Below are 57,671 nucleotides of genomic sequence, written 5' to 3'. Positions count from 1 at the left end.
ATGAAGACAGGAGACAAACTTCAACTGAATGTAACAGAAACAACAACACCAGTAGAAAGTGAATACACAGAAATTTCATTGCCATTCGCTGCAGACTTTGGTGGACCTACTGTAACGGCAATCAAAGATATGGCAATCACAGAAACAGACTTGTCGTTTGATGGTGACGGTGTGCAAGACATAGCAGAGTTGACATTCACATTGACAGGCCCAGTTACAACAAACTATATCGAGGTTTGGGACATCATGGACCCTGAAGGTGGAGAATACGGGGATGGCTACATCGGATATTTACATGCAGGGACTTCACTAGGAGCAGGGTCTTGGAGGCTACCAGTTGATGGTGAGTACCAACCTTGGAGCGGAGCGCCGGCAACAACGATTCCAGATGGTTTATATACGATTGACTTCACTGGTTTGGCTACTACAGGTGTCATAGGTGACTATGTGGGACCAATTATCGTGAAAACTACTGACCCTGAAATTACTGGATCAGTAGCTGAAGGAACAGTAACAGGTCAAGTAACAGACAAATATATCGATTATAATGAAGAATTATATTTATATGGTTTAGAGTACGATCTGAATGAAAAATTAAATGCTTCGTATGTTGCTACAGTAGCTGGTGAAGAAACAGCAGCAGTTGACTTTAATCTGAATCAAGATGGAAGCTTCTCATTCCCAGTGACAGCTGAAACAGAATCAGTAAAAGTAATTATTGAAGATGCAGCTGGTAACAAAGGGGAGCAAGTTATTGAAGGTTTTGCCCTACAAACTGAACCAGCAAAAACAGAAGAACCAGTAGCACCTGAAGAAGGAACAACACCAGAAGAACCAACAGCTCCTGAAGAAGGAACAACACCAGAAGAGCCAGTAGCTCCTGAAGAACCAACAACGCCAGAAGAACCTGTAGTACCTGAAGATCCAGCAGAACCGGTGCTTAATTCGGCTAAAACTGTAAGTATTGCTTCTTTTGAGTCAAAAGAACTTTCTAAACTAACACTTGTATCACCATATGAAAATTCAGCACCAGCTATCGAGCCAGTTCCGTATAATAACAACATTACAGACGGTCCGCCAAGCTACGGTACATTCGAGTCAGACACAGTTAAGGATGTAACAAAAGAAGCTACGTATACAGTAGCGGATCCAAAAGTGGTTACTGTAACAGAAGGTTTAGTTACTGCTAAAGCAGCAGGTCAAACAACTATTACTGTAAAATATGGTGACAATGAAAAAACTGTAAACGTTACAGTTACAAATCCACCAACAAACCCAGGAAATCCTGGAGGTGGAGATGGTGGTGGAGGCTCTGGCCCATCTAACCCAGGCACATCGAATCCAAGTCCAACTAAACCAGATCCAGTAAAACCTACACCACCAGTGACACCAACGCCAGCACCAATTATATTTACAGACGTACCTGCTAAACATTGGGCAGCAGATTATATCCAAAAAGCTGCACAATTTGGCTATATGAAAGGATACCCAGATGGCTCATTCAGACCAGAGCAATCTCTAACACGTGCTCAAGCGGCTTCATTAATCGTTCGTGCATTAAAATTAGAAACACAAGAAGTAGCACCGTTTGAAGATATCACTAATTATGCAGCTGAAACAAAATCAGAAATTGCTGCAGGCTATAAATACGGCATTATCAAAGGAGATAATGGTAAATTTAAGCCTTCTGAAAAAGTAACGCGTGCACAGCTTGCATTAATGATTGAACGCGCATATGCATTCAAAACAGGCAAAAAGTACACGGCTACTAAAATAGCACCATTCTCAGATATCGCTGCCTATGACGAAGAAACGATCAATGCAATCTCTATGCTATATGAGCTACAAGTAGTAGATGGATCTGACGGTAAATTTAACCCATCAAATCCAACAACTCGTGCTCAAGCTGCAAAAATCTTCACAAACTTTATGGGTGGCTTAAAATAATGAACTAAAAAACTCTCCTTCTGTCCGATTGGACGGGAGGAGAGTTAAACTTTTAATAATAAAAATGGAATAAATTCCCGTTCCGCAAGTAAACACCACCAAACCGCAAGTACCAACCCATGGAGAGCAAGTATCCAACAAGCGAGCGCAAATAACGGCCAAATTGCTAATTATATCGAAATCCTTTTTCCCAGATCATTAAAAATGGTTTAAATTCCCATACCGCAAGTAAATCCCTATCGAGCGCAAGTAACCCAAGAAGAACCGCAAGTAAACACCGCCAAACCGCAAGTACAAGCCCATCGAGAGCAAGTATCCAACAACCGAGAGCAAGTACCGGTCTAATTGCTAATTATATCGAAATCCTTTTTCCCAGATCTTTAAAAATGGAATAAATTCCCGTTCCGCAAGTAAATCCCCCTCGAGCGCAAGTAACCCAAGTAGAACCGCAAGTAAACACCACCAAACCGCAAATACAACCACATCGAGAGCAAGTATCCAACAATCGAGAGCAAGTTACCGGTCAAATTGCTAATTATATCGAAATCCTTTTCCCTAGATCTTTAAAAATGCAATAAATTCCCGTTCCGCAAGTAAATCCCTATCGAGCGCAAGTAACCCAAGTAGAACCGCAAGTAAACACCGCCAAACCGCAAGTACCGTCCCATGGAGAGCAAGTACCGGTTAAATTGCTAATTACAAAATGTAATAAATTCTCGTTCCGCAAGTAAATCCCCCTCGAGCGCAAGTAACCCAAGTAGAACCGCAAGTAAACACCATCAAACCGCAAGTACCAACCCATGGAGAGCAAGTATCCAACAAGCGAGAGCAAGTACCGGTCAAACTGCAAATTATATCGAAATCCTTTTCCCTAGATCTTTAACAATGGAATAAATTCCCGTTCCGCAAGTAAATCCCTATGAGCGCAAGTAACCCAAGTAGAACCACAAGTAAACCCGACCAAACCGCAAGTACCGTCCCATCGAGAGCAAGTATCCAACAAGCGAGAGCAAGTACCGGTCAAATTGCTAATTACATAGAAATCCTATTCCCTAGATCTTTAAAAATGGAATAAATCCCCGTTTCGCAAGTAAATCCCCCTCGAGCGCAAGTAACCCAAGTAGAACCGCAAGTAAACACCATCAAACCCCAAGTACCGTCCCCCATGGAGAGCAAGTATCCAACAAGCGAGAGCAAGTACCGGTCAAACCGGAACTCAAATTAAATAATAATACTAAACGACAGCTTTACGATACATAGAATGGATTTTCAAACATATAATGTGAAGTGGTAAACAGGATGAGACACGACATATTGTTATTAGACAAAAATAGAACCTTCATAACCGCATGAAATGACGTATTTTTTTGATGAAACTTGGTTATAATGGCATAAGAAATAGCATATTTTAACAAGGATACTGTGAAATACTTCTTGTATTTGGGCACCTAAGAAGTATGGAGTAATTGGTGCAACCGACCTGATTAAACTTGAGCGTGAGCTCGATTTAATTGGGTCTTTATTATGAGATGGAGGTGACAGGTTGAAAAAAAGATTTATCATCAAAACGCTAGTTGCTGTGTCAGGCTCATCCTCAACTGTCCAACTAGAAAGGGATACAGCGTTAAGGCAATAACAGAAGAGAAAGATGCAGTAATCCGAATAAGTATAATGAAGAAAAAATATCATAATCACCAAAAAAACGAGAAATAATATCGTAATAGATAGAGTGGAACTATCAACAAAACGACTTCATTAGTAGAGGTACTTCCCACTACACTGCACTATAAACAATAGAGTAAAACCATTTAAATCGGAGGTGGACACTATCAATAAAAAATATGGAAAACGAATTATTACAGTGACGCAGGACATCAAAGGTGCACCGAGAGCGGTTATTAGGTTGAATTCGTTTAGATCGATTCTTCAATTGGCTGATGATAAGGAGCTTCCGATATTTTTAAACAAGAATCGTGAAGAGGGACGTCCGGTATTTTTTATAGTAGATGGCGATTGTATATATAATTATGAGACTGCGAGTAGAGAGCTAGTACGGAATACTACAATTGAACCAGCCAATAGTAGTGCATATGCGAATAGCTAATCTGGTTTATACATTTTTAAAAAAGAATCCATCGAGTAATTTGAACTTATTATTACTTTACCGCTATATTTCCCTAATATTGACTTCGTTTTTCTATTTAGTTGGACATCAGCCTTCGCTTGTTTTTAAAGCCGGTGTTGTTGCGGCATTAGGCGTAGCTGCATGGATTTTAACAGATTTACAGCGGCGATATTTGGAGCATACGAATATAGTGAAAATGATTGTTTTAATAGAGACGCTTGGTGTGACATTGCTGCTCATCCCAACTGGTGGCATTTCAAGCCCATTTATCTGGTATGCATTGAATCCCGTTCTTGTAGCTGCTATCCTTTTAACCCCTAGATTTAGTTGGATGACATTAACGTTTTATCTTGCGACTGCTACATTTATCGCTAATCGGAATGATAGCATAATCGTCGTTTTAGAAGACCAATCCTATTTTTATCTCGTTTGTATATTGATCACATTACTTGCTAGTTTATTTTCGGGACTAACGAAGGAACTACTTCAAGTAAATGGGAAACTAGCGAATACGAATGAAAAATACCAGGAGACATTAGAGCATATCATGTCCCTTTACCATATGTTAGAAAATTTTTCGTCCCATAAAAGTCCAAAAAAGCTAACAGACGCCATGACGATGACATTGATGAAATGCTTGCAAAAGCATACCGCCTTCTTTTGGATAACGGATCATGCCTTTCAAAAAAGCTATATATCAAATGAAACAACCAATAGAAATCTAGAAATGGATTTAACAAAAGATTGGGATCATCTACGAAAACAAAAGGATGCTTTTACCCATACGTACCATAACGAACAGTATTGGATGAAGGTTATTAGGACAACCAAATATATAGGAGTAATAGGTGTAAAAGTTACTTCTAATACAGAAATACAAAACACATTCTTACTCCACCGCACATTCGAATTTCTCGTGGAGCTTAGTGAAATGATGCTAGAGAGAATTCATATGGATCATATGATGGATCAGCTGACGATTAGCGAAGAGCAGAACCGAATTGCCAATGAAATGCATGATAGCGTATCACAGCGATTATTTGGAATTGTCTATTCATTGCATAGTTTACGAGTTAAGAGTCGGAATATTACAACTAACGAATTAGAGCAGGAATTTGAATTTTTGTCACAGACAGCTAATACGACGATGAAAGAGCTGCGAGCCTCTATTTATCGATTAAGTACAGTAAAAAAAGGAGAGGAACCATTTCTTGTCCTTATCGAAAATTATTTGGTGGAATACGCAAAGTTAAATGACATACGCATTGCTTACGATATTACAGGCAATGAATCATCTATTTCAGCAAATACAAAGAATGGGCTATATCGAATCATTTGTGAAGCATGTGGAAATGCGGTTCGACACGGTAGGTGTACACTTATCGAAGTAACGCTAGCTTTGGAGGAAGAGAGAACCTACCTAGTCATTAAGGATAATGGAATAGGTATTCAGACGAAGACTAGGTCTATGAAAGAACAAGGAATTGGATTATCTAATATGCAAAATATTGTACATTCCTTAGGTGGTACATTTGAAATAGGGACACCTTATAAAATGGGAACTACCATACAGATTGATATTCCACATATAAAATCACACAAAAAACAAGAGGTGTTTGGATAATGACAGTTGTTATAATTGACGATCATCCATTAATTCGGAGAGGGTTGAATTCACTATTTTCCTTAAGCGGATCTTTGAAAGTACTTGGAGAAGCTACTAATAGGAGAGAAGCTATCGAACTATTAAATGCAGTAAAACCAGATATAGCAATAGTAGATCTTCGTCTAGGAGAGGAATCAGGGATCGAACTAATAACAGAAGCAATTCGCTTAGGTATTAAGAGCAAATTTGTCATACTTACATCCTCCACCAACGAGGAAGACTTTAAAAAAGCAAAAGAAATAGGAGTTGCTGGTTATTTGCTGAAGGAAGCACTGCCAGAAGAACTCATGCATGCACTGCAAATGATTAGGAAAGGTCGTAAATACTACGATCCAACCGTTTTAGATTTAATGATGAAAGAGAAAAACCAGTTAGATGAGAGTGGTCATTTTGAACAGCTCACACCAAAGGAAAGGGAAATCCTTGTTGAGCTCGGCAAAGGACATTCCAACAAGGAAATTTCTAAAACCCTCTATATAACCGAATTCACGGTGAAAAAGCACGTCAGTCAAGTATTTGCCAAGCTAGGACTTGCAGATAGAACCCAAGCGGCTTTATACGCTAACGCAAAAGGTCTCGTCAAATACGTTATAAACTCTTAACAGAGTCATCTGGTTAGTTACAGATGGCTCTTTCTTTTTGTTTAATAACATCTAAGTAACTAAAAAATCGTTTTTACAGATCACACAGGAGCGATCTGTAAAATAGGATTGTAAATATTATTGCTTTCAGTGTACATTAAAAAGAGGATTATTTTGGTAAAGGAGGTGTTCCGCGTTGAAAAGAAAAATCTTTATACTGCTATCTATAAGTATTTTTCTCTTAACAATAGCAAGTATAGTTAAGTCATTCTATTTGCTAGATTCTAATTCTAGCCCTATGCAAAATGGGATTCTATCTTTACAAGATTGGGATGAAGAAGAAAATCCTGTGATTGAGCTTAATGGGAAGTGGGAAATTTATCCGGATGAATTAATCGTTCCAAATCCTGATTATGATGTATTTACTATGTATCATGAAATACGAGAGCAAATAACAGTACCGGGAGAGTGGGATGGTCGTTTAGAAGATGGAGGTCCACATGGAATAGGTACATATCGCCTGATTATAGATGTGCCAGAGGAAGGAACCTATGGGTTAAAAGTAAATTCTATTCGTAATTCCAGCAAAATTTATATAAATGGTAAAGCAGTAGGAGGAGCGGGAAATCCCACAGATAGTATAGAAGATTTTAAATATGATAATAGAAAATATACTGTTTATGGGGAAAGTGAAAATAGACAGCTAGAGATTGTTGTGCAAGTCGCTAATTTAACCTATTATACCGGTGGAATTGTTCATCCACTGAAGTTTGGTACAGCTGAGAATATAATGGCCAAACATGAATTGGATAGGCTTATTGAAATGATGATCATTTCTGGATATATACTGATGGGAATAATATACTTTTTCACCTTTATACAAAGGAAAAAATATATATACGAATTATTCTTTGCGTTATTTTGTATTGCACTTGGTTTATATACTTCCATGCTAAATGAATATTTATTTTTTCTCATTTTCCCTGGCTTTGATGCAAAAGAACAGACTAAATTACAGTTGTTAATCATCCATTTAGTTGTTTTGTTTTTCTTGTTGTTTGTATACTATCTGTTTAGGCAGTATGCAAAGAAAAAAATAGTGATTGTTTTAAGCGGCTTGCTCTGCATACAAATATTTATTTACAGTACTAACAATCCAGTTCTACTGTTAGTTAGATACTTTTCTTTAACCACACGACAAATATTAATTGTTTCCCTTTTAGCCGCAAGCTTTGCTTATATTTTTATCGTTCTTATGAAAGCTTTTATAAAAAAGAAAGAGGATACAGAGTATTTATTGTTAACCGTGACTACCTTTATGTGTTATGGATTGTTACTAGGGTTGGAATTCCTTTTTGAAATAGAAGTTAAAAGTATGTTATCTATTTTGTGTTTACTCATGATTTTTAGTTTGTCCTTACTAATGGGTCATCGTTATCAAGCTGCTTTTAATAGAGTGGAAGGACTCTCAGAAGAGCTTCTTTTATACGATCGACTAAAAGATGAGTTTTTAGTCAAGACCTCGCACGAACTAAGCACGCCATTGCATGGGATTATAAATCTTTCGAAGTCTTTAATGGAAGGAATCGAGGGACCCTTAAAACGTCAGCAGCAAGAAAATGTTATTTTAATACACAATGTAGGAAAACGATTAGCAAGCTTAGTAGAAGATCTATTATTTGTATCTAATATTAAAAAAGGTGAAGTTCGTATAGCTGCACGTCCGGTGAATATTAATATAGTAGAAGAAGTACTTGCAGAGATGAATTACTTAATCTCGCCAGTGCAGCAGTTGACGCTTATCAATAACGTGGCAAGGGACCTCCCCCTCATCTTTATAGATGAACAAAAGCTCAAGCAGGTATTTTTTAATCTGATATATAATGCCATAAAATACACAAGGCAAGGAAGCATAACCATTGATGCAGAAGTAAAAGAAGAAGGGCTGCACGTCTCTATAACAGATACAGGAAGAGGGATAGAGAAAGAGCATATGGAGTTGATCTTCTCCTCTTTTTATCAAATTGAAAGTAGCAGATTGGGAGATTCAACAGGACTCGGATTGGGATTAAGTATCACGAAAAATATTATAGAAAGCTTTGGGGGACATATTTGGGTTAACTCTCAAATCGGGAAGGGTTCTCGTTTCACTTTCACAGTCCCGCTTGCAACTACGCAACAAATTGGGGAAGTAATAGAACGGCAAAGCGAGAAGCTATTAAATAGAGCATCTTTCACAGGAAGAAAAGGGGAGGAACAGCTTCAGGTAGCAGCGACCATTGTATCCACAAAAAGTACAGGTACAAAATCTTATACGATTCTAGTTGTAGATGATGAACCTACAAATTTAAAAGTACTTATCCATATGATTCAATCCTTGCAATATAATGTTATTGCTGCAAGCAGCGGTGAGGAAGCGATTGCTATTCTAAAAACAGAAACAATCGATCTGGTTATCATGGATTTAATAATGCCAAATATGTCAGGATACGATTTATGCCAAGAGATACGGAAAGATTATGGTCTTGTTGAGTTGCCAGTTATTATATTAACAGCTGCTGGACAATTATCCGATTTAGTTGTTTCACTTCAGATGGGAGCAAATGACTTTTTACAAAAACCTGTAAATTTAGATGAGTTAAAAGCCCGTGTGGAATCACTGCTACTGATGAAAAAGTCTGCCCAGGATGCCTTAAATCACGAGTTAAGTTTCTATTATGCACAAATAGCGCCGCATTTTTTATATAATACTCTAAACACGATTATTGGTTTAACCTACGACGATGAAGAAAAAACACGCGAAGCCCTACAGCATTTAGCCATCTATTTCAGAGCGAAATTAGATTTCAAGGGACATCATTCACTCGTAACGTTAGAAGATGAGATAGAACTAGTTCAATCATATTTAGCAATTGAAAAAATGCGCTTTGGAGACAGACTAACGATAGAATACGATATCGATGAAACAATCGAAGCGTATATTCCATCAATGACGATACAACCGCTAGTGGAAAATGCCGTACAGCATGGTATTTCCAAACAAAAGCTTGGAGGCACTTTACGGTTGGCAATTGATCGAGAGCGGTCTCACATTAAAATAACGATTGAGGATAACGGTGTTGGCATTCCAACTGAAAAACAACAAGAACTACTAGAAGGTAAAAATAATAGAATTGGATTTACTAACCCATTGAAAAAACTAACCCTTATAAAGGGAGCAACTTTCCAACTAGATAGTTTAGAAGGTAAGGGAACAAAAATAATAATACGATTGCCTGAGGTAAAAAAATGAGAGTATTAATAATTGATGACGAAGAAATAGCTTTAGACGTCAATGAAATTATGCTTCAAGAGTTGGGCGGCGTCGAAGTGGTGGGCAAATTTACAAACCCATCTATAGCTTTAGAACAAATAGAAGTAATGGATGCTGAAGTTATCTTTTTAGATATGGAAATGGGCGAAATACATGGACTTGAACTGGCAGAAGTGATTATGAGTAAGTATAGTCATGTAGAAATTTTGTTTGTAACTGCCCACCCCCAGTATGCATTAGAAGCTTTCGAAGTGAATGCAATCGATTATTTATTGAAACCTTTAAATAAGAATCGTCTAAAAAAAGCGATAGAGAAAACACAAAACAAGTTAGATTTATATAGGGAAAGTAAAAAACGAGTAGCCCATAAAAAAATCTCTTTCTACGCAAAAACCTTAGGAAGCTTCTACCTATTAGACAATCAGCAAAATATAGTCAAATGGCGTACGAAGAAAGTAAAAGAGCTTCTTCTGTTTCTTTTGCAGCATAAAGGGGTCCCTGTCCATAAAGCGATAGTAATGGAACAGCTCTGGCCAGAAATACATGTAGATAAAGCTGTAACCCACCTACATACAACGGTGTACCAGCTTAGGAAAACATTTAAAGAGAATGGGATGGAAAATGCCATACAGTTCATAAACGATCACTATGCATTAGGTGTATCTATTGACAGTGACTATATAGTATTAGAAGGTTTATTAAACGCAAAGAAACGTGAAACTTCTGAGGTAGAACAAATACTTGAATTATACGAAGCGGATTATTTAGAAGAGGAGGATCTTAGTTGGGCTATTCCGACTCAACTGCGTTTAAGGCAATCTGTACTGCAGTATTTAGAACAGATAATTACAAAAGATGATATAAGCACTCCTTTGCTAGAGAAATGTTTGTTAAAAATGCTGGAGATCGATTGTTATAATGAAACCTATATGTACAAACTTTTGACTTTGTACGACCAGTTGAAAAATACTCATCAGTTGGATAAAATTTATAAAAACATTGGAGCAACCTTAAGAGATGACTTAGGCATTGAAATTCCATCTCATATGAAAAAACTATATGAGCAACATATGCTCGAAAAATAAACAGACACTTATTTCCCATGCCAAGGGAGATAGGTGTTTTATTATTGTTCAGAATTTGTTCAGTACTAAAAAGTTATTGTGAAATGGGTATTTCTGAGAAAACAATTCAAACACCTTAAGATAGACTGCTCACAGTAGCATTGAATACTTAGCAATACCTAGGTATATATTTGAACGTATTAATTTGGAAAGGAGATGTAATTTTGCGGAGAATCATCAGTTTTTGCTTAATACTTTTAGGTTTCTGCCTACTATTTTATCCACAGATTGAGAAGAAGTTTTTTGATACTAAGCAAGAGCAGCTTTTGGAGGCTTTTGAAAATCTGGGGGATACAAGTTCATATGGAGAAACAGTTTCACCAACAGAAGTTCAAGCAAGTTCAGATGAACAGGAGCTAAGCTTATTAGATGGAGCAAGAGGAATTATTCGAATTCCAACAATAGATTTAGAAATGGTGATCTTTGACGGGGCAACCCCAAACTCTTTAACAAAAGGAATTGGCATGATAGAGCCTTACAAAAAAATTGGCATTCATAATATTGGGCTTGCAGGACATCGATCAACAACGAGTGGAAAACAATTCAATCGATTAGATGAGCTCACACTTCATGACAATGTGGACATACAAACTGAGTCAGGCAACTACGAATTTGAAATTGTCCGAACCTTTGTTGTAGATCAATCAGAAATAGAAGTTCTAAAAGATGGGGATGAACCCCTCTTGACATTAGTAACTTGCACCCCCCTCGGCAAAAAAAATCCAACGGACAGATTAATCGTTCAAGCAAAGTTGAAAAACAATTGATAACAGGGGGAAGCTATGAAGAAGATAAGTTTTATAGCGCTAATATGTCTATTAGTCTTGCAAAGTTTTATAGGACCGATAGCGGCAAGCGCTGATGGGTTTGCTAGTGAAGAGCCAATAACTGAAGAAGCAAACGAAATTGAAGAAGGTGCAGAGACACCACCTCCAGCAGTTGAAAATGGAGAATCTGTAATACTAGATCCTGGAGAAGAAGAAACGGATCCAGTGGAAGGTGAAGAACCTGAAGTAATAGATGAGGAAAAAGAGACTGGAAATGAAACAGTCACAGAACCTGTAGAAGAAAAAACAGAAGGAGCTTGCGAAGAGCAATCTACAGAGGAAAAACAGACTGAATGTGTAACGCAACTCGATGAAGTAAAAATCCAGCTGTCCCCGTCCGTTATTTCTGAAAATATATTGACGAGTGCAACCTTGATCTATGCGGATAGCGATGGAAATGTAGTAGAAAACCCAAGTTTAGATTCTATTATTTCCGTAAAATATACGTGGGCTTTACAAAATAATCATGGCTACAAAGCTGGTTCAACATTTACATTTAACCTTCCGGAGGAACTAGTAGTATATAGTGAAGCAGATAATTTACCTATGGAAGATGGCAATGGGAATATTATAGGAAACTTTTCTTTCACAAAAGCTGGTCAAGGTACTGTAACGTTTACGGAGTATATTGAGGAACACTCTAATATTAGTGGTAATCTTGAAGTTATAACGGAACTAAATAAAGAAATCATTATAACAGAGGAAAAAACAATCATAATTACACCAATTACCGGTGGAGCTTCTATAACTGTTCAAATTAATTTTACTCCTAGTGGTCCAGCTGTAGGTAAAAAAGGTGTTCCGAACAGAGCTTATAATGCCGAAACGATCGAATGGACGGTGGATTTCAATAAGAAGCTAGAATCGATTCAAAATGCAATACTTAGTGATCCAGTTCAAGATGGGCAAGCATTAGTAGAAGGTTCTATTAAGCTCTATCATTTGAATACGCATTTAAATGGAAATGTATCTCTAGGATCGGAAGTAACGTCTGGATTTACTATCGGGAAAACAGCAGGTGAAAAAGATTTCACCGTCAACTTTGTGGGAGACATTAAGTCAGCTTACCGACTAGTCTATACAACAAATATCACAAATGAAGATCAAACTGTATTTAATAATACAGCTACTTTACTATCAAATAACAAAACTATAGGCGAGGCAACCGCTTCGGTCGCTGTCAAACGGGGAATTCCACTAGCGAAAGAAGCACTCGAGTATGATAAAGATAGTCAAACAGTTACATGGGAGATTAAATACAATTACAACGAAAAAAGTATTGCAAAACCAGAAGCATTGCTAAAAGACTTTTTCAATGATTCCCAGGAACTATTGATAAATTCTTTTACAGTTCAAAAAGTAACAATAGATCAAAATGGAGAAGAAATTGCAACGGACGATATCCCAACAACGGACTACACAGTAACACCAACATCTGCGGAGGGTAAAAACGGGTTCGAGCTCCAATTTGAAAAGGACATCAATTCCGCTTATAAAATAGTGTACAAAACAAAAGCAACTAACCGAGTATATGATAAGGAAACAATAGTGAATGAAGTAACAACGGGTGGTAAAACAATAACAGGAACGGAAGACATCGATCAACGTATACTGTTCAAATCCAATCAAAATGCAAATTACAAAGACAAAACGGTAGATTGGACTATTACATTTAACCATGACCGCAAAGAAATGAAAAAAGTCATATTAACAGATGTATTTACTAATGGAGGACTTACTCTAAAACCGAATACGATTAAGATTAATACTGGCAATACAACTTTAGAATTAGATGTTGATTATAAGTTAACGAAAAATGAAAAAGATGAGTTTGTCATCGAGTTTCAAAATACGATAAATACACTGCATACCATCACTTACACAACTATATTCGAGTATGAAATGCGCGATGTCAAAGAAAACAAATTCTTGCAAAACAAAGCAACACTAACTTGGATAGACGAAAATGATAAAGAAAAATCAAAGGATGCAATATTTAACTTCACTCCAGATAATTACACACAATCCAACGGTTTTAAAAACGGTTCCTATAATGCTGTCACACAAGAAATCACTTGGAATGTGGGAGTAAACTACAATCTAAAAACTCTTTCGAAAGCCACTGTAAAAGATTTCATTATAGGAAATCAAAAACTATTAAAAGAATCATTAGTAGTTAATAAAATGAGCCTTACTGGAGGAGCGAATGGTACCAAAGTAGAGGAATTAAATGAAGGAATAGATTATTCCACTAGTTGGATTAAAGATAACAATAATAATCCGGGATTCCTAGTCGAATTCAAAAAAGAAATTAATTCACCGTATATGATTACGTATAAAACTAGCTTGGAGGATTTAAGCTTTGTCGAAAAAGAATATAAAAATACCGCAACCCTATATGATGGAGACAAAAAAGAAACAGATTTAGGTGCATCTGTATCTATTCCAAATGGTGGGGATTATACGACAAAGACAGGTGCTCAGAATGGTAAAATTATTGATTGGTCAGTCGATATCAATTTTGCACAAGCAAAAGTCACAAATGCAACCGTGACAGATATACCAAGTGCTGATCAAGCCATTTTAGAAGATTCTATTAAATTGTACGCTACAACTATTGAAGCAAATGGAAGTGTTAAAAAAGCAGGGAAACTTGTAAAAGGTGAAGACTATGAGCTTGATTTCCAAGAAAGTCAAACTCCTTATGGATTCAAACTTTCATTTAAAAAGGAAGAAATCCATAAGCCGTATATTTTGGAGTATCAATCCTTCATTCTAAAGGCTCCAGCTAAGATTACAAATGAAGTTCTATTCAATGGTACTGATGTGCAAGAAATTACAGATAAAAAACCTACAGAAGTAGCTGTAAGGAGAACTACGGGAATGGGTGACGGCACGGGAGAATTAGGCGGCCTACTCATTACGAAAACGGATGCAGCTACATCGGAGTTACTTTCAGGTGCCAAATTCGAATTAATAGATAAAGATTCAGGAGCTATTATAAAAACAGGGACAACAGAAGAAGGAATTATCCAGTTTGATAAATTGCTATTTGGTGACTATCTTTTAGTAGAAACAGAAGCACCGGAAGGATATCTAAAAAATACTGAGGAAACTCCGATTAAAATTGACAAGGCATATACAAAAGATACGGTTCAGACCGGAAATGAAATAACTGTTACAAATAATAAACTTATCCACGATGTGCAATTAGAAAAAGTAGATAGCGAAAATGCTTCTAAGAAATTACAGGGAGCAAACTTCATAATAGAGAAAAAAGAAGGGGATACGTATAAAGCCATTGGATATTATGTTACGAATGAAGAAGGAATTATTTATTTAAAGAATCTTTTACCTGGGGAGTACCGATTCTTTGAAAATATTGCTCCAGAAGGATACGTTAAAGATGATACACCGATTCCTTTTACGATTAAAGAAAACCAATTGGAAGTTATTAAACTAGGCCCGATAACAAATGAAATAATTAAAGGGGCCGTTGAACTTAAGAAAGTTGATAAAGACAACCAGAAAAAGACATTGCCAGGTGCAATCTTTGAATTACAAGATGCAAATGGAAGGACAATTCAAGAAGGATTAATAACAGATGAAAATGGAAAATTCATCGTAAATAATTTAAATCCGGGGAAGTATCAGTTAGTTGAAACGAAAGCACCTTTTGGATATAAATTAGAATCAACGCCAATCTCATTTACTATTGTGGCATCGCAAAATACGATTCTTGAATTGACGGCAACAAATGAAATGATTTTAGGCTCCGTCGTACTATCAAAAGTAGATGAAGATGACTCAGAAATTAAGTTAAAAGGTGCGATTTTTAAATTACAAGATGAGACAGGGAAAACGCTCCAAGCAGGACTTTCTACTAGTGAAGAAGGTACAATCACTGTTACTAACTTAAAACCAGGAAAGTATCAGTTTGTTGAAACAGAAGCACCTGCCTATTATCAACTAAACAACGAACCTATCGAATTTAGTATTCAGATGGGAGAGACTTCGCAAACAACTTTAATCGAAGCTCCAAACAAATTGATAACTGGTACAGTTGAATTGACGAAATTTGATAAAGATAACGTTAATTTAGCATTAGTAGGAGCAATATTTGAATTGCAAGATGTAAATGGGAATACGCTTCAGTCAAATTTAAAAACCGAGGAAGATGGTAAACTAATTGTTGATAATCTAAAACCTGGTAGCTATCAATTGGTAGAAACGGAAGCCCCATTCGGTTACGATTTAGATCAAACACCGATCACATTTACAATCGAAAGAAGCGAAACAAAAGCAGATGTAAAAGTAGTTAAAGTCACAGCGGAAAATGAATTGACGACTGGATCAGTGGAACTAACGAAGGTAGATAATGAAGATCCAACAATCACCTTGGATGGTGCGGTATTTGAATTGCAGGACGCAAAAGGTGAAATGATTAAAAAAGATTTGAAAACAGATGAAGTTGGTAAAATAGTTGTTTCAGATTTAAAACCTGGTAACTATCAATTCGTTGAAACGAAAGCACCATTTGGATATGATCTTGATGAGACGCCGGTTACTTTTACGATTGATAAAGGTCAGTCTGGAATGCTGAAGATTTCAACTAATAATAGCCTGACACTTGGTTCCGTGGAGCTTCTAAAAGTAGACAGCGAAAACAATAAAGTAACATTAGCAGGAGCGCAGTTTAAACTTTTAGATGAAAAAGGCAATACAGTTAAAGAAAATCTCATAACAGATGAAGAAGGCAAATTAGTTGTAGATGACTTGAAGCCTGGTAACTATCAATTCGTAGAAACGGAAGCCCCATTCGGGTACGAACTAAACGAAACAGCCATCGACTTCACTATTAACAAAGGTCAAACAGAAGCGCGTGTTCTAGAATTTCCTAATACAATCATAAAAGGCTCTGTCGAATTGACGAAACGCGACAAAGACAATAGCAATGCTGTTTTAGCAAATGTAGAGTTTGCATTGCAAGATGAAAATGGAAACATGCTTCAAGAACTTTTAGTAACAGATAATGATGGCAAAATCCTTGTAGAAAATTTAAAACCTGGCAACTATCAATTTGTAGAAACGAAAGCGCCATTTGGATATAAACTAGATTCAACGCCATTGAAGTTTACTATAGTTCTCGGACCAACTTCCGTTAAAACAGTAGAAGCTTTCAATGAATTATCAACTGGCTCTGTCGAACTTACAAAACTAGCAAAGCATAACGGTAATCTAAACCTTGCAGGAGCAATCTTTAAACTTGAAGATGCAGCAGGAAACATATTGCAAGAAGGTTTAACGACAAATAACACAGGTAAAATTGTAGTAAGTAATTTAAAACCAGGTAATTATTACTTCGTCGAAACAAAAGCACCAACAAACTATATACTAGATCCAACTGCAGTTCCTTTTGAAATCATAAAAGGCCAAACAGTTCCGGTCCAAGTTATTAAAATAAATAGATATAACCCATATGTACCGCCGACCGATCCTGGTACACCGGGAGAGCCAAACATTCCGGGTAACCCAGGCACACCAGGGACACCAGGGACACCAGGCACACCAGGAACACCGGGAACACCAGGCACACCAGGCACACCGGGAACACCGGGAACACCGGGAACACCGGGAACACCGGGCAACCCAGGGACACCAGGGACACCAGGCACACCGGGAACACCAGGAACACCAGGAACACCAGGTATACCAGAAACTCCAGGCAATTCAGGAAATCCAAGTAACCCAGGAGATCCAAATAATACTGGTAACCCAGTTGTTCCAGGGCAACCTAGCTTACCCGAGAAAGACAAAAATCCAAATGATTCAATTACTTTAATTGAAACCAATGAAGGAAATTATCTTCCACAAACAGGTGAAGCCTACCCAATAGGTACATTATTTGCGGGTATTGCATCGATCCTAGTTGGACTGTGGATAGCATTTAATAGAAGAAAAACATTCCAAGCATAATAATAAAGAGAGCTTTTAGTAGTTTATGACAAACACTAATAGCTCTCTTTTTTTATTTAGGTATAACTGTTTACTAGTCGAAATTAAAATAGGTCTTTTTACTATTAATTAATTAACTTGAAATATAATCTTAGAACTAATAGTGGATGATAGTTATAGTAGTATTTATTATAATTAGCTTAAAACTGGAGGGGTTAAGATGAACCAGATATTTAAGTTAATTATTGCCATCGTATTGATATTAACTATTTCTCCAATGTATACTTTTGCAGCAACTCCCTCTCCCAAGACTGTTATAAAGTCCGAGGAACAAAAAACCTATGACAATATCATAAAAAGCTTGCAAAACGTTGAATCTAGTACAACATTTAATTCTAATAAAATTAGTTATAAAGAGATTGGAAATCTGGTGAACAAGGCAGTAGCAAATAATCCTTCTATTTCTTACTACAATGGGTTAACTGCATTTTCAAATGGAAATATAAACTTTAAATATAAAGGTGATCGACAATCTATTTTAGAGAAAAACAAGAAGGTAAACGCAGAAGTAAATAAAATAATTAAGGAAAAGATAAAAAAAGATATGAGTGACCTTGAAAAAGTAAAGGCCATTCATGATCATCTCGTATTATCGGTTGCATACGACTATGATAACTTTCTAATAAATAATGTTTCTCATGATTCCTTTGAAGCTTATGGTGCACTAATTAATAAGGTTGCTGTTTGTGACGGTTATACAAAGTCAATGGCATTGTTACTTAACAAGGTTGGTGTACAAACTATACAAGTTACTGGGAGTGGAAATGGCGGAAACCATTCTTGGAATATGGTGAAAATAGATGGTCAATATTATCATGTGGACACTACATGGGATGATCCAATCCCAAACAAGCCTGAAAGTGTTCATTATAATTACTTTTTAAAAAATAATAAACAACTAAAAGTAAATCATCAATGGAACGAAACTGCATATCCAATAGCTACTAGTTCTAAATACCAGTACTTTCATAATATGAATGCAATGGTGGAAAAAGATGGACAATATTATTATGCCGATTCCAAAGACAATCTATTATATAAAATGGATAAAAAAACGTTAAAGAAAACAAAAGTTCTTGCAGACAGAGCGCCATACTTTACTATTCAAGGACAATGGCTATACTATAGCAACTACTCTAACGGTGGCTATTTATATAAAGTAAAACTAGATGGAAAAGGAAAAATGCAAATCAATTCCAGCCAATCAGAAGTAAGGTTCATCAAAGATAATATTCTCTATTATCAAGATATTAAATCGAAAAAGAATCTTAAATTAGTATTATAGATAATCCCCGTGCTCACTACACTTGCAAAATTAGTTATCAGCAGTACGTTGTAAAAATATTTCAATAGCAAAAAACAATCAAAGTATAAGAGGCTGGGACAGAACCCCAAAACAGCATTTTTCTCTGTGAGAAAAATGCTGTTTTTTTGCTGTGCACAAAATTGACTTCCATTCCAGGGACGCTTTCCACGGGCGTGGGCTGAGCCTGTAGTCTCAGGCGTCACGCTATTCCCGTAGGAGTCGCCCCTCCATTTCAATCAATTCTATTAAATATCCATTATTTAGTAAAGGTTCTCCTTATCCAATAAGATTTCTACTTCTGTCCCAGCCAAAATTTTTGTTTTAAAAGGGGAGCTAACTATAACTCACTTTCTATCATAAAATGAAAAAAGTATTAAATAGATTGTCATAAAAAGTAGAATAATTATCTATTCTAAAAACGAGTAATTATTGTATATTACGGGTAATAGTAACCATTTTAATAGTAAAATTAATATGTTAAAAATACTACAAATTGTGCCACAATATGACAGAGATTAACGTGAATGGAAATTTTTTTGGAATATTTTGTTTTAGAAATATCTTTTAATATGGTATAGTTGTCCCTATAGGACATTATTATTATAGTTTTAACAAACAAGGAGGAAATTGGATGAAGAATAACAAAAAAGCATACCAAAAATTATTTAAAGCAGCATTAGCAACATCAGTAGCAGCAGGAGCAGTGGTAACTGTAGCTCCATTTAATACAGAGGCTGCAGGTTTCTCAGATTTAAATTCTACGCATGTACATTATAGCTCAGTAATAGATTTAACTGATAGAGGTGTCCTAAAAGGTTTTAAAGACGGTACATTTAAACCGGAAGCTTCGGTTACTCGTGGACAAGCTGCGAAAATTATTGCATTAACATTAGACTTAGATACGAAAAATGTTGTAAATCCAAATTTCAAAGATATTAAAACAGACAATGAATACTATGGCCCAATTGCTGCACTTGTAGCTAAAGGTATTGTAACTGGTAAAGAAGATGGTACATACGCACCGGGCGAAAAACTAACACGTAGCCAAATGGCAAAAATTATCACATTAGCATTTGGATTTGAAGAAGGAAAGTTAACAGATACAAAGTTTAAAGATGTAAAAGCAACTGATTGGTACAATGGATACCTTCAAACGCTATTAGACAATGAAATTACAACTGGAACAACTGCCACTACTTTTTCTCCATATGCAAACGTGAAACGTGGTCAAATGGCATCGTTCGTAGTGCGTGCTGAAGCAGCTGCAAAACCAGTAACAGTTATTAGTGTGTCAGATAACTCAGTAGAAACTTCAACTGGTACTTACACAATTGCAGAAGATTTGAAAAAAGTTTTTAATGCAACAAATGCAGCAGCGCTAAAAAACGCAAACATTAAGTTCACTGAAAAAGACGGTCAAATCGTTGCAGTGAAATCTCTTGAGATTACTGCTGATGGAACCGCGTCAGCTAATATCGTACTAGACGGAGCAAGTTCTTCTGTTGCAGGTAATGTAAAAGTAAACGGGGACTACGTAACAGTTAAAAACCTTACGATCAATGGCGACTTAGCAATTGGTAAAGGTGTAGAAACTAGCTTTCTAGCAGAAAAAATTGTAGTTAAAGGGAACACAGAACTTTCCAATAAAACTACAGGTGTATCTGCAGCAGCATTACCAGTGGCTGCAAAAATTAGTTTCGCCAATTCAACACTGTCTACAGTTGTTTTAAACAAACTAAATGCATCACTAAACTTAACAGGTACTAGTTCCGTAACTTCTATTAATGTAGATTCAAACGCTACAGTAACAGCGGACAAAAATATCACTATTCCACGTGTAACTGCTGGAACTGGTGCAAGTGAAGTAACACTAAATGCAGCAACTAAAGATTTCTTAGTAAATTCATTAAACTTTGCATTAAATGGTACTGCTAAAATCGAGTCAATCACACTAGTAAAGGCAGATTTAAAATTATCACTAGGCACTAGCTTGGCTATCGAGAATCTAGTATTACCAGTAGGAAAAACTGCTTCTGATGTAATTAGTAACTTTAATGCAATAAAAGGTCAAATTGAAAAAATTGGTGGAGTAGCAAACCCTGACGCAGCACCAGTAACACCTCCAGCAGCAGGCGGCGGTGGTTCCGGTGGCGGAAACAGCGGCGGTGGAAATGGTGATGGCGGAAATGTTTTAACTCCTACTGACATATTGAATAATAAAATTCAAGATCAATTAACAGCATCTTCTGATGACAAAATAAGTGCTTCACTTAACAAATCTAGTGGGGTAATTAGTGTAAATATTATAGATCGAACTGCAACGCTTGATACTTTCTATTCTTCTTCTTTATCAACAATTTATAATACTTTTAAATCAGATGCACTAATTACAAATGTTTCTGTCAATTTCAATGGGAAAGAGCTGTTGTCAGAACCAATTGACAGTAATAACTATGATTTTGATACTGCATATACTAAAACTCTAGCTAAACTTAATGCTGCATTAGTTGAAAAAGCTGATGAATTAGGTATAACTGGTATGAACTTCACTGTAGATGGAACTTCAAAATTATCGACACTTTCAACCTTTAATATCTCTTTCGTAATCACTGGGACATTAAAAGATGGTGGTGCATCAAAACAATATTCATTTACATTTAATTAATAGACTTGATCGATTATACAGAACAACCATTCCTATAAAGGATGGTTGTTCTTTTTGCGTTCTAAAATATATATTATTCTTGCTCAAGCGCTAGTATTTTTCTATATCCGCCAAATTCCCACAATTTTCTATACGAACTACCTAATCTCATGCTAAACTATAGATAATATACTATTTTCAACAAAAGGAGAATTCCATGAAGAAAAAGAGAAAAAAACTGAAAATCTTCCTATTGGTATCTTTAGTTATTATCCTAGGAGCTGTAGGTTACTTACTATATGAATTCAAATTTAAAACATACGATGTAGCAGACGATGAGGTTTCGGAGATTGTGGAAGATCCATATGTTTTGGAATTACCAGATGGTAGCAAGATCACTATGGACAAAGATGGAAATGTGGTAGAGGACTATTCTTCAACGCAAACTGCTTCCAATGAGAGCACTTCAACTACTGACGGTGGATCATCTGAACAAATAGCAACTTCAGGCCAAGGAAGCTCTACAGATTCCAATGATACTTCAACTACTGAAGGATCAGCTGGTTCGACAACTCCACCAGTTTCATCCGGCAGTTCTCAAACAGAGCCAACGGTTGGATCTATAAAAGAAAAGTATATTCCTGCTTTTACCGCACTTGAAGGTCAAGCAGATGCAAAAATAAACGCATTAATTGGTCGGGCCAAAACAGAGTACACAAATAAAAAAGCAAATGGTGAAGGAATCGATTTCGGTTACTTTTATAACAAATACATGGCAGCAGCAGAAGGCTTAGAAGCAAATACGGATACCATTTTTAATGGAGTTCTCGCAGCAGTGGAAAAAGACTTAGAGGCAAATGGCTTTGACAAGTCCTATGCAAAAAGCTTCAAAGATGAATACGAAGCTACCAAAAAAGCAAGAAGAGATAGTATTCTTAGTAAAGCACTTGGAAGATAAGAAAAGCGCAAGTTCTTATACTTTGGAAGTCAGTCTAAGTTCGCAACATCCTGTCTTAAAGATTAAGTGAATCATTCCAAATATTTATCACTTCGTTAATTGTAGCGGCAGGCGGCGACTTCAGTGGGATGAGGGAGGCAGATAAGACATCACAAACGACGCGATAGCGACGGTGATGGCTTATCGCTCCCCCCACGGAAAGCGTCCGCCTAGAGCGAAAATCAATCAAAAAATCCGATAGGACCCATTTGGGGCCTATCGGATTTTTTGTCTCATTCCTTTTATACATATGTAAACACTTAAAAACGTTAAAGCACCACACATATCTAGAAATATATCCTGCCAAGAGGGAGTTCGACCTCCTGTCAGCTGTTGGTGGTATTCATCGGCAATCGCCAATACAAGTGTGGACAGCATTGCTAACAAAAAACGATATCTGATCTTAGGCAAGATAGCGTAAAAGCCTAATGCTGCTAAACCAAATAAAAAGAAATGGGCGCTTTTTCGAATAATGAACTCGACAAAATGATAATAGCCTCGTTCCTCCACGGAGATTGTACGACCCCAATAAGGTATTTCCAATTTTTTTAGCTGAGCTTCTAAAGGTTTCGCAGCTAGAAAGTCCTCAAATAAAGGTATTAGAGACTGTTGCTCGTATGTTTGACTAGAAGAGAAAAACAAAATAGTCATGAGTAAAAGTAAAAAAATTAGTTTTTTCATACTAAAATAGTACCACATATTGAGTAGAATATCATTTTCATAAAATAGTCGAAAATATATATATTCCCTCGAAAATTGTGAGAATTTGTAATGTAATAGGTAGTATTTATGCTATAATGGAAACAATTAGTATACAAACCAATTGGTAAGTGAAGGGGAAACAAGTAAATATGGAAGAAACTATTAGTTTACAAGATTTATTTAAAACGATAAAGAAAAGAATTTCTTTAATTATCGGGTTAACTCTACTAGCAGTAATTATTGCAGGAGTTATAAGTTATTTCTTTATCACACCAATCTATCAATCTTCAACACAAATTCTTGTCAATCAACAAAAAGTCGAACAGCAACAACAATATAATTCCCAAGACATACAAACGAATCTTCAATTGATCAATACATATAACGTGATTATTAAAAGTCCAGCAATTCTATCCAAAGTAATTCAAAACTTAGATTTGGATACAACCCCAGCTTTACTTACAAACAAAATCACCGTTACGAGTGAACAAAATTCACAAGTAGTAACAATCAGCGTACAGGATCCCGAATCTTTTAAAGCAGTAGATATTGCAAATACGACTGCAGAAGTTTTTCAACAAGAGATTAAAACCCTAATGAATGTCGACAATGTGAATATTTTATCTCCAGCAATTCAACCGGAAAAGCCATCACCAGTGAAGCCAAACAAAATGCTTAATATGGCAATTGCCGGAGTGATTGGGTTAATGCTTGGAGTAGGAATTGCCTTTTTACTAGAATACCTAGATACGACTATTAGGAAGGAACAAGATGTAGAAGAACTCCTCCAGTTACCGATACTAGGCTTGATAAGTCCATTCCCAGATAACAATGACGTGGATCTTATGACGAATGTAAAATCGCGACGAAAGAAGGTGTAAACATGGCTAAAAAGAAAAAAACAAATAGTTTAAAAGATGTAGCACGTAAACTAGTAGTAATAACAAATCCGAAATCTGTTGTATCGGAGCAATTTCGTACAGCACGTACAAATATAAATTTCTCAAAGCCTGATGGAGAGTTATCAACACTTTTAATAACGTCTTCTTTACAGGCAGAGGGGAAGTCTACAGTATCCGCAAATTTAGCCTGTTTATTTGCGCAGGAAGGCAAAAAGGTAGTTCTGATTGACGCAGATATGCGTAAGCCGACTGTGCATTATACGTTTCATCTAACCAATACGATAGGATTATCTAATCTCTTAACGAAAAAAACAGATGTGATGGAAGCTGTTAAGGAGACAGATATAGAAAACCTGAAAATCATTACAAGTGGGCCAATTCCTCCCAATCCCGCTGACTTGCTTAGTGCAAAGTCAATGGATGAACTGATTGAACAACTAAAAACAGAATTTGACCTTATATTATTTGATGCACCTCCTGTATTATCGGTGACGGATGCACAAATTTTGGCTAACAAAAGTGAGGGGACTATCTTGGTCATCAGTGCGGGATCAACCGATAAGGATAGTGCATTAAAAGCGAAAGAGTTGTTATTAGCGTCGAAAGCGAAAATCATCGGGACTGTTATGAACAACTTCAAGCTTGAAAAAGATCATTACTACTACCAGTACTATGGTACTAACGAGTAAAAGCACTTAGGTGACTTTTACTCTTTTTTTATACCTTAAAATAGAAGTTATAGGAGAATTTAAAAATGATAGATATTCATAGCCATATTTTATATGGAGTTGATGATGGTCCAGCTCAATTAGAAGAGACAATAGAAATGTTTGAGCAAGCGCTAAAAGAGGGAATAACAGAAATAATATCCACCTCACATGCGTTCCATCCACAATTCAATGCAAGTGCTACTATAGTGACAGAACAGATAAAATTATTACAACAAACAATAGAAGAAAGACAGCTGCCTTTAAAATTGCATAGAGGACATGAAGTGCGGTTAAAAGACAATTTAGTTGAACTACTTCAGGAACAGAAGATTCATACACTTGCTGGCTCCAAATATTTGCTACTAGAGCTACCATCTAGCGGTATACCAAAATATACAGTAGATATTATCCACCAGTTATTATCGGAGGATATATTACCTATCATAGCGCATCCAGAAAGAAACAAAGCAATAGCGGATAACCCGTCACGACTGGCAAAACTCATTAATCACGGAGCTGTAGCGCAAATAACGGCTGGGAGCTTGGCAGGTCATTTTGGACGAGGGATTCAGAAGTTATCATTAGAGCTAGTAGATGCAAACTTAGTACATACGTATGGATCAGACGTACATAATTTGAAAAAAAGACCCTTTAAATTTGATGCCGGGTTAAGATATTTAGAAAAGCATAAGAGACTAGATGCAGTCGACATTTTTCTTGAAAATAATGCAAGAATCATAGAGAATAACGAAATAATTATTTTAGAGCCAGAAGAACTAGTTAAACATAAATGGTGGAATATTTTTGCGTGAGTAAAAAGAATTTAATAAGTATATGACGAAAAACGAAGAAATAATTCGAAGATCTATTATATAATACTCCTTTCTAAAAAGGAGGTATATAACTATAGTCCCTGCTTTATGTGTGATATGGGTAAAAAGGAAATATATTCTCCCATTAAATTTCCAAAGTGATATAATTACTTGTAGCCAATTTTGGAAGATTATGTTGAAATGGAGTGTTTAAATGTCCTTACAGAAAAGAATGTCATTACTAATAGTTGTCGATTCTGCTATTGTATTATTTTCCATATATATAGGATACTTTGTACTCTATCCGATTAATAATCTTTTTAGCAATACATTCCTTTTAGCAAGCTCTCTTGCAATTTTCCTAGCACATCATGGATTCGCTATGTACTACGGACTTTATCGAAAAGTGTGGGAATACGCGTCTATTCGGGAGCTAGTATCTATTTATAAAGCAGTCACGTTGTCGATTTTAACGGTTGCATTAGTGCAATATTTAGTTAGAGGTGATGTGTTAGTACGTGCATTATCTATTACATGGATGCTGCATATCTTACTAATTGGAGGATCTAGGCTTTCGTGGAGAATATTCCGGGATACTTACATATCAGGAGAAAAGTCGGCGGAGGAACGCAAAAGAACATTAATCATCGGAGCGGGCTCGGCTGGTACGATGATTGCACGCCAGCTACTAAAAAATACAGATTCACCATTAAAGCCAATTGCTTTCTTGGATGACGATGCTGCAAAAAAAGGCTTAGAAATCTTTAATATACGCGTACTTGGTGGAACAGATATTATCGCTGAAGCGGTATTAGACTTAGATATTGAACATATTATTATAGCCATTCCATCGATGGATAGATCGACTGGTGCCATTCTTATGCAGCGATGCTTAGATACGGGTATCCGTACACAAACAATGCCACTTATCGAGGATTTACTGACAGGTAAGGTTTCTGTCAATGAAATAAGAGATGTGAAAATTGAAGATTTACTAGGTCGTGACGAAGTAGAACTAGATTTAAATGCGATATCTTCTAAACTAACCGGTAAAAAGATTTTAGTAACCGGAGCGGGCGGCTCTATTGGTTCAGAAATCTGTCGACAGGTGATAAGATTCAATCCAAAAGAAATCATCCTACTCGGTCACGGAGAAAATTCTATCTATACTATAGACATGGAATTACGTAATAAGGTTTCACCTAACACGAAAATAATTCCGCTTATTGCAGACGTACAAGATCGTAATCGAATCTTTGACATCATATCTGAGTATAAACCGGATGTAATTTATCACGCTGCAGCCCATAAACATGTACCCCTGATGGAGTACAATCCGATGGAAGCTGTAAAAAATAATATATTTGGAACAAAGAACGTTGCGGAAGCAGCCGATATATTTGGAGTTGGTCATTTTGTCATGATTTCCACAGATAAGGCGGTTAATCCCCCTAATGTAATGGGTGCGACTAAACGCTTTGCTGAAATGATAGTTCAGAATCTTGCAAAAGAAAGCGTCACGAAATTCGCAGCTGTACGTTTTGGAAATGTTCTCGGTTCAAGAGGCAGTGTCGTGCCTCTATTTAAAAAGCAAATAGCAGCAGGTGGACCAGTCACTGTGACAGACCCAGAAATGACCCGTTACTTCATGACGATTCCAGAAGCATCTAGACTGGTTATTCAAGCAGGAACACTTGCAAGTGGTGGAGAAATTTTTGTTCTAGACATGGGCGAGCCAGTGAAAATTGTTGACTTAGCAAAGAATCTTATTAAACTATCAGGCTATAGCGAAAATGATATAAGTATTAACTACGCAGGGATCCGACCTGGGGAAAAGCTATTTGAAGAATTATTAGATGAAAATGAAATTCAAAGCAAATACGTATTTCCGAAGATTCATATCGGAAAGGCAACTCCAATCAGTGCGATGGAATTAGAGTATGTTTTAGAAAAACTACCGGAAATTTCTATTGATGAGATGAAACAATTACTAATTGGACTTGCCAATCGAAAGAACGTGAAATCATTGGTAGCGGCGACTTATGCGGATGAGGTTAAGTAGTACTGAATGAGGAGTGTATAGGATGCAAAAGGTAAGAAAAGCCATTATACCAGCTGCAGGACTAGGAACCCGCTTCCTCCCTGCAACAAAAGCAATGCCGAAAGAGATGCTGCCAATTGTCGACAATGGAATACCGGGCATTCTGTGAAAAAACTAAACAACCAAATCTTAAAGATAGCGAGAGGGATAATAAATGAATTTTGCAATCGTAGGGTGTGGATTTATAGCTAAGAAACATGCTCAAGCAATAAAAAATATAGAAAATGCTAGTTTAGTAGCTGTATGTGATAGAGTACCAGATTTGATGAAACCCTATGTAGAAGAGCACGGAGCAACTCCATATATGGATATTGAAGAAATGTTAAAAGATGAAACAATCGATATAGTAAACATTTGTACACCAAGTGGAACTCATGCTGTACTTGCAGAGTTAATCGCAAAACTTGGGAAACATGTAATAATAGAAAAACCTATAGCGATGACAATTGAAGAAACAAATAGAATTATACAAGCTACAGAACAAAATAATATGAAACTTGCCGTTGTGCATCCAAACCGTTTTCGACCAGTTGTTATGAAGTTAAAAGAAATATTGAATAAAAATTTATTAGGAAAAATTAGTCATGCGCTTTGTATTGTAAACTGGAATCGTGATCAAGCATATTATGACCAGGCACCATGGAGAGGAACAAAAGAGCATGATGGCGGGGTGCTTATGAATCAAGCAATTCATAATTTAGATTTACTATTATGGTTCATGGGAAATCCAGTAGAAGTGTTTAGCATGGAAGCAACGCGTCTTAGGAATATCGAAGCTGAAGATGTGTCGGTGGGTTTAATACAATTTGAATCAGGTGCTCTAGCAACTGTACAAGCTTCCACTACGGTATATCCAAAAAATTTTGAAGAGTCAATTACAATTTTCGGAGAAAAAGGTACAGTGAAAATAGGAGGAGCAAATGCGCTTTATTTCGAACATATTAATATAGAAGGAACTCATGAAAATACGATAGAAAAATGGATTAATGAAGTAAAAGAAGATCCTTGGGGAACACCCGGTCACGAAGAAATTATTAAAGATATGATTCAAGCAATTGAGGAAGACCGCAAACCATCGGTGACTGGGGAAGATGGGAAGAGAGCATTAGAACTAGTGTTGTCTTTTTACGATTCTGCAAAAACTAATCAATTAGTGAGCCTAATTTAAAGGAGCATACAATAATGGTAAAATTACAAGCAAACAATATTGCGGAGGAACTAATTAAAAAATTAGAAGCCAAAACCGCTACAATAGGTGTCGTGGGACTTGGATATGTTGGACTTCCACTTGCAGTTGAAAAAGCTAAAGCAGGATTTAATGTTATTGGTTTTGACGTGCAAGAAGAAAAAGTGAAAAAAGTTAACGATGGTGAAAATTATATTGGCGATGTTCTTCCTAGTGATCTTACTACACTTGTATGGGATGGAAAACTAAAAGCTACATCAGATTATTCTTTTATCAAAGACGTAGATGCTTTAGCAATTTGTGTTCCAACCCCATTAGACATTTATAAACAGCCTAACATGGAATATGTAAAAAGTTCTGCTGAAGCCATCGCCAAAAACATAACAGTTGGAACATTAGTAGTTCTTGAAAGTACAACTTATCCAGGTACAACAGAAGAATTAATCAAGCCCATTTTGGAAAAACAAGGACTAGTTGTCGGTAAGGATATATTTTTGGCTTACTCGCCGGAACGCGTCGATCCGGGTAATAAAAACTTCAATACAAAAAACACACCAAAAGTAGTTGGCGGAATTACACCTGAATGTACAAAAGTTGCAGCTACAATGTATCGCTCTGTATTAGAAGGTGATGTCCATGAAGTTTCAAGTCCTGCAGTTGCAGAAATGGAAAAACTATTAGAAAACACATTCCGTAATATTAATATAGCTCTTGCAAATGAAATGGCGATTCTCTGTAATAAGATGGGAATTGACGTTTGGGAAGTAATTGATGCTGCTGCAACAAAACCATATGGCTTTATGCCTTTTTATCCGGGTCCAGGTCTTGGTGGGCATTGTATTCCTATTGATCCGTGGTATTTGACATGGAAAGCAAGAGAGTATAATTATCATACGAAATTGATTGAGACTGCTGGAGAGATTAATGATAGTATGCCTGATTTCGTGGTACAACGCTGTTCTGAAATTTTAAATGATCAAGCGAAAGCATTAAGAGGCTCTAAGATTCTAGTACTTGGTGTTGCTTACAAAAAAGATATTGATGATTATCGGGAGTCACCGGTGTTGCCGATATTGGAACGCTTGACGAAATCAGGAGCGGAATGGGAAGCTGTGGATCTACATGTGCCTACGTTTAAGTTGAATGGGGAAATGGTTAACACTGTTGAATTGTCGGACGAGAAGCTGATGGATGCGGATCTTGTAGTGATTGCTACTAATCATAGTGGGTTTGATTATGAGGGTATATCCAAATTTAGTAGGTTAATTTTAGATACTAGGAATACTGGTATCTTAAATGGAGAATCGAATACTTATAAAAAGATTTAAGTATAGGAGAATAATATGTTTTTTATTAATTGTATGTTGATATTTTCTATAACAACTCTTTTATTATTTCGTAAAAAAATTTTAACTGCTTTCGGTTTGTTTTATATTGGAACTATAATATTTTTATTAATTGGTTGGTTGTCTGCGTATTTTTTAGCTGAGGAAATGTATATTTTAAATGGAAATACAGAACCTTTAATAAACATAGTGCCTAGTATAATTACATTTATTATTATAGTCAATTTATTTTGGTTTTTCCCTCATTTTAGTAGTGGTAATCAAATGAAAAACAAACAAATAAATACAGATGTTTTTATAAACAAAAATATCAACTTTATAGTATATTCAACATTTATTTTAACGGTTTTCTTTCTTGCTATTATAAATATTAGTGATGCACCTTTATTTAATATTGGAAAGTATACTGTTACAGAAATGTCCTATTATAGAAATGAGATTTTCGCGACTGGACTGATCAGTAAATTAAATGTATTTAGGTATATAGTTTTATATTTATTAATACCTTTATGTTTTTTTATCAGGGCTGTTGGTCTGAAGAGAATAATAATTGTTGATATTGTATTTATAATATTTTCGGCTTTAAGTTTGTCGAAGACTGCGATTATATTGATAATTGTGTTTTACTTTTCGGGGAAGTACTTAAAGAATAGAAAACTAATAGATGTATTACTAGCAATTTTATCAATAGTATTTGCTTTTTATTTTATTGTTTATTTTACATATTACGTAGATCTGCAAAGGTCATTTGGAGATGTCTTCAAAGTTTTATATATAAGATTAATTGCCACTCCTATTGCACTGTCGGGGTTATATTCAACATTTTTTGAATTTCATCAAGGCTTTAGAAGCAGTGTTTATTATACATATCTATTTGGAGGGGAATTTGTAAGGATAGCGGTTATTGCAATGCAAAATATTTCTCCAACAAGTGGAGGAAATGCACCAACCGGATTAATTGGTATGGCCTTTCCAAACATCCCTAAGTCCTATCATTGGTTTTATTATTTATGTGTGATAAGTTATATTTATTTGTTTAGTAATCTGATTGGATTGATTAAAAACTATACAATAAAACATGTATTTGTATTTTTTTTAGGAATTCTTTCATGGTTTTTCTTCCTAACGGATCCGTTAGTGGCACTAAATAGCTATGGTATATTATATATTAGTGGAGTAGTAATAATTATTTTATTATTACAGAATAAACAATTTTTTAAATTGAGGTGATTTAATTGGAAATGGATGATGTTATTCAGGAATTAGAGCAAAATATTAAAACTTCAAGGCAATGGTTAGATCCCTATGATGCAGAGAAAATAAAAAATAGATATTTAAGAGGTTCGGCAAAAAGAATAGCATTATTTCAACCAAATATTTTTTATAAATTTAATATCTTCGAAAAGAATGTATGGGACGAGAACTATATTATGTTAGGTCAGGCCGCATTAAATTTCGATAGGAAAGATTTAGTAATAACTTGTTTGGAAAAACTGGACATTCCAACTAAAGAATATTGGGGATTACCAATAGATTGGCATTCAGGAAAATATATTTTCCATAAAGGCATGCTAATGTCAACGACCACTTCGGAATGCATCTTATTTTTATGTGAGGTTTATAATACTTATCCAGACTTAATTGAAAAAAAATATTTAATGAAATTAGCAAAAAAAATATTAATATCTCTAAATAAAAATATAATCAATAGTGGAGATGAATATTTATATAGCTATACACCTATTGATAAATATCAAGTTTTTAATTCCAACTTATTAGTTGCCGCTGCTATAGGAGTAATTGGGAAAATCGTAGAAGACTGCAACTTAATAGACGAAGCAAAGAGAATTTATACTACTTGTGAAAAGTATTTACCTAAAGAAGGATATATTCCTTATTCAATATTCGGTTCCGAAAAAACTGCAGATGCATATCATCAATTATTTTCAATGAGGGCAGTATATTCTTTAAAAGAATACAATTTAGTTAACACGGTCCTACTAGAAAGAATCGAAAGTTACTTTTTTGAAAAGTTCTATTTAAACGGAAATGTAGTATTGAGGCCAGAAAGTAATACTTTGGATTTACAACCTTTTTCTGAAGCATTGAGATATTTCGGTATAAGTAAAAATCTGATGAAATTCAAAGAATTATATGAATCGAGATTTAGTTTAATGAAAAAAGATCGTTATATTCAAAGAGTATGGAGATATAATTCAAAAATAAAAATTAAATCAAATGTTTGTCACTCCAGACAGGGGTATTTAAGGCTTCTTCTAGCTTTAAGTTATAAAGCGAGACTATGAATTATAAATTACTATTAAGAGACGCAAGTTTAACCCTATTTACACAAATAATAACAGCCGTGAGTGGTGTACTAGTTATGTTTATTATTTCGAGAAAATTTGGTTTAGAGTCTTACGGGGAATTTTATTTAGTTAAAAGGGTATCCGATGTTTTATGGCTGTTCTTTCTTTTGGGTATGACGGTTAGTATTCCGAGAAACAAAGCATTTATTGATAAAACAAGAAGCAAGGGTTCAGCAGAATTTTCATTCTTAGTATTTCCCATAATTTCTACGTTTCTTTACATACTATTTTCGAATGAATTATTAGCTTTATTTCTAAAAGATTTAAAAAACGAATTAGATTTAATAGTTTCTTTATTAATTATTGGAATGGTATTTTATTCAACAGTTGTAAGTTATCTGAGAGCCATTGCGAAGTTCATAATATTAAACATTAATACTTTCATAAACTTTTCAATCATTCCCCTTATTCCTTTACTGTATGCAAATAATATTATATCTTATCTTAAAATATATTCATTGGTCCTACTGATTTTCAATGTAAGTATTTACATAATTATTTCACTTGTTTTACTTTTAAAATATCATCCCTTTAAACAGATTAACGAGAAAATAAAAGGACTAATGTTTTTTCTAAAGTATGGAACCCTACGTTTACCTGGATTATTTTTAGCGAGTTTAATATTTACATTGCCTATAACTATCTTAAATTACCTAGGATCTACTAGAGATATAGGGACTTTAGCTCAAATATTCCAGTTATTCGGAATAATAAGTATGCCCATTAATGCTTTAGGAATTATTTTGTTGCCGAACTTCTCTAAAATTATTGCGGTAGGAAATAGCCATTCATTGAATTTATTTATCAAAAGAGGTATAAAACTAACTTTTATTACTTCTAGCTTAATAGCATTAACATTATCTGTTTTTATTGAAGAGATAATCTATATAATCAATGGAGTATATATAGATTTTGAAAACCTTGTACTTGTAAAAATTTTGATTTTTACAATTGTTCCTTATTCAATATATAATTTTTTGAGAAATCCAATAGATGCGGCTCATGAGACTCCTTATTCAACTATTTTAGTATTATTTTCATTTATTTTAAGCACTTTAAGCATTTTAGTAATTTATAATTTTACTAAAATATTTAGTTTTAATTTAATTGTTTTGTTTACTACTTTGAATCTTTTTTTATTAGGAATAGGATCTCTAATTTATACACGAAAACTATATTTTACAAAGGTGTGATTTAAAATAGATAGAAAATTCGTTGTTTGTCATTTGACATCCGTGCATTCTCAGTATGATACAAGGATTTTCCTAAAGGAATGTCAGTCATTATTACAAGATGGATTCCAAGTAAATTATGTTGTTCCGGGAGTCGTGAACTCTATTAATGAAGGAGTGCATATTTATGGTGTTGAAAAAGGGGGAGGCCATCGTTTAGAGCGCATGACTAAAACTGTAAGAGCAGTTTATCGAAAAGCACTGGAAATTGACGCAGATTTATATCATTTTCATGATCCTGAGCTTATGCCAGTTGGTTTGATATTGAAGAAAAAAGGTAAAAAAGTTATATACGATATACATGAAGATCTACCTAGAGCACTTCTATCAAAAAGATGGATTAATCCATTCATAAGAAAGCCAATGGCGTGCTTTTTTGAAATATTCGAGAACTATGCCTCTAGGAAATTTGATTTCCTTATGACAGCAACTCCTTTTATTACAGAACGTTTTAAAAAGGTAAATCCTAATACAGTTAATATAAATAACTATCCATTACTTGGAGAACTACAAAGTTCTAGTTTTAAGAATATTATATTTAAACAAAAACAAGTTTGTTATGTTGGAGGATTGGGTCTAATTAGAGGCATACATCAGCTATTATTTGCTGCAGATTCTATAGAAGGAAAGATTCGCATTGCGGGTCCTATTAATCCTATAGAAATGGAAGAACAGTTAAAAACACACTCTAATATTGAATATATGGGATATTTAGATCGTGTAGAAGTAAAGAATCTTCTTGGTTCATCGATTGCTGGAATTGTTACTTTTTTGCCGGAGCCAAATCATATTAATGCACAGCCTAATAAGATGTTTGAATATATGTCTGCAGGGATTCCTGTAATTTGTTCAGACTTTCCACTCTGGCGTTCAATCATTGAAAAACATGATTGTGGTATATGTGTAGATCCAGAAAATCCAGAAGACATTGCGAAAGCTATTAATTATTTATTTGCGAATCCCCAAATTGCAGAACAAATGGGGCGGAATGGAAGAAATGCTGTTGAGACTGTATTTAACTGGGAGCAAGAAAGCGAAAAGTTAATTGAAGTATATAAGAAATTAATTTAATTATCTGGAGATGAGAATATGAAAATACAAATGCTTGATTTATCACAACAATATTTAACAATAAGAAAAGATGTCCTTTCAAAACTTGATGAGGTAATGTCTTCATCTCAATTCATACTTGGTAGTCATGTAAAACAAGTCGAAAATGATATTGCGAAAATGAGTAAAACAAAACATGGAATTGGCGTTGGAAACGGATCGGACGCTATCCATATCGCGCTTCAAGCGGCAGGTATAGGTGAAGGAGACGAAGTCCTTACAACATCATTTACTTTCTTTGCTACAGCAGGTGCAATTGTACGTGCAAATGCAAAACCGATATTTATTGATATCGATCCAGTTACATATAATATCGATCCTACAAAACTTGAAGCTGCAATTACTGGAAAAACAAAAGCAATTATTCCAGTACATTTATATGGGCAAATGGCAGATATGGATCTAATTATGGAAATTGCGAAGAAATATAATCTGCATGTTATTGAGGATGCTGCACAGGCGATTGGTTCAACATATAAAGGTAAACAAGTTGGTGAAATGAGTAGTGCTGCTACCTATAGCTTTTTCCCTACAAAGAACCTAGGAGCATATGGTGATGGTGGTATGGTCGTTTCAAATAACGATGAACTTGCAGAACAAGCGCGTGTAATTCGTGTGCATGGAAGTAAACCAAAATACCATCATCATGTATTAGGCTATAACAGTCGTTTAGATGAAATGCAAGCAGCCATTTTAACTGTGAAGCTCCCACATTTATCTACATGGACTGGAAATCGACGAGTTGCGGCAGCATACTACACTGAAAAACTGAATGCAGCGGTAAATGACCACGTTGTAACTCCTGTAGAAGTTGATGGTAATTATCATGCATTCCATCAATATACACTTCGTGTTGAAAAAAGAGATGAGTTAAAAGAATTTTTGAAAGAGCAAGGAATCGCAACTATGATTTATTATCCAATTCCCCTACATTTGCAACCAGTATTTAAGGATTTAGGTTATAAGGAAGGGGATTTACCTGAAACTGAAAAAGCTGCAAAAGAAGCTTTATCTTTACCGATGTTCCCTGAATTGAAGCGAGAACAACAAGATTATGTTATTCAGAAGATTGTGGAGTTCTATTCATGAAAAAGATATTAACAATTGCTGGTACTAGACCACAGTTAGTGAAGATTGCTGCTGTTTCAAGAGTTTTACGTGAATCATTTACAGAGGTACTTGTAAATACTGGACAACACTATGATTACAATATGGCAGGTGTATTTTTTTACGAGCTGAATATACCTCGCCCTGATTACGATCTAGGAATTGGTTCTGATTCCCATGGACGCCAAACAGGTAGAATGATGATTACTGTAGAAGAAGTTATAGAAAAAGAAAATCCTGATGCCATTCTAGTGTATGGCGATACTAATTCTACACTTGCAGGAGCAATAGTTGCTAGTAAGTTACATATACCTATCATTCATATCGAAGCAGGTCTTAGAAGCTACAATAAAGAAATGCCAGAGGAAATTAATAGAATTATGACTGATCATGTATCGACTTTATTATTTGCTCCATCTGATTTAGCGGTAGAGAATCTCTCGAAAGAGGGTATTATAGATGGAGTTCACAAGGTTGGAGATGTAATGTATGATGCGGTTCTTTTCAATATGGAGCTTGCAGAAAAAAAGCATTCTTTGAAAGATTATGATTTAAAAAGTAGAGAATACATTCTCGGAACAATTCATCGTGCAGATAATACGGATAATCCGAGAAGATTAGAAGCCATTTTAAGAGCTTTTAACTCACTTGATGGAACAGTATTTTTACCACTACATCCTAGAACGAAAAGTAAAATCGAGAGTTTCGGATTGGCGGAGTTATTAAATGAAGCTACGAATATTCGAATCTTGGAACCGATTTCTTATTTAGAAATGCTTTTATTAGAGAAACATGCAAGAGCAATCGTGACTGATTCAGGTGGTGTTCAAAAAGAGGCTTACTTTGCTAAAGTACCTTGTATTACATTACGTGATCAAACTGAATGGGTAGAAACTGTAGAAACAGGATGGAATAAATTAGTTAATCCATTGAAAGCAGACTTGTCTGACAAACTTTTAAAACTGACAGTAGGCAAACCAATCGATGATTTATATGGTGACGGTCAGGCAGCGAATAAGATTGTAACGATATTGAAAAGTCATTTTAAATAAAGTATAGGGCCAGTCTTAATTGAGACTGGCCTTCCTAAAAGGAGAAGTTAACTAGATGATTCAAAAAGGACAAAATGTAGTGATAGGTGAAAATGTAACTTTGGGTGAAAATGTAGTAGTTGGACATAATGTAGTAATCTATGAAGGTACAGAAATAGGTAATAATGTAATTATTCAAGATAACGCTGTAATAGGAAAACAACCCACACGTGCCAAGGCTTCTATTTTGCCTAAGGTAAAGAAACTAACAGCTACTAAAATTGGTTCTGGGGTAACGGTTGGTACTTCAGCTATTATTTATGCAAATGCAGAAATAGGTAATGATGTATTTATTGCAGATTTAGCAACTGTCCGTGAACGTGTAACGGTAGGCGAGAAAACTATCGTTGGCCGTGGTGTTGCAGTAGAGAATGATTGTACAGTAGGCAAGAACTGTAAACTAGAAACAAACTGTTACATAACAGCTTATTCGGATTTAGGAGATTATGTATTTGTAGCTCCTTATGTAGTTACAACAAATGATAATTATATGGCTCGTGGGAAAGAAAGACTTGATAAATTTAAAGGAGTAACAATTAAAGACGGAGGGCGTATCGGTGCAAACGCTACAATCCTTCCTGGAAAAACAATTTTTGAAGATGGAGCAGTAGCAGCAGGCAGTATAGTTACCCGAGATGTTAGCTCTGAGAGTCTTGTAGTAGGAGCACCAGCAAGAGAATTACGAAAGGTTCCTAATGAGCAATTATTAAGGAATCAGTGAGGACGACTATTAATGAATATATGGATTTTTAATCATTATGTGGCTGCGCCAGGAGATTTCGGAATTACGAGGCATTTAGATTTAGCAAGAGAACTTAAATCCAAAAAACATAATGTTACAATTTTTGCTTCATCTTATAACCATTGGGAAAGAAAAGAAAAGAAAGTTTTTCCTACAGGAGAAAAGTATTTAGTTGAATATATTGATGGTATAAGATTTGTATGGGTTAAAACTAAACCTTATAATAATAATGGTTATTCCAGAATTCTCAATATACTTTCCTACTGGTGGAATTTAAAGTCGGTAAAATACAATCAATTTAATGAAAAACCTGATATTGTTTTAGGATCTATTATGCATCATTTAGCAGGATGGGTTGCATATAAAATAGCTAAAAAATATAAAGCAAAGTTTGTATTCGAAGAACGCGATTTATGGCCAGAATCTTTGATTCATCTAGCCGGTGTGTCAAGGAAAAACCCAATAGTAAAGATTCTTGCGAGATATGAAACTTTTATGTATGAGAAAGCCTCTAAAATTATTGTTTTATTTGACAAAGCTCCGGAATATGTAAAATCAAAAGGAATTGAGGAAAAAAAAATAGTTTATCTTCCAAATGGTGCGGATATAAAAAGAAATAACTATATAAAAAAAATAGATATATTGGAAGAACATATAGATATTTTAAAAAGTAAAACTGTTATTGGTTATACAGGTTCTTTGAGTTTAGCAAATAACATGGATAGAATACTTGAAATAGCTAATAGGATGAAAAATGATAAAGAATATCTTTTTGTTTTTGTAGGGGAAGGTTCATACAAAAAAAATTTAATATCAGAAGTCTCAAATAAGGGATTAAATAATTGTTTGTTTTTCCCACCGGTCTCAAAAGAGGATTTACCATCGGTATTGGCTTATTTTGATTATGGAATTATGTCTCTGAAGCATAGTCCATTATATGATTTTGGTTTTAGTTTAAATAAATTATATGATTATATGTCTGCTGATTTACCAATCATCATTGATACAAGTATAGAAGATAACATAGTAAAGAATTATAATTTAGGAATCTCGGGAAATAATTTAGATGATATTATATTTCTAATTAAAACAATTGAAAAAGAGCAATATCAAAAAATGAAGAAAAACTCAAAAGCTTATTTTCTCGAAAATCATGATTGGGCAGTTTTAGGAAATAAATTTGAACGTGAAGTGATGGAAATACTATAATATATTATTAGAATGGACGTAACATACATTGTGCATAAATACAATAGATTTTAATGAATATATGTACTTATTTGTCAGTACAACAGCAAAACATAAATCTTCTATACTTAGACTGCCAGACAGAGAGTTGTCAAATGGAAAGTCCTTAAACTATTTAATAACGAATGAAGAATATGCAGTGGAGTTATTCAAACAAGTTGATGGTTTGATTCCCACGGTTATTATTGATGCTGAGTTAAAACAGGATATCGATCTCTTTTCGATTGCAAAAAAATACATAAAGAAATCCAGTATATACATGAATAAACCAAATGATCTTACTATGGAATCAGCTGATGTTTTACTACAGCAGCATTTTGACAGAGAATTAATTGGGAAAAAAGCTTTGATAATTGGTACTGGAAACATCTCTTTTAAACTAGCATTACGATTAGCTGAACGGAATGTACAAGTATTTATTGATGGACGAAATGCAAGTAAAGTAACAAAGGTCGTGGAAACAATAAATATGATATTACCTGCATACAGCAAATATAAAGTTAAAAAGTTTGAATTAAACTGTTTTGATGGAGGTTTGGATGCCGTCATACCCTTCGTATCAGCAGAAAAGGTCGTTCCGGATTCTTATGCGGTCTTATTACACGAATTCTCTATTTCTGTTGATGGAGGGATTGGTAACTTTTCGGAGGAATATATTGCTGTGGCATTAAAAAAGAAATCAAAGGTAATCAGATTAGATGTCCGAATTGCATTGCCTTTTGCGAATGCATCTTTAAAAACTTTATCACCAAGTTTTAGTTTCTTCGAAAATATTAGTGGTGAAAGAATGATAGAAAATATGAATATAGTTGCGGGAGGAATAATTGGCTCTGAAGGAACCATTATTGTGGATCAAATTAAAAATCCTCAACAAATAATAGGTGTAGCCAATGGATACGGGGGGGTAAAACATGAAAATACACTATCAGCAGGTGAAAGAAGTAGAATTGAGAAACTCAGAGAGAAGCTTTAATAAAGCTATAAAAAGAGTATTCGACATTTTATTCAGCATAGCTGTGATAATCATGGTTAGTCCTATCTTAATTATTGTAGCTATGTTGGTGAAATTGGAGGATGGAGGACCAATTTTATTTAAACAATTAAGAGCAGGGAAAAATGGTACTCCCTTTTATATTTTTAAGTTTCGTTCTATGAAAATGTTGAAGCATCAAAAGAAAAATATAGAGAATCCTTATAATTGGCCAAATCGTGTTCCAGATGATTTCGTATTTAAAACTACAAATGGAGAAAATTCAAATGTAACGAAAATAGGAATGTTCATCCGAAAATTTAGCTTGGACGAACTTCCACAGTTTTTTAATGTATTAAAAGGTGAAATGAGTATTGTTGGACCTAGACCTGAAATTATTGAAATTACAAACTGCTACGATGACCATCAATCACAGAGATTACTTGTTAAGCCGGGAATTACAGGATGGGCTCAAGTAAATGGGCGAAGCGATATGAATCATGGAAGAAAAGTCGAATTAGATTTATATTACGTACAAAATATAGGATTTAGTCAAGACATTAAAATAGTACTTATGACAATGACACAGACTGTCTTTGGTAAAGGATCTATTTGATTCGGTAAAAAAGCGTTGTGTAATAAAAAACTGAACAATTCTGATCATTCACTACAATTTAAAGTAAGATACAAAAGTTAAATTCATATAAAGAGGCTGTTCTCATTTGATTGACGTGTCCCTTTGTTAGAACCAATGAAAAAGAGAGAATTGCTTCCGCAATTCTCTCTTTGACCTTTTTGTCCACTGCCTTTAATACATCGTAGTTGCAGGTTTGCTTTATGTAGCAATTCGTTATTTCTTAATACTTCGGTTGGAATGCTTGAACTTCATTTTTTAGATCTGTTAAGTAAGTATCTATATTTTCGCTTGTGACAATGGTTAGGATTTCTTCGTTTTTCATAGATCCGTCTAGATGAGCTACGAATATGTCACCTAAGTTTGGATAGAAGTGAAGTTCATCAAACCAATAAGTCGGATCTATCGTATATTCATTTACTGAATGGAAGCTATAGACCTGTCCATAGACCTCTACCATTTCTTCAAACCATCTTTCATAGGCTTCCAACTGATTTGGATTTGCTAAATATTCCTTTAATCGAACTGCACTCATAGGATCCGTGAATGGGATAATTTTTGAGTCAGTGTGTTCGTCTCGAATCGTTTCTAGTATTGCTTTGTATTGATCATTATAAGGTATTTCCTTAGTTGAATAGATAGTATCAGGATCTGGAATGGAAAGTCTAAAAAGGTCATTTATCTTTGGATTTACATAGGTTGTCGATACCTCATTCGCACGATTATAGGTGCGATATCCCTCGTGAAATTCGCCTAACGAATAGTCTTTGTTCTCACTGGCTTTTTTATATGTATCGTATGAAAATAAGGACTTATATTTATAAAAAAATGCATTTGCAGTGTCGAATGCTTCCTCAGGCTTCACATATGTAGAATCTTCGGCAGGAGGCGCAAATGAATTAAAATACAACTCCATATAGATTTGATCGAAATCTTCTCCTTTTTGATCTTCCGCATACGAAATATAGTCATTATAATCTTGTATAGTTAGAGCACTTAAACCGTAATTATATACTTTGGAGTTTTCAAAGCCGGACTGATTCATATATGTTACTCGACTTGTTCCTATTAAAAGATCGTCATAATTCTTCATAGGACGATTTGTTATATAGTTTGTCTTTTGCTGTCTTTCATCAAAACCAACCTGAATCGTATTATATTCATTGTCATGTGTAAAGTTCCATAAAGGATCAACTGTGTAAGAAGTATATATTTGATATCCAAAAATAGACGTAAATAATATTAGAAAAGTTATTAAGCTAGTTAATAACCATTTAGCATAGGGACTCATAAAATAACTCCTTTCTGACATGCTGTTAAATTGGACATACTCTTTACTATAATGATTTAACACCAGTTAATAAAGTCCAGATGAACTTATTTATCATAAAAGTGTTATAATATCAAAGTTCATTTGTTCTAATTTATCATGTATGTATTAAAGGAAGGTATATATGCTATTTAATTCATTTAATTTTATATTTTTATTTTTGCCGGTTACATTTGGTCTCTATTTCTTACTACATAAAATTAAATTATCTAAATGGGCAATTGCATTTCTATTAACGGCATCATTAGTCTTTTATGGTATCTGGAATCCTATTTACCTCGTACTGATCATAAGTTCCATGGTATTTAACTTTGGAGTAGCTTATTTTCTTATGAAAACGAATGTTGTACATATAAGAAAAATTATATTAGCAATAGGTATTGGTGGAAATATTGCTTTACTTGGTTATTTCAAGTACTATGACTTCTTCGCTTCGAATATTAACTGGTTATTTAATACGGATATTGCGATGAAAAACTTGTTATTACCTTTAGCAATCAGTTTCTTTACATTCCAACAAATTGCGTTTTTAGTGGATAGTTATAGAAATGAGACAAAGAAATATAGTTTTATCACATATAGCTTATTTATAACATTTTTCCCACAGTTAATCGCGGGACCTATAGTTAATCATCAAGAGTTAATACCTCAGTTAGAAAATAAAAAGAATTACTTCGTTAATATGGAGAATATTGCAAAGGGTGTATTTATCTTTTCGGTAGGATTAGCTAAAAAGGTAGCAATTGCAGATACATTTGCTATTTGGGCAAATGATGGGTATGCAAATGTAGAAGCATTGAACTTTATGGAAGCGTGGGTTACTTCTCTATCTTATACGATGCAGCTATACTTCGATTTCAGTGGTTATTCGGATATGGCAATCGGACTAGCGTTAATATTTAACATTAAATTACCACTAAACTTTTACTCTCCTTATAAAAGTAGGAATATTCAAGAATTCTGGAAAAGCTGGCATATGACCTTAAATCGATTTCTCACTAACTATTTGTATTTCCCGCTAGGAGGGAGTAAAAGAGGGGCAGTCCGCACCTATGTGAATATTCTCATCATCTTCTTTATAAGTGGGATTTGGCATGGGGCTGGATGGACTTTCGTCATTTGGGGACTTTTACATGGTTTAGTCTCGGTAATTGTGCGGTTCTGGAGCAAACTAAATATCCAACTTCCTTATTTAGCTGCATGGTTAATAAACTTACTCTTTGTGCATTTTGCCTGGGTATATTTCAGAGCAAGCAGCGTTGGTCAGGCCCATGATTTACTAGGGAAAATGTTTACGCCAGACGGCTCTATTTTACAGTTTTTCCAGCAACCATTATTCCAGTTTGGGACTTGGCCAACATTCGACTTCTTAGGCATCATGTGGTTTACCAATCCAATGACTATATTTGCTTTCCTATTACTAGGATGTATCATCGCCTTTTGTTTGCCGAACTCCATCCAATTATTAGAAAAGTTTAAGCCGAATATGTTTTATGTGATGTTAGTAAATGTTTGTATTATTAGTACACTTTTGGCTGTCTATTTATTGAATAAAAACAGTGAATTCCTGTATTTTAATTTTTAGTTGAACTTATCAACTAACGTTATTGTTAGTTTGCTATTCGTGAAAATTCTATTCCATTGACTAAACTTCTGGTTTGAAGTAACTATCAAACTCTACTTCTCATAAAACTCCTCGTGTTCTTTAAAATGTTGTGTTAGATATAATTCTATACGATTTTTATAATTGATTAGTTAGGAGGCAGCATGTACACTCGTTAAAAATAATCGAATAGAAAAGGTAAGGGAAGAAAAGGAAAATATTGTTCAATTTATCTGTCCAAAATGTAATGTAGAAATGACAAAGAAGATGAAAGTACGGTTTGTTTTGTAAGACCATTTAGGTTATGTATTGCAATTTCATAAGAACTTATAAGAATCCTCAATCTAGAAATTGTTGGATTCTTTTTTTATAAATATGAATTGTTTAAGCTTCATAGGTCACAGTGGGCACCACATCATAGAAATTAAGAAAAGCAAGCTTCGAATCCAGATGACCTCGAAGCTTCTTTATATGTAATAGGGGTAGTTAATACAGGTCCTTTTAAATCTAACTACTGGTCTTCATATTTTTGAGAAAATATGAACAATAATACTATATAAAAGATAGAGTAGGTTCAAGAAAAGCTTGTGTATCTACTCTATCTTTAAGTAATTGCCATATAAAATCGTAATTCACTCATCTAAAAATAAAAAATTAATCGTAACTATAGGCTGATTTGTATTTCCATTTATCTGTTAAAGTATAAAAAATATCTACATTAAAAACTCTTTGTGTGTCACTTTGGGATATTCTAGATCCTTTTAATAACGGCGTTCCTATAGTTACTTGTAATTGCTTACTTAAATATTCATCTGCAATAACAGCTTCAATTGTATCCACCGCTGTTACCAATCGTATATTAGTTTGTTCTACTAATAGTTGTTGGATAGAACTAAAATGGAGATTTTTTTCGAAAATACTATAAGGTATATCCTTACTGATATAATGCTCCATATAGAAGATGGGTTTTTCGTCTAAGTATCTTATTCTTTGTAAGTAAATGACATCATTCGAGACTGTATTGAAAAGAGATGAATATTCGCTAGACTGTTTTATTTGTAAATCAATAGTTTTAGCAGATATTTTACCCCATTCTAAATTATAGCTTTCTCTAAAACCACTCATATTAATCCAATCCTCTTGAGGTTTACGATCCGCCACTATAGAGCCTTTTCCTTGCAGTTTATATATGTATCCATCGTTTTCAAGTTGTTGCAAGGCCTGTCTTATAGGTGTACGACTTACTGCGAATAGTTTTTCCATTTCACTTTCGGAGGGCAAAACGTCTCCACTTAAATACTTATTTAAATTGATATCTTGAAGAATGGCCTCGTATATCCTTTGATGAGCGGATATCTTTCTCATGAAAATCACTCCATTATTAAAATTTTCTAAATATATTGACTTAATGGAACTCAACTTGTTATTATAAGTATCATAAGTTCATAAACTTATAATATCACATACAAGGGGAGAATAAAATTATGTTTGAAAACATTTTATGTAATCTTGAGGACGGTATTTATACAATTACAATTAACAGAGAAAATACTTACAATTCTTTAAGTACTAAAACTAAGGTTGAAATTGCACAAGCTTTTCAAAATGCTGACTTGGATAAAAATGCGAAAGTAATTATTATAACGGGGGCTGGAAATAAATCATTCTGCTCAGGTCAAGACTTGTCGGAAAGCCAAGGATTAAATGAAGAAGAAGCTGAAAATTGGATTAATGAGTTTGATAATTTATATAGAGTTATTCGTAAGGTGAAAAAACCTATCATTGCAGCTGTAAATGGATTTGCAACTGGTTCTGGACTACAGCTTGCTTTACTAGCAGACATTCGTATTTCCTCCGATACAGCTAAATACGGAATGACAGAGGTGAATGTAGGCTTACCTTGTGTCATAGGAAGTACGATGTTTTGGGAAGTCATGGGTAAATCAAGAACTATCGATTTAATATTAACAGGTAGACTACTAGAAGCAAGAGAAGCAGAGCAATATGGACTAATAACTAGAATTGTACCTGCGGCTGATTTAACTAATGCTAGTAAAATTTTAGCGAAAGAATTAGCAGAGAAACCACCCACTGCTATTTCAATTAACAAACGTAGATTCAACCAGTTGAGTGAACATGAATTTAATACTTGTATGAATTATGCTGTAGAAGCACACACAATTGGCTATAGTTCAGGGGAACCACAGGCTAAAATGATTGAATTCTTTGAAAAAAGAAAAGTAAAACAGAGGTCTTAAAATATGAAATTATTTGAATATGAAGGTAAACAACTTCTGAGTAAATATGGAATAACCATACCTGATGGCTTTTTAAGTAAAGAATTACCTAATGATATTCAATATCCGTTAATAGCTAAGGTGCAAGTTCTTACTGGTGGGAGAGGAAAACTAGGTGGAATTATTAAAGTTCATGACCCATCTCAGTATGAAAACACGATTAATAAATTACAATCAATGACCTTAAAAGGAGAAAATGTTACCGAAGTTTATATGGAGACACCAGTGGATTATGAAAGTGAGATCTATGTTTCTCTTTCAATAGATAGAAACCGCAAAATACCTGTACTATTAATAAGCAAATTTGGCGGAGTTGATATTGAAGTTGTAAATAAAGAAAATCTTTTATTGCTTCCGATTAATCCATTATTAGGATTACAACCATACATGCTAAAACAGGCAGCGCTATTTACTGGATTAAATGATTCCAAACTGTCTGACCTTTTAACTAAAGTGTGGATTGTATTCAAAGAGCGTGAAGCAACTTTAGTTGAAATTAATCCGTTGTTTTTAATGTCGAACGGTGATTTTATAGCTGGTGATGCAAAAATCATTTTAGATAATGCAGAAAGTGTATCTGATATCAAATTGTTGGAGAGAAGTGTTAACGGCTTCGAAGGGAAGTGCCTTGCATTAAATACTGTGGGGGTTTTATTAGAGGGCGATACTGCCGTAATTACTAGTGGTGCAGGATTAGGGATGGCTACTTTTGACATGCTGAGTGAAAGTGGTCATGATATTCTTGCTTTGGTAGATTTAGGAGGTCATGTTATTCACGATGAAAAAGGAGCACAAGGGTTATTAAGTGAGTTAAAGAAACTTAAACCAAAGCGTTATTTTTTCAACTTCTATTTTCAGGTAGCTAGCTGTAATGTCTTAGCTGAAGCAATAGCGAACCAACTAGGAAATGAGCCAACGGATGTAGTTATACGGATGAATGGAAGGGATTATGAAAGGGCTTTCAAAGTTTTGGAACAGTATAACAATATTGCAGTAACCAAATCTTTGCCTGAAGCTAAAAAACTACTGGATATAAAGGTAGGTTAAACTAATGGCGATAATTGTAGATTCTAATTCAAAAGTAATTATTCAAGGTATTACAGGAAAAGTTGGTCAATCTTTTGTGGAACGTATGCTATTTTATAATACTCCGTTAGTGGCTGGTGTAACACCAGGAAAAGAAGGCCAGATTGTTCTTGGAGTTCCCGTATACGATAGTGTACAGAAAGCAGTAAATATTACTAATGCTGACACGTCATTTATCAGTGTGCAACCGAAATTAGTGAAACAAGCAGTTTTGGAGGCTGTGGATGCAGGTATAAAAGTTATAGTTATATATTCTGAAGGTGTTCCGGTACATGATAGTATGGAATTTGTTCAATATGCGAAACTTCATGGAACAATGGTTTTTGGTCCAAACTCGGCAGGCGTTGTATCAGCTGGTATGACTAATATTAGTGATATACATGACTCAATTCTAGAACCGGGCAATATAGGAATTGTTTCAAGAAGTGGAACTTTGACATATGAGGTTATTGAAATGTTAAAAGAAAATGGATTAGGAACAAGTACAGTTGCTTGTTTAGGTGGTGATCCTGTAGTTGGTATGCAGCATGCAGACGTATTAAGGTTATTTGAAAATGATCCAGATACAAAAGCTGTTGTGTATGTTGGTGAAATTGGGGGAAATGATGAGCTTGAGTCCGCTTCAGTTATAAAGCACATGACTAAACCTGTCTTTTCTTTTATAGCTGGAATGTATGCTCCTGAAGATAAACGAATGGGTCATGCAGGAGCAATTATTAGTAATGAAAGCGAAACTGCTATCAAGAAACAAGAAATTTTAAAATCTGCAGGAGCGATTACTTTAAGACTAATTACCGATCTAGAGCAGGTAGCTGCTAAACTAAGAGTCTCTAGTACCTAAAATTTTTCGAATAGACTGCCATGTATTTTTAGTAAAACTGTTAGCTATGTGCAACAACTAAAATTGTTGGTTACCAATCTTAAGGGAAAAAAACAATAATATACCCCTTCAAGATTGGTGGTCAACAATCTATTCTGCCTATTTAAATGGAATCTGTTAAAAGAAAAATAAGAAATGGGGGTTCTGCTATGCGTGAATTACGAGGAAAGATAATAATTTTAATTGCTTTATGGGCATCTGTTACTGTTTTTTTTCACGTTTATACTGCCGTTTTTGGAACCCTAGAACCAAGACTACAACGTTCTGTACATGTATTATTATTGTTACCCCTAGTATTTTTAGTGTTTCCGGCTAATAAGAAAAATTCTAGCGATAATCCAAGTATACTAGACTGGATATTATCTGTAATATCACTATTTCCAAGTCTATATCTGATTTTAAACAATGAAAGAATATCTAATAGAATTGAGCAAGTAACAGAATTAACGACAACTGAGTTTATATTAGGATTTTCCTTAATAGTGCTTGTTATCGAAGCTAGTAGACGAGCAGTCTCTCTGTCCTTTGCTATTGTAGTTAGCATATTACTTAGTTACTTATTTATTGGACCTTTTTTGCCAGGTTCATTTACAACACGTTCGTTAGGATTAGAGCGTATTGTAGAGATTATGTATTTGTCCTCCCATGATGGCATTTATGGATTTCTTACTGGTATATCTAGTAACATTATCTTTATTTTTATCATTTTTGCAGCTATTATGGTTTATTCTGGTGTCGGAAATTTCTTTATGGATATTTCAGTTTTACTTGCTGGTCGTTATAGAGGAGGACCTGCTAAAATTACTGTTTTTTCTAGTGCGTTATTCGGAAGTATAAGTGGAAGTTCTGTATCAGATATTTATGCAACTGGAAGTTTCTCCATTCCTTTAATGAAGAAAATAGGATACTCACCAGTAAAGGCAGGTGCAATTGAAGCAGTTTCAAGTGCTGGAGGACCTATGTTACCACCAGTCATGGGAGCAGGTGCATTTATTATGGCTGAAATGACAGCTACTCCTTATACTGAAATCATAAAGATGGCCATATTAGCAGCATTGATATATTACATAGGTGTTCTTGCTATGGTACATTTTGAAGCTGTTTCTATGAATTTAAAGCCTTCCACAGATAAATCAACTACCTTTAAGTCAGTATTAATCCAGTTGCCATATATAATTCCATTTGGCGTATTAATTTATTTCTTATTTAATGGATCTTCACCTTCTAATAGTGCGGCGTACGGTTTGGTTGCGATGTTAGTGCTATGGTCTTTGACAAAGGTGAATAGATTGAATTTTAAAAAGTTAATAGAAAGTTTTATATATGCAGTTCAAATGGGGACCGTTATTATTTCTGCTTTGGCAGGAGCCAGTATCATTGTAACAGTAATAAACCAGTCTGGACTAGCCTTGACTCTTGGTAGTATTATTACACAGTTTTCTATGGGGTATATGTGGTTAGCTCTTATTCTAGTAATGATTGCTACAATTATATTGGGAGCTGGTATACCTACAACAGCAGCATACGTAATTACCGCAACAGTTTCTGCTACAGCGCTTACAGGATTTGGCATTGAGTTGACGACAGTACATTTGTTTATCTTTTACTTTGCAATTTTAGCGGACATTACTCCTCCTGTGGGTGTAACAGCTTTCTCAGCCGCCAATGTTGCTAACTCTCCACCAATGAAAACTGCTTTATATTCCGTGAAATATGCTTTTGCCGGGTTTTTAGTACCTTTTATTTTTGTTTATAACCCAGCTCTATTATTAAAAGATGGATTTACTTTCTGGGATAGTGCTTGGATATTCCTTATTGCTGCATTGAGTGTTATTGCATTGGCTTCCAGTATGATAGGGGTATTCTTTGTGAAATTCTCTATGCCGATGAGGTTATTAATAGCTTTCGTTGCATTAGTTAGTATCACACCAAATAAGTTCGTCAACATATTGAGTATCGTTGTTCTTCTTATTATATTTGCATTTAATTTTATGAAAAGTAAGAGGGAGTCAAGTATAGAGCTTAAAGAAAGTAGTTTATTAAAAGCATAATCTTGGATAGGGGGAGCAAGTATGAAAAAAAAATTATTAATCTTAATACTATTCGTTATTTCAGCTGTTTTGGTAGGATGCAGTAGTGAGAATGCTGAGTCAAATGGAAGCCAAAGTTTGACGTGGGCTTCAGGTGCACAGGGCGGTGGATGGTACACGATGGCTGGAGGTATTAGTTCTCTTATTAAAGAAGAAAATGGGATCAATATTAGTACTATTCCAGGGGGTTCACTACAAAATATGCCCTTTATAGCTAAAAATGAGGCCCAGTTAGCATGGATGCAACCACCATTTATACAAGCTGGTATTGAAGGTGCAGAGCCATTTGATCAGAAATTCGATAAAGTATCAATAATAGGAAATGGATTTGGGACGAATCATTTCCATTTTGTTATTAACGAGAAATCACCATATAACTCAATCGACGAAATCTTCAAAGACTTGAAAAACGTCAGCATTGCAGTAACACCAGTGAATAACTCAGATGAATGGGTATTTAAAAAAGTTCTGGAATTTTATAAAACCGACTATGATGAAATAAAAGCTGCGGGAGGAAAAATTATTCATGGTAGTTATCAAGAACAAACAGATGCATTAAGGAATGGTAATATCGAGTCTGTTTTTTCTCAACTATCCTTACCAGCAGCCTCTATTACTGAAGCATCCGTAAGTAAAAAAATTAAAATTTTGCCTTTGTCTGAGGAACTAATTTCGTATTTAGAACAATTTGGGTTAGATAGTAATACCATTCCGGCAGGTACTTATCAAGATGTTGTGAATGGTAATGAAGATATTAAAACTGCTTCTATGGGGAATGTTTTAACAGTAAATAGCGATTTAGACGAAGAAACAGTATATAATATTACAAAAACAATTAATGAAAATACTGATAAGTTAATAAACATTCATGCATCACTGTCTGTTTATGATCCTAAAAATGCAATCTTAAATCTTACAGCACCATTACATCCTGGCGCTGAAAAATACTATAAAGAAAAAGGCTACTTAAAATGATTATTTTTTTCCTATCGACAGATAAAAATACTGTCGGTAGGCTTTTTTATTTATAAAAATTAAGCGTTCTCTGTGTAAGAAACAATTCTATACTGTTCCGACAACAGACTACAATTCCCTTTGTCTTAGGGTAATCTTTTATAATTCAATGCCCGTCCATCAAGAAACTGATGAACGAGCATTTGTTGACTTTGGAACAAAGATTGATTAAAACGCAGCTATAAATGACGATTCTTATAGAAATCTTAGCCCCTATACCCTACAACAAATCCCATAAGGTTGCCTCCATCGCATGTGTGAACAAATTGTTAAAGACGATTTTCTTTCTTGTAACACATAATCAAAACTATGACTACAGGTTAGCCCCCTAGTATAGCCATAGCCCCAATTTAACATATTCAAGCCTTGTGAAAAAACGAAAAGTCATAAGGCTTATTTGGTGTGGATTAACAATCAAAAGTTTTATAATGCATGAATGTTCATGAAATAGTTTCTTCAGATGAAATGAGATAAATATTCTAAGATACTTGACTAATCGTAAGAAAAGCTACCTTTATAGGCAGCCATTTGTTTAACTAAAGCACGCAGCCCAGAATAGCTGCACCAATGAGGTCTTTTTGCATGGCAGAATACGCCTCTGATTACGCAGAACAAATTACAGCAAGATTTGGAAAGTCTTTTTAAACCTTGAATGTTATCTTTTTATCATCAATAAAAAATATATACCAAGACTGGAGGAGTAAAAAGACAAAACGGATATTAACAATCTGAATCAATGGGGTGATTTTTGATTGGTACGTATATGTGATAGGCAGAATCAAGATTGTGAATATTCTCAAAAACTTGAATAAGTTCAATATTAGAATTCACCGCTTCTTGTTTTGAAATTTTTAAAAATCTAGCAAAGTCAGTAATCAAGACATCTCCTATGTCGAGTAGATCACCAAAATATTTGAATTTAGCACAAAAGATTTGTGGTACATCAATGGTAAAGTAATAGGGTTTATCAATTTGAATATCATGGGGAATCCCAAACAAAACTTTGAATTGAGTTGAATTAGGTTGACAGTTTGAATAGATGACATAACAGGCTCCATTGATGGCTCTATCTATGTTGTTTAAAAGCATTTTGGAATGCGAGCGAATTTTTTCCTTATAATCTTCAGTTGCTAGGTCAACTTCAAATGCAATCCCGCATACTCGAACAGCTTTGAATTCTTTAAGGGTAAAATCGGTGACAATATCACCATTGATGTTTTTAATCGGTCTTTTAACAATTGATGGAATAGGCACTAGAGGTATCGTCTCATTTTTTTTCTTGAGTAAGCTTGGTGCTATACCGTATTGGCTTTTAAAAGCACGGGAGAAGGACGATGGAGTTCCAAAGTTAAGTTGATACGCAATATCTGTCAAGGATAGGTTTTCGTTTTGAATTAATTTTACGGAAGCATTTAATCTTCTAGATAGTAAGTATTGGTTAAATGAACAACCCATCATTGCAGAAAAAAGTCTATGAAAATAGAATTTAGAGAGGTTGAATCTACTTGCAACAGAATCCAATGAAAGTGATTCCTCTATATTATTCTCAATGTAAATTAATGCCTTTTCAATTACTTCATAATGTTCCATCTCATCACCTTATATCAAGTTTTTATCTATAAATTTCCTAATCAGTTTAACATATGAAGTTAGAAAGTAATAATTATTTTTTTGAGGGAGGTAAACACATGAACAAACATAAAAAAGAGGAAAACAAATGGAAAGTCAAGGGAACAGATCTCATCCGGTGGTTAGGCTTATTTGCAATAATGGCTGGGATCCTATACATCGTCATTCAATTCATCCATCCATCAGATAATATAACATCAGTCAACTCAAGCAAATGGGTAATGGTTGCGTGCTTGACCATGGCTATGTCCCTCTTCAGCTTGATAGGAATTATAGGGATTTATACTAAACAAGTAGAGGAGACCGGTTGGCTTGGTCTAATCGGATTTGTAATCTTTAGTCTGTTTTGGTTAGTTTCAATGACTTTTAGTTTCAATGAAGCATTTGTATTGCCGTTAATCACAAATGATGCTCCTAAATTTGTGGAGGGTATAGTAGGACTCTTTGGTGAAAACAAAAGCGAGGTTAATCTTGGGATTTTCACGGTATTAGCACCGATAGCTGGATTGCTCTATATGCTTGGTGGTCTCTTACTTGGTATTGCGACTTTTCGTGCTAGAGTCTTGCCACGGTTGGCGGGTGTCTTGCTTTCCTTCGCTGCTGTAGTGACTCTCGTTGCTGCAATCATTCCTCACCCGTTTGATCGAATATTGGCGGTACCAATGGGATTAGCTTTAATTTGGTTGGGATATGTTGTTTGGTCGGACACAAGAGAAGCACCGTAAAATATCTCATATCGCCATTAGATAAGTTAAGGTGAAAGAAGGGCAAGTATTCCTCAGCTACCTTAGATGGAAAAAAAGAATTAACTAAATGATTCACTCTAAAATGAATGAAAGTACTTTAGAAAAGGAAAATGACTAGCCTTTCGACTAGTATACAAATAGGCCATCGAAATGATAGTCTTGCTAAACTCAAGCGCACCAACATAGACACAGCTACGCAACTCACTTGATGAATAGTGGAGCTCCTATTGAAGTCATACAAAGTCTTATGGGACAGTGAGAAGAGTGAAACCATCAAGATCTATGCTCAGCTAAACGGAAGGTTAAGAAAAGAGTATTATCCGAAGTACTTTTACATTTAAAAGGGGCTATCGTCTTAAAAGACGTAGCTCTATTTGACTCAAGCACCCGTTAGTTGAATAAGAACCTTATTACCAATCTGGTCCATCGTTAATATCACCCACTTTAAGTTTAAATGCATTAGAATCTAGATTATTCTTTTTAACTGTCTCAAAGAAAATTGATTTTACCTTTTCTTGTTCGGATTCAGTAGCATCTTTATTGTTTAAGACATATTTCACATGTACATCATCCACAGAATTTGCCATAACCATTGTCTGAAATTCGTAACCCTTTTTCACTAATTCATCATCTACTTGTTTAATTATTCCACTATCTCCGTAGATGAAATTTTCAATCTCAGCCGTTTTTTCTGCTTGTTCCTCGGGACTTAACATAGGTGGCACTTCAGATGTATCTCCTTTTGACGAGGCATTATTGATAAATAGAAAGGTTATAACAAATAAAAATACAATAGTCCCAATTAATGTGATTTTACTCTTTTTCAGTTAGACACTTCCTTTTTAATTTAAGTATATGCCTGTATAAGTGGTCGAAAACCACTTAAAACGAGTTATTGACCATAACTGGGTCTTTATTTGAATAAGAAAAAAGGCTTTACTCCTTCTTGAAGTAAAGCACCCGTTAGTGTAAGTACACTTCTTCACAATCTCTACTTTTAAACATTAGTATCCAAATTATCTTCCAAGTGTTATTAAATTATCTGGCCCAATTCAAAAAGACGCACTTACTCAAGAAATGCGCCCTATTGTTGAAAAAAGATTTATTTGCCTAATCATTAGAATAACGGTCTGAGAGTTTCTTTTTATGTGACTGAAACACTTCTTCTAGTGGGATATTGTACTTGTTTGCAATCACAATTAAATTACCCAGTACATCTCCTAACTCTTCAGTTAACTCCTGTTTATTTTCCTCATAAGAGCCCCTTATTTCATCAGGCCTATCCCTACCAATCTCAAGAGCTCTTATAGCTCGTGCAACCTCGCCCGTTTCTTCTGCTAAAAAGCCAATACGAATAAATATGTCTAACTCAGACCAGCCCCTACTTTCATAATAATCCTTTACCCATTGTTGAAATTCAGTTACATTCATTTTCATCTAACCTCCAATTCAATACCTTAAGTTTAACAAAAAAATGAAAGTATTATATAATCTTTAACGGTGTGATTCTTTAGGAGGCGAATATATTGAAAAAGTTAGCCGTATTTTGTGGATCGAGTAACGGAGCATCTGATGTCTATATAGAAGGTGCGAAAAAACTTGGTAAAGAACTAGCTAAACGAAATATTGCACTTGTTTATGGTGGAGCGAGTGTTGGAATTATGGGTGCTGTTGCAGATTCAGTTCTGAATGAAGGAGGATACGTAATTGGTGTTATGCCAAGTTTTCTAGATAATAGAGAGATAGCTCATAAAAACTTGTCAGAGCTGATCATCGTAGATTCAATGCATGAGAGAAAAGCGAAAATGGCAGAGCTTGCTGATGGATTTATAGCTTTGCCTGGTGGGCCAGGAACTTTAGAAGAGTTCTTTGAAATTTTCACTTGGGCTCAGTTAGGGCTCCATCATAAACCTTGTGGTCTCTTAAATATTAATCATTATTATGATCCTCTTATCGCATTATTTATTCATATGTCTGAGGAACAGTTTTTACATAAAAAGTACCGTAATATGGCATTAGTCGATAGTGAACCAAAAGGGATACTTGATAAATTTAATACATATGAACCACCAACCGTAAAAACTTACATTACTCAGAAACAGATCTGATAGTTAAAAAAATAGACCAGATTATTACCCTAGGTCTGTTTTCCCCATATAAAATGAATTTTCCTTTAAACCATTTCCCATTCTGGTCAAAAAGTAAAACAGTCAGCCACAATTTCCATTCTATGTTTTACATAAATACCTAATTACAAAGGGGGCGTTCTTCATACAATCTGCCCCGATTGATGAACAAAAGTTAAAAACCTCTCTTCAACTAAACTGCCGCGTTAGTTCAATAAGAAAAAAGACTTTACTCCTTCTTGAAGTAAAGCACCCGTTAGCCATCCATGAAGCGCAAAATCAGCGCTTCACCACAGAGAATGAAAATGTGAAAAACGGGTATAGGATACTACGGCTGGCGAAGAAGGTCGATCAACTATGGTGCCATTGAGCCCATCCGTTAGTCTGACTCCGACGACCACGGTGCATCACAGACTGTCGCACTCTATACGAGTAGCACTCATGGGAGATTAATCCTACTCTGGTTATTGCACCAGCCTGCCTTTATTCTTACAAGAATGGAGTTGATTCTTGATTTACCTTTCAACTTAATATAACCACTCTAAAGGCTCAGCCTTTTTTAAAAAAGCTATTTCTGAGTCTCTTTTGTTATGCAATTTTGTTATTTTGAGCATTTTTTAATTTTCATGGGAGTTGAATAATAATTTATTTTTTATCTCTTATTTCTGCCAGTATTTCTATTACACGATTGTTTTGTTCTTCAATAGATTTTAACCTTTTTTCAATTATGCTTGAAGAGAAAAACACAATTAGTACTATAGCTATTCCAACTATTAAATCCATTTCTATTCCCCCCGTCTAAATCATTGTTTATCTATGTATTTATACTTAATACTACATACGTTTCAAAAGGCTTAAAGTTACATGCTTGTTCAACTAAACTGCTTCTTTAGTTTAAGTGTAACATTTCACAATGCATATCGAAGATCAACTTAATATTTTGGACATAAAAATAGACCATCGAAAATGATGGCCATATTTTGCTAAAGCACCCGTTACTACAATAACTTTTTATCATTATAGTTATCCTTCCTTTTCCTTAAAAATCAAATATATTAGTAGCCCTGATAAAATCCAATAAGATACAATTGCAATAAAATTCCCAACAGTAAAGCTGAGTATTATTGCAACAAAAATGATTAACGCACTTAATAAAAAATTGCCCATTCCATACTTCCCCCCATTATTTCAGAAAAATCTTTTATGTTACTTGTTCAACTAACCTGCTGCTTTAGTTTAAGTGTAACATTTCACAATGCATATCTGAGATCAACTTAATATTTTGGACATAAAAATAGACCATCGAAATGATGGCCATATTTTGCTAAAGCACCTCGTTAGCTTAATAAGAAGGGTGAATAAATCCTATTAGTTATAGCTTGCAAAATATATGTGGAAGGTCTTCGCCTTCGTTGAAAAATTGTTAGTCTAATGACTTATAGCCTTTATCAAGGAGCCAATGTGCGAAAGTTGCATAACTATTATTACAGTAGAGAAGGCGATTACAATTAAACAAATCGCTTTTATTAAATTATAAATTTTATCACTCAACTTATATCCCGACCTTTCTCTTTTTACTATTATGATTTGATGATAGACGGAATTAAATATTAATAGTTCCTTATTTATCCACCCACCATCTAATTCAACTAACCTGCTGAGTTAACTCAGTAAGAAAAAAAGTTGCCTAAGCAACACATTAACTTTAATAAACTAAAGCACCCTTTAGTTGAATAAGAAAAATAGGTGCTTATTCCACAATTGCGCTCGATTGTCATAAAATAATGGATGTACTTCATTAAGTTCATACGGAGTTACATCTAGAATGATACTTTCATCCTCCTTGTAAGCTCGGGCCAGTAATTTAAACGACGATACACATTTTTGTTCTATGTATGGCCACTCTAGTTAGGTGCTCAATTCAACTTTTTTTATATCTTTTATTTAATTATTTGTTTGTTATTAAAAACACTATTTGCCAGCATCTACAAGCACCGTCAAATCCTTTTACGTCCAGAGATTGGTCTGATTCTGCTATTCCTTTTCTTGAGCAATCTGTAACG

The 57,671-nt window shown here is 34.8% G+C and carries 44 protein-coding genes, 2 pseudogenes and 1 riboswitch (2 of these 47 only partly in view); of the genes and pseudogenes, 37 read left to right on the top strand and 9 right to left on the bottom strand.

All coding sequences use genetic code 11. The features are described 5' to 3' along the window. From MKY37_RS06180 to MKY37_RS06130, 11 genes are all read left to right on the top strand, one after another. Positions 1-1,947 carry the 3' portion of a S8 family serine peptidase gene (locus MKY37_RS06180; protein WP_340774947.1) on the top strand. Its footprint begins 2,406 nt before the window's first position, so only the last 1,947 of its 4,353 coding nucleotides appear in the window; the start codon falls outside the window, past its left edge; its stop codon occupies positions 1,945-1,947. Between the two features lie 1,406 nt (positions 1,948-3,353). Continuing rightward, a riboswitch (cyclic di-GMP riboswitch) is annotated at positions 3,354-3,437 on the top strand. A gap of 329 nt (positions 3,438-3,766) precedes the next feature. After that, complete coding sequence (locus tag MKY37_RS06175) at positions 3,767-4,051, top strand: DUF5305 family protein (protein WP_340774944.1); 285 nt, start codon at positions 3,767-3,769, stop codon at positions 4,049-4,051. 40 nt (positions 4,052-4,091) lie between these two features. Beyond that, entirely contained in the window at positions 4,092-5,696 is a 1,605-nt protein-coding gene (locus MKY37_RS06170; protein WP_340774941.1) for a sensor histidine kinase, read from the top strand. Continuing rightward, positions 5,696-6,340 carry a response regulator transcription factor gene (locus MKY37_RS06165; RefSeq protein WP_340774939.1) on the top strand — a complete coding sequence of 215 codons (645 nt, stop codon included), beginning with the start codon at positions 5,696-5,698 and terminating at the stop codon, positions 6,338-6,340. Before MKY37_RS06170 ends, MKY37_RS06165 begins: the two co-directional genes overlap by 1 nt. 175 nt (positions 6,341-6,515) lie before the next feature. Beyond that, positions 6,516-9,611, top strand: a complete 3,096-nt coding sequence (locus tag MKY37_RS06160; RefSeq protein ID WP_340774936.1) for an ATP-binding protein — start codon at positions 6,516-6,518, stop codon at positions 9,609-9,611. Further along, the gene (locus MKY37_RS06155) at positions 9,608-10,717 is read left to right on the top strand and encodes a response regulator (protein WP_340774934.1); all 1,110 of its coding nucleotides are present in this window, start codon (positions 9,608-9,610) and stop codon (positions 10,715-10,717) included. The genes MKY37_RS06160 and MKY37_RS06155 overlap by 4 nt, the downstream gene beginning before the upstream one ends. A 203-nt stretch (positions 10,718-10,920) precedes the next feature. Continuing rightward, on the top strand, positions 10,921-11,523 hold the full coding sequence (locus tag MKY37_RS06150) for a class D sortase (RefSeq protein WP_340774932.1): 603 nt from the start codon (positions 10,921-10,923) through the stop codon (positions 11,521-11,523). Positions 11,524-11,538: 15 nt separating this feature from the next. Next, positions 11,539-17,559, top strand: a complete 6,021-nt coding sequence (locus tag MKY37_RS06145; RefSeq protein ID WP_340774930.1) for a SpaA isopeptide-forming pilin-related protein — start codon at positions 11,539-11,541, stop codon at positions 17,557-17,559. Positions 17,560-17,758: 199 nt separating this feature from the next. Further along, positions 17,759-18,883, top strand: a complete 1,125-nt coding sequence (locus MKY37_RS06140) for a DUF5050 domain-containing protein (RefSeq protein WP_340774928.1) — start codon at positions 17,759-17,761, stop codon at positions 18,881-18,883. A gap of 652 nt (positions 18,884-19,535) precedes the next feature. Then, positions 19,536-21,569 carry an S-layer homology domain-containing protein gene (locus MKY37_RS06135; RefSeq protein ID WP_340774926.1) on the top strand — a complete coding sequence of 678 codons (2,034 nt, stop codon included), beginning with the start codon at positions 19,536-19,538 and terminating at the stop codon, positions 21,567-21,569. 196 nt (positions 21,570-21,765) lie between these two features. Continuing rightward, positions 21,766-22,506: a hypothetical protein gene (locus MKY37_RS06130; protein WP_340774924.1), complete on the top strand. Its 741-nt coding sequence runs from the start codon at positions 21,766-21,768 to the stop codon at positions 22,504-22,506. Between the two features lie 255 nt (positions 22,507-22,761). Here MKY37_RS06130 and MKY37_RS06125 read toward each other — a convergent pair whose 3' ends face one another. After that, positions 22,762-23,226, bottom strand: a complete 465-nt coding sequence (locus MKY37_RS06125; protein ID WP_340774922.1) for a VanZ family protein — start codon at positions 23,224-23,226, stop codon at positions 22,762-22,764. Between the two features lie 170 nt (positions 23,227-23,396). Here MKY37_RS06125 and MKY37_RS06120 point away from each other — a divergent pair, with 170 nt between their 5' ends. From MKY37_RS06120 to MKY37_RS06040, 17 genes and pseudogenes are all read left to right on the top strand, one after another. Further along, entirely contained in the window at positions 23,397-24,128 is a 732-nt protein-coding gene (locus MKY37_RS06120; protein WP_340779852.1) for a YveK family protein, read from the top strand. A 2-nt stretch (positions 24,129-24,130) separates the two neighbouring features. Continuing rightward, on the top strand, positions 24,131-24,838 hold the full coding sequence (locus MKY37_RS06115; protein ID WP_340774920.1) for a CpsD/CapB family tyrosine-protein kinase: 708 nt from the start codon (positions 24,131-24,133) through the stop codon (positions 24,836-24,838). 65 nt (positions 24,839-24,903) lie between these two features. After that, positions 24,904-25,671, top strand: coding sequence for a tyrosine-protein phosphatase (locus MKY37_RS06110; RefSeq protein WP_340774919.1), 768 nt, complete (start codon positions 24,904-24,906; stop codon positions 25,669-25,671). Between the two features lie 214 nt (positions 25,672-25,885). Next, positions 25,886-27,733, top strand: a complete 1,848-nt coding sequence (locus MKY37_RS06105; RefSeq protein WP_340774917.1) for a polysaccharide biosynthesis protein — start codon at positions 25,886-25,888, stop codon at positions 27,731-27,733. Positions 27,734-27,755: 22 nt separating this feature from the next. Continuing rightward, positions 27,756-27,857 (top strand): annotated as a pseudogene (locus MKY37_RS06100) (UTP--glucose-1-phosphate uridylyltransferase); the annotation flags it as partial. Positions 27,858-27,926: 69 nt separating this feature from the next. Further along, a complete protein-coding gene (locus MKY37_RS06095) occupies positions 27,927-28,940 on the top strand; it encodes a Gfo/Idh/MocA family protein (protein ID WP_340774914.1) in 1,014 nt (337 codons plus the stop codon). 14 nt (positions 28,941-28,954) lie between these two features. Beyond that, complete coding sequence (locus MKY37_RS06090) at positions 28,955-30,286, top strand: nucleotide sugar dehydrogenase (protein WP_340774912.1); 1,332 nt, start codon at positions 28,955-28,957, stop codon at positions 30,284-30,286. 15 nt (positions 30,287-30,301) lie between these two features. After that, positions 30,302-31,534: an O-antigen polymerase gene (locus MKY37_RS06085; RefSeq protein ID WP_340774909.1), complete on the top strand. Its 1,233-nt coding sequence runs from the start codon at positions 30,302-30,304 to the stop codon at positions 31,532-31,534. 11 nt (positions 31,535-31,545) lie between these two features. Further along, the gene (locus MKY37_RS06080; protein WP_340774907.1) at positions 31,546-32,610 is read left to right on the top strand and encodes a hypothetical protein; all 1,065 of its coding nucleotides are present in this window, start codon (positions 31,546-31,548) and stop codon (positions 32,608-32,610) included. Then, positions 32,607-33,866: a hypothetical protein gene (locus tag MKY37_RS06075; protein WP_340774905.1), complete on the top strand. Its 1,260-nt coding sequence runs from the start codon at positions 32,607-32,609 to the stop codon at positions 33,864-33,866. Before MKY37_RS06080 ends, MKY37_RS06075 begins: the two co-directional genes overlap by 4 nt. Positions 33,867-33,908: 42 nt before the next feature. Continuing rightward, a complete protein-coding gene (locus MKY37_RS06070) occupies positions 33,909-34,976 on the top strand; it encodes a glycosyltransferase family 4 protein (RefSeq protein WP_340779851.1) in 1,068 nt (355 codons plus the stop codon). An 18-nt stretch (positions 34,977-34,994) separates the two neighbouring features. Further along, entirely contained in the window at positions 34,995-36,104 is a 1,110-nt protein-coding gene (locus MKY37_RS06065; RefSeq protein ID WP_340774902.1) for a DegT/DnrJ/EryC1/StrS family aminotransferase, read from the top strand. Continuing rightward, the gene (gene wecB, locus MKY37_RS06060) at positions 36,101-37,174 is read left to right on the top strand and encodes a non-hydrolyzing UDP-N-acetylglucosamine 2-epimerase (RefSeq protein ID WP_340774900.1); all 1,074 of its coding nucleotides are present in this window, start codon (positions 36,101-36,103) and stop codon (positions 37,172-37,174) included. Before MKY37_RS06065 ends, wecB begins: the two co-directional genes overlap by 4 nt. 55 nt (positions 37,175-37,229) lie before the next feature. Then, positions 37,230-37,934, top strand: coding sequence for a DapH/DapD/GlmU-related protein (locus MKY37_RS06055; protein ID WP_340774898.1), 705 nt, complete (start codon positions 37,230-37,232; stop codon positions 37,932-37,934). A gap of 12 nt (positions 37,935-37,946) precedes the next feature. Continuing rightward, positions 37,947-39,164: a glycosyltransferase family 4 protein gene (locus MKY37_RS06050; protein ID WP_340774896.1), complete on the top strand. Its 1,218-nt coding sequence runs from the start codon at positions 37,947-37,949 to the stop codon at positions 39,162-39,164. Positions 39,165-39,192: 28 nt separating this feature from the next. Further along, a complete protein-coding gene (locus tag MKY37_RS06045; RefSeq protein WP_340774894.1) occupies positions 39,193-40,176 on the top strand; it encodes a hypothetical protein in 984 nt (327 codons plus the stop codon). Beyond that, complete coding sequence (locus MKY37_RS06040) at positions 40,115-40,789, top strand: sugar transferase (protein WP_340774892.1); 675 nt, start codon at positions 40,115-40,117, stop codon at positions 40,787-40,789. Before MKY37_RS06045 ends, MKY37_RS06040 begins: the two co-directional genes overlap by 62 nt. Positions 40,790-41,030: 241 nt before the next feature. Here the strand turns inward: MKY37_RS06040 and MKY37_RS06035 are convergent, their stop codons facing one another. Beyond that, a complete protein-coding gene (locus tag MKY37_RS06035) occupies positions 41,031-42,098 on the bottom strand; it encodes a hypothetical protein (RefSeq protein ID WP_340774890.1) in 1,068 nt (355 codons plus the stop codon). Between the two features lie 163 nt (positions 42,099-42,261). On the opposite strand from MKY37_RS06035, the gene MKY37_RS06030 reads away from it, so the two are divergent. Further along, on the top strand, positions 42,262-43,722 hold the full coding sequence (locus tag MKY37_RS06030; protein WP_340774887.1) for an MBOAT family O-acyltransferase: 1,461 nt from the start codon (positions 42,262-42,264) through the stop codon (positions 43,720-43,722). Positions 43,723-44,394: 672 nt separating this feature from the next. Here MKY37_RS06030 and MKY37_RS06025 read toward each other — a convergent pair. After that, on the bottom strand, positions 44,395-45,105 hold the full coding sequence (locus MKY37_RS06025) for a GntR family transcriptional regulator (RefSeq protein WP_340774884.1): 711 nt from the start codon (positions 45,103-45,105) through the stop codon (positions 44,395-44,397). A gap of 119 nt (positions 45,106-45,224) precedes the next feature. Between MKY37_RS06025 and MKY37_RS06020 the strand changes: the two genes are divergently transcribed. The 5 genes from MKY37_RS06020 to MKY37_RS06000 all read left to right on the top strand — a co-directional run bounded on the left by MKY37_RS06020 (position 45,225) and on the right by MKY37_RS06000 (position 51,068). After that, positions 45,225-45,998, top strand: coding sequence for an enoyl-CoA hydratase/isomerase family protein (locus MKY37_RS06020; protein ID WP_340774881.1), 774 nt, complete (start codon positions 45,225-45,227; stop codon positions 45,996-45,998). Between the two features lie 3 nt (positions 45,999-46,001). Next, positions 46,002-47,084 (top strand): ATP-grasp domain-containing protein, encoded by a 1,083-nt coding sequence (locus MKY37_RS06015; RefSeq protein ID WP_340774879.1) that lies wholly within the window; start codon positions 46,002-46,004, stop codon positions 47,082-47,084. A 4-nt stretch (positions 47,085-47,088) separates the two neighbouring features. Further along, positions 47,089-47,964 (top strand): succinate--CoA ligase subunit alpha, encoded by an 876-nt coding sequence (locus MKY37_RS06010; RefSeq protein ID WP_340774877.1) that lies wholly within the window; start codon positions 47,089-47,091, stop codon positions 47,962-47,964. Between the two features lie 188 nt (positions 47,965-48,152). Continuing rightward, positions 48,153-50,054, top strand: a complete 1,902-nt coding sequence (locus MKY37_RS06005; RefSeq protein ID WP_340774874.1) for a TRAP transporter permease — start codon at positions 48,153-48,155, stop codon at positions 50,052-50,054. Positions 50,055-50,075: 21 nt separating this feature from the next. Further along, the gene (locus MKY37_RS06000) at positions 50,076-51,068 is read left to right on the top strand and encodes a TAXI family TRAP transporter solute-binding subunit (protein ID WP_340774873.1); all 993 of its coding nucleotides are present in this window, start codon (positions 50,076-50,078) and stop codon (positions 51,066-51,068) included. Positions 51,069-51,827: 759 nt separating this feature from the next. Here the strand turns inward: MKY37_RS06000 and MKY37_RS05995 are convergent. After that, positions 51,828-52,697: a helix-turn-helix transcriptional regulator gene (locus MKY37_RS05995; RefSeq protein ID WP_340774871.1), complete on the bottom strand. Its 870-nt coding sequence runs from the start codon at positions 52,695-52,697 to the stop codon at positions 51,828-51,830. 98 nt (positions 52,698-52,795) lie between these two features. Between MKY37_RS05995 and MKY37_RS05990 the strand changes: the two genes are divergently transcribed. Next, positions 52,796-53,461 (top strand): hypothetical protein, encoded by a 666-nt coding sequence (locus MKY37_RS05990; protein ID WP_340774869.1) that lies wholly within the window; start codon positions 52,796-52,798, stop codon positions 53,459-53,461. A 196-nt stretch (positions 53,462-53,657) separates the two neighbouring features. Next, positions 53,658-53,823: pseudogene (locus MKY37_RS05985) on the top strand (tyrosine-type recombinase/integrase); the annotation flags it as partial. 69 nt (positions 53,824-53,892) lie between these two features. Here the strand turns inward: MKY37_RS05985 and MKY37_RS05980 are convergent. Both MKY37_RS05980 and MKY37_RS05975 read right to left on the bottom strand, forming a co-directional pair. After that, the gene (locus tag MKY37_RS05980; protein WP_340774866.1) at positions 53,893-54,207 is read right to left on the bottom strand and encodes a hypothetical protein; all 315 of its coding nucleotides are present in this window, start codon (positions 54,205-54,207) and stop codon (positions 53,893-53,895) included. Between the two features lie 385 nt (positions 54,208-54,592). Beyond that, the gene (locus tag MKY37_RS05975; protein ID WP_053589111.1) at positions 54,593-54,913 is read right to left on the bottom strand and encodes a MazG nucleotide pyrophosphohydrolase domain-containing protein; all 321 of its coding nucleotides are present in this window, start codon (positions 54,911-54,913) and stop codon (positions 54,593-54,595) included. Positions 54,914-55,008: 95 nt separating this feature from the next. On the opposite strand from MKY37_RS05975, the gene MKY37_RS05970 reads away from it, so the two are divergent. Beyond that, positions 55,009-55,590 (top strand): LOG family protein, encoded by a 582-nt coding sequence (locus tag MKY37_RS05970; RefSeq protein ID WP_340774860.1) that lies wholly within the window; start codon positions 55,009-55,011, stop codon positions 55,588-55,590. A gap of 663 nt (positions 55,591-56,253) precedes the next feature. On the opposite strand, the gene MKY37_RS05965 is transcribed toward MKY37_RS05970, so the two are convergent. The 3 genes from MKY37_RS05965 to MKY37_RS05955 form a co-directional block, all read right to left on the bottom strand. After that, positions 56,254-56,391, bottom strand: coding sequence for a hypothetical protein (locus MKY37_RS05965; RefSeq protein WP_340774859.1), 138 nt, complete (start codon positions 56,389-56,391; stop codon positions 56,254-56,256). A gap of 240 nt (positions 56,392-56,631) precedes the next feature. Continuing rightward, on the bottom strand, positions 56,632-56,775 hold the full coding sequence (locus tag MKY37_RS05960; protein ID WP_340774857.1) for a hypothetical protein: 144 nt from the start codon (positions 56,773-56,775) through the stop codon (positions 56,632-56,634). Positions 56,776-57,556: 781 nt separating this feature from the next. Then, positions 57,557-57,671, bottom strand: the 3' portion of a protein-coding gene (locus MKY37_RS05955; RefSeq protein ID WP_340774855.1) for a hypothetical protein. The gene runs 38 nt beyond the window's last position; only the last 115 of its 153 coding nucleotides appear in the window; its start codon lies beyond the right edge, outside the window; the stop codon is at positions 57,557-57,559.

The organism is Psychrobacillus sp. FSL K6-2836, from assembly GCF_038003085.1.
In the GTDB taxonomy this organism is placed as follows: domain Bacteria; phylum Bacillota; class Bacilli; order Bacillales_A; family Planococcaceae; genus Psychrobacillus.
Note: the sequence above shows the minus strand (reverse complement) of the source record. Positions and strands in the feature narration are given on the sequence as shown.

Excerpts from the sequence above, each read along its gene's own strand:
- MKY37_RS06165 (WP_340774939.1), top strand. The coding sequence starts at position 5,696 with ATGACAGTTGTTATAATTGACGATCATCCATTAATTCGGAGAGGGTTG.
- MKY37_RS06155 (WP_340774934.1), top strand. The coding sequence starts at position 9,608 with ATGAGAGTATTAATAATTGATGACGAAGAAATAGCTTTAGACGTCAAT.
- MKY37_RS06145 (WP_340774930.1), top strand. The coding sequence starts at position 11,539 with ATGAAGAAGATAAGTTTTATAGCGCTAATATGTCTATTAGTCTTGCAA.
- MKY37_RS06140 (WP_340774928.1), top strand. The coding sequence starts at position 17,759 with ATGAACCAGATATTTAAGTTAATTATTGCCATCGTATTGATATTAACT.
- MKY37_RS06135 (WP_340774926.1), top strand. The coding sequence starts at position 19,536 with ATGAAGAATAACAAAAAAGCATACCAAAAATTATTTAAAGCAGCATTA.
- MKY37_RS06130 (WP_340774924.1), top strand. The coding sequence starts at position 21,766 with ATGAAGAAAAAGAGAAAAAAACTGAAAATCTTCCTATTGGTATCTTTA.
- MKY37_RS06125 (WP_340774922.1), bottom strand. The coding sequence starts at position 23,226 with ATGAAAAAACTAATTTTTTTACTTTTACTCATGACTATTTTGTTTTTC.
- MKY37_RS06120 (WP_340779852.1), top strand. The coding sequence starts at position 23,397 with ATGGAAGAAACTATTAGTTTACAAGATTTATTTAAAACGATAAAGAAA.
- MKY37_RS06115 (WP_340774920.1), top strand. The coding sequence starts at position 24,131 with ATGGCTAAAAAGAAAAAAACAAATAGTTTAAAAGATGTAGCACGTAAA.
- MKY37_RS06110 (WP_340774919.1), top strand. The coding sequence starts at position 24,904 with ATGATAGATATTCATAGCCATATTTTATATGGAGTTGATGATGGTCCA.
- MKY37_RS06105 (WP_340774917.1), top strand. The coding sequence starts at position 25,886 with ATGTCCTTACAGAAAAGAATGTCATTACTAATAGTTGTCGATTCTGCT.
- MKY37_RS06095 (WP_340774914.1), top strand. The coding sequence starts at position 27,927 with ATGAATTTTGCAATCGTAGGGTGTGGATTTATAGCTAAGAAACATGCT.
- MKY37_RS06090 (WP_340774912.1), top strand. The coding sequence starts at position 28,955 with ATGGTAAAATTACAAGCAAACAATATTGCGGAGGAACTAATTAAAAAA.
- MKY37_RS06085 (WP_340774909.1), top strand. The coding sequence starts at position 30,302 with ATGTTTTTTATTAATTGTATGTTGATATTTTCTATAACAACTCTTTTA.
- MKY37_RS06080 (WP_340774907.1), top strand. The coding sequence starts at position 31,546 with ATGGATGATGTTATTCAGGAATTAGAGCAAAATATTAAAACTTCAAGG.
- MKY37_RS06075 (WP_340774905.1), top strand. The coding sequence starts at position 32,607 with ATGAATTATAAATTACTATTAAGAGACGCAAGTTTAACCCTATTTACA.
- MKY37_RS06065 (WP_340774902.1), top strand. The coding sequence starts at position 34,995 with ATGAAAATACAAATGCTTGATTTATCACAACAATATTTAACAATAAGA.
- wecB (WP_340774900.1), top strand. The coding sequence starts at position 36,101 with ATGAAAAAGATATTAACAATTGCTGGTACTAGACCACAGTTAGTGAAG.
- MKY37_RS06055 (WP_340774898.1), top strand. The coding sequence starts at position 37,230 with ATGATTCAAAAAGGACAAAATGTAGTGATAGGTGAAAATGTAACTTTG.
- MKY37_RS06050 (WP_340774896.1), top strand. The coding sequence starts at position 37,947 with ATGAATATATGGATTTTTAATCATTATGTGGCTGCGCCAGGAGATTTC.
- MKY37_RS06040 (WP_340774892.1), top strand. The coding sequence starts at position 40,115 with ATGAAAATACACTATCAGCAGGTGAAAGAAGTAGAATTGAGAAACTCA.
- MKY37_RS06035 (WP_340774890.1), bottom strand. The coding sequence starts at position 42,098 with ATGAGTCCCTATGCTAAATGGTTATTAACTAGCTTAATAACTTTTCTA.
- MKY37_RS06030 (WP_340774887.1), top strand. The coding sequence starts at position 42,262 with ATGCTATTTAATTCATTTAATTTTATATTTTTATTTTTGCCGGTTACA.
- MKY37_RS06025 (WP_340774884.1), bottom strand. The coding sequence starts at position 45,105 with ATGAGAAAGATATCCGCTCATCAAAGGATATACGAGGCCATTCTTCAA.
- MKY37_RS06020 (WP_340774881.1), top strand. The coding sequence starts at position 45,225 with ATGTTTGAAAACATTTTATGTAATCTTGAGGACGGTATTTATACAATT.
- MKY37_RS06015 (WP_340774879.1), top strand. The coding sequence starts at position 46,002 with ATGAAATTATTTGAATATGAAGGTAAACAACTTCTGAGTAAATATGGA.
- MKY37_RS06010 (WP_340774877.1), top strand. The coding sequence starts at position 47,089 with ATGGCGATAATTGTAGATTCTAATTCAAAAGTAATTATTCAAGGTATT.
- MKY37_RS06005 (WP_340774874.1), top strand. The coding sequence starts at position 48,153 with ATGCGTGAATTACGAGGAAAGATAATAATTTTAATTGCTTTATGGGCA.
- MKY37_RS06000 (WP_340774873.1), top strand. The coding sequence starts at position 50,076 with ATGAAAAAAAAATTATTAATCTTAATACTATTCGTTATTTCAGCTGTT.
- MKY37_RS05995 (WP_340774871.1), bottom strand. The coding sequence starts at position 52,697 with ATGGAACATTATGAAGTAATTGAAAAGGCATTAATTTACATTGAGAAT.
- MKY37_RS05990 (WP_340774869.1), top strand. The coding sequence starts at position 52,796 with ATGAACAAACATAAAAAAGAGGAAAACAAATGGAAAGTCAAGGGAACA.
- MKY37_RS05975 (WP_053589111.1), bottom strand. The coding sequence starts at position 54,913 with ATGAATGTAACTGAATTTCAACAATGGGTAAAGGATTATTATGAAAGT.
- MKY37_RS05965 (WP_340774859.1), bottom strand. The coding sequence starts at position 56,391 with ATGGATTTAATAGTTGGAATAGCTATAGTACTAATTGTGTTTTTCTCT.
- MKY37_RS05960 (WP_340774857.1), bottom strand. The coding sequence starts at position 56,775 with ATGGGCAATTTTTTATTAAGTGCGTTAATCATTTTTGTTGCAATAATA.